Annotated in this window: 39 protein-coding genes (2 of these 39 running past the window's edge); 17 read left to right on the forward strand and 22 right to left on the reverse strand. The window is 68.6% G+C overall.

Going from position 1 to position 57,671, the window contains the following annotated elements:
* From BM066_RS08055 to BM066_RS08080, 6 genes are all read right to left on the reverse strand, one after another.
* Positions 1–333 carry the start of a peroxiredoxin-like family protein gene (locus tag BM066_RS08055; protein ID WP_089926098.1) on the reverse strand. The gene continues 345 nt to the left of window position 1, outside the view, so 333 of the gene's 678 nt are visible here — the first part of the coding sequence; the start codon lies at positions 331–333; its stop codon lies beyond the left edge, outside the window.
* Positions 330–713, reverse strand: coding sequence for a 4Fe-4S dicluster domain-containing protein (locus tag BM066_RS08060; RefSeq protein WP_089926101.1), 384 nt, complete (start codon positions 711–713; stop codon positions 330–332). The genes BM066_RS08055 and BM066_RS08060 overlap by 4 nt, the downstream gene beginning before the upstream one ends.
* Positions 713–2,281, reverse strand: coding sequence for an FAD-dependent oxidoreductase (locus BM066_RS08065; RefSeq protein ID WP_018113239.1), 1,569 nt, complete (start codon positions 2,279–2,281; stop codon positions 713–715). The genes BM066_RS08060 and BM066_RS08065 overlap by 1 nt, the downstream gene beginning before the upstream one ends.
* Complete coding sequence (locus tag BM066_RS08070; RefSeq protein WP_018113238.1) at positions 2,278–3,228, reverse strand: ABC transporter substrate-binding protein; 951 nt, start codon at positions 3,226–3,228, stop codon at positions 2,278–2,280. Before BM066_RS08070 ends, BM066_RS08065 begins: the two co-directional genes overlap by 4 nt.
* Positions 3,229–3,239: 11 nt before the next feature.
* Positions 3,240–5,918: a TonB-dependent receptor plug domain-containing protein gene (locus BM066_RS08075; RefSeq protein ID WP_018113237.1), complete on the reverse strand. Its 2,679-nt coding sequence runs from the start codon at positions 5,916–5,918 to the stop codon at positions 3,240–3,242.
* A 96-nt stretch (positions 5,919–6,014) separates the two neighbouring features.
* Positions 6,015–6,860: a TauD/TfdA dioxygenase family protein gene (locus BM066_RS08080; protein WP_018113236.1), complete on the reverse strand. Its 846-nt coding sequence runs from the start codon at positions 6,858–6,860 to the stop codon at positions 6,015–6,017.
* Positions 6,861–7,125: 265 nt separating this feature from the next.
* Here BM066_RS08080 and BM066_RS08085 point away from each other — a divergent pair, with 265 nt between their 5' ends.
* The 3 genes from BM066_RS08085 (at position 7,126) to BM066_RS08095 (ending at position 12,405) form a co-directional block, all read left to right on the forward strand.
* Positions 7,126–8,463, forward strand: coding sequence for an LLM class flavin-dependent oxidoreductase (locus BM066_RS08085; RefSeq protein ID WP_029589466.1), 1,338 nt, complete (start codon positions 7,126–7,128; stop codon positions 8,461–8,463).
* A 160-nt stretch (positions 8,464–8,623) separates the two neighbouring features.
* A complete protein-coding gene (katG, locus tag BM066_RS08090) occupies positions 8,624–10,804 on the forward strand; it encodes a catalase/peroxidase HPI (protein WP_029589465.1) in 2,181 nt (726 codons plus the stop codon).
* 257 nt (positions 10,805–11,061) lie between these two features.
* On the forward strand, positions 11,062–12,405 hold the full coding sequence (locus tag BM066_RS08095) for an LLM class flavin-dependent oxidoreductase (RefSeq protein WP_089926104.1): 1,344 nt from the start codon (positions 11,062–11,064) through the stop codon (positions 12,403–12,405).
* Positions 12,406–12,418: 13 nt separating this feature from the next.
* Here the strand turns inward: BM066_RS08095 and BM066_RS08100 are convergent, their stop codons facing one another.
* From BM066_RS08100 to BM066_RS08115, 4 genes are all read right to left on the reverse strand, one after another.
* Positions 12,419–14,476, reverse strand: coding sequence for a glycoside hydrolase family 43 protein (locus BM066_RS08100; protein WP_089926107.1), 2,058 nt, complete (start codon positions 14,474–14,476; stop codon positions 12,419–12,421).
* Positions 14,477–14,701: 225 nt separating this feature from the next.
* A complete protein-coding gene (locus BM066_RS08105) occupies positions 14,702–17,722 on the reverse strand; it encodes a TonB-dependent receptor plug domain-containing protein (RefSeq protein WP_029589464.1) in 3,021 nt (1,006 codons plus the stop codon).
* Between the two features lie 139 nt (positions 17,723–17,861).
* Positions 17,862–20,900: a glycosyl hydrolase family 28-related protein gene (locus BM066_RS08110; RefSeq protein ID WP_018113229.1), complete on the reverse strand. Its 3,039-nt coding sequence runs from the start codon at positions 20,898–20,900 to the stop codon at positions 17,862–17,864.
* A 29-nt stretch (positions 20,901–20,929) separates the two neighbouring features.
* Complete coding sequence (locus tag BM066_RS08115; RefSeq protein ID WP_089926110.1) at positions 20,930–23,947, reverse strand: glycosyl hydrolase family 28-related protein; 3,018 nt, start codon at positions 23,945–23,947, stop codon at positions 20,930–20,932.
* Positions 23,948–24,113: 166 nt separating this feature from the next.
* Between BM066_RS08115 and BM066_RS08120 the strand changes: the two genes are divergently transcribed.
* Positions 24,114–24,689 carry a gluconokinase gene (locus BM066_RS08120; RefSeq protein ID WP_255367519.1) on the forward strand — a complete coding sequence of 192 codons (576 nt, stop codon included), beginning with the start codon at positions 24,114–24,116 and terminating at the stop codon, positions 24,687–24,689.
* Between the two features lie 46 nt (positions 24,690–24,735).
* Here BM066_RS08120 and BM066_RS08125 read toward each other — a convergent pair whose 3' ends face one another.
* Complete coding sequence (locus tag BM066_RS08125) at positions 24,736–25,413, reverse strand: FadR/GntR family transcriptional regulator (protein ID WP_029589463.1); 678 nt, start codon at positions 25,411–25,413, stop codon at positions 24,736–24,738.
* Positions 25,414–25,822: 409 nt separating this feature from the next.
* Here BM066_RS08125 and BM066_RS08130 point away from each other — a divergent pair, with 409 nt between their 5' ends.
* The 3 genes from BM066_RS08130 (at position 25,823) to BM066_RS08140 (ending at position 28,660) form a co-directional block, all read left to right on the forward strand.
* On the forward strand, positions 25,823–26,083 hold the full coding sequence (locus BM066_RS08130; RefSeq protein WP_029589462.1) for a helix-turn-helix domain-containing protein: 261 nt from the start codon (positions 25,823–25,825) through the stop codon (positions 26,081–26,083).
* A 209-nt stretch (positions 26,084–26,292) separates the two neighbouring features.
* Positions 26,293–27,375 (forward strand): LacI family DNA-binding transcriptional regulator, encoded by a 1,083-nt coding sequence (locus tag BM066_RS08135; protein ID WP_018113221.1) that lies wholly within the window; start codon positions 26,293–26,295, stop codon positions 27,373–27,375.
* Positions 27,368–28,660 (forward strand): MFS transporter, encoded by a 1,293-nt coding sequence (locus BM066_RS08140; protein ID WP_089926112.1) that lies wholly within the window; start codon positions 27,368–27,370, stop codon positions 28,658–28,660. The genes BM066_RS08135 and BM066_RS08140 overlap by 8 nt, the downstream gene beginning before the upstream one ends.
* A gap of 25 nt (positions 28,661–28,685) precedes the next feature.
* On the opposite strand, the gene BM066_RS08145 is transcribed toward BM066_RS08140, so the two are convergent.
* Positions 28,686–30,428 (reverse strand): PAS domain S-box protein, encoded by a 1,743-nt coding sequence (locus tag BM066_RS08145; RefSeq protein ID WP_177218403.1) that lies wholly within the window; start codon positions 30,426–30,428, stop codon positions 28,686–28,688.
* Positions 30,429–30,712: 284 nt separating this feature from the next.
* On the opposite strand from BM066_RS08145, the gene BM066_RS08150 reads away from it, so the two are divergent.
* The 4 genes from BM066_RS08150 (at position 30,713) to BM066_RS08165 (ending at position 34,578) form a co-directional block, all read left to right on the forward strand.
* Complete coding sequence (locus BM066_RS08150; RefSeq protein WP_255367521.1) at positions 30,713–31,369, forward strand: ParA family protein; 657 nt, start codon at positions 30,713–30,715, stop codon at positions 31,367–31,369.
* A gap of 102 nt (positions 31,370–31,471) precedes the next feature.
* Positions 31,472–31,825: a PilZ domain-containing protein gene (locus BM066_RS08155; RefSeq protein ID WP_089926122.1), complete on the forward strand. Its 354-nt coding sequence runs from the start codon at positions 31,472–31,474 to the stop codon at positions 31,823–31,825.
* A gap of 471 nt (positions 31,826–32,296) precedes the next feature.
* A complete protein-coding gene (locus tag BM066_RS08160) occupies positions 32,297–32,821 on the forward strand; it encodes a TOL_0243 family YfiR-like periplasmic protein (protein ID WP_177218404.1) in 525 nt (174 codons plus the stop codon).
* Positions 32,818–34,578 (forward strand): ATP-binding protein, encoded by a 1,761-nt coding sequence (locus BM066_RS08165; protein ID WP_089926129.1) that lies wholly within the window; start codon positions 32,818–32,820, stop codon positions 34,576–34,578. The genes BM066_RS08160 and BM066_RS08165 overlap by 4 nt, the downstream gene beginning before the upstream one ends.
* Here BM066_RS08165 and BM066_RS08170 read toward each other — a convergent pair.
* Positions 34,575–36,491: a TOL_0244 family TonB-dependent receptor gene (locus BM066_RS08170; protein WP_089926132.1), complete on the reverse strand. Its 1,917-nt coding sequence runs from the start codon at positions 36,489–36,491 to the stop codon at positions 34,575–34,577. The two genes, BM066_RS08165 and BM066_RS08170, sit on opposite strands and share 4 nt — an antisense overlap.
* 345 nt (positions 36,492–36,836) lie before the next feature.
* Here BM066_RS08170 and BM066_RS08175 point away from each other — a divergent pair, with 345 nt between their 5' ends.
* The 3 genes from BM066_RS08175 to BM066_RS08185 all read left to right on the forward strand — a co-directional run bounded on the left by BM066_RS08175 (position 36,837) and on the right by BM066_RS08185 (position 40,283).
* Complete coding sequence (locus tag BM066_RS08175) at positions 36,837–37,628, forward strand: tryptophan 2,3-dioxygenase (RefSeq protein WP_089926135.1); 792 nt, start codon at positions 36,837–36,839, stop codon at positions 37,626–37,628.
* A complete protein-coding gene (locus BM066_RS08180; RefSeq protein WP_089926138.1) occupies positions 37,604–38,803 on the forward strand; it encodes an aminotransferase class V-fold PLP-dependent enzyme in 1,200 nt (399 codons plus the stop codon). The genes BM066_RS08175 and BM066_RS08180 overlap by 25 nt, the downstream gene beginning before the upstream one ends.
* Before the next feature lie 118 nt (positions 38,804–38,921).
* The gene (locus tag BM066_RS08185) at positions 38,922–40,283 is read left to right on the forward strand and encodes an FAD/NAD(P)-binding protein (protein ID WP_089926141.1); all 1,362 of its coding nucleotides are present in this window, start codon (positions 38,922–38,924) and stop codon (positions 40,281–40,283) included.
* Here BM066_RS08185 and BM066_RS08190 read toward each other — a convergent pair.
* The 9 genes from BM066_RS08190 to BM066_RS08230 form a co-directional block, all read right to left on the reverse strand.
* Entirely contained in the window at positions 40,280–41,398 is a 1,119-nt protein-coding gene (locus BM066_RS08190) for an acyltransferase family protein (protein WP_089926144.1), read from the reverse strand. The two genes, BM066_RS08185 and BM066_RS08190, sit on opposite strands and share 4 nt — an antisense overlap.
* Positions 41,395–43,731: an alpha-N-acetylglucosaminidase gene (locus BM066_RS08195; protein WP_089926147.1), complete on the reverse strand. Its 2,337-nt coding sequence runs from the start codon at positions 43,729–43,731 to the stop codon at positions 41,395–41,397. The genes BM066_RS08190 and BM066_RS08195 overlap by 4 nt, the downstream gene beginning before the upstream one ends.
* A 109-nt stretch (positions 43,732–43,840) precedes the next feature.
* Entirely contained in the window at positions 43,841–46,519 is a 2,679-nt protein-coding gene (locus BM066_RS08200) for a TonB-dependent receptor (protein ID WP_089926151.1), read from the reverse strand.
* Positions 46,520–47,023: 504 nt separating this feature from the next.
* Positions 47,024–48,523, reverse strand: a complete 1,500-nt coding sequence (locus BM066_RS08205; protein WP_089926155.1) for a CoA-acylating methylmalonate-semialdehyde dehydrogenase — start codon at positions 48,521–48,523, stop codon at positions 47,024–47,026.
* 39 nt (positions 48,524–48,562) lie between these two features.
* Entirely contained in the window at positions 48,563–49,366 is an 804-nt protein-coding gene (gene iolB, locus BM066_RS08210) for a 5-deoxy-glucuronate isomerase (protein WP_177218405.1), read from the reverse strand.
* Entirely contained in the window at positions 49,363–50,262 is a 900-nt protein-coding gene (iolE, locus tag BM066_RS08215) for a myo-inosose-2 dehydratase (protein WP_029669142.1), read from the reverse strand. The genes iolB and iolE overlap by 4 nt, the downstream gene beginning before the upstream one ends.
* A 6-nt stretch (positions 50,263–50,268) precedes the next feature.
* A complete protein-coding gene (gene iolD / locus BM066_RS08220; RefSeq protein WP_089926161.1) occupies positions 50,269–52,113 on the reverse strand; it encodes a 3D-(3,5/4)-trihydroxycyclohexane-1,2-dione acylhydrolase (decyclizing) in 1,845 nt (614 codons plus the stop codon).
* 1 nt (position 52,114) lies between these two features.
* A complete protein-coding gene (iolC, locus tag BM066_RS08225) occupies positions 52,115–54,043 on the reverse strand; it encodes a bifunctional 5-dehydro-2-deoxygluconokinase/5-dehydro-2-deoxyphosphogluconate aldolase (protein ID WP_089926164.1) in 1,929 nt (642 codons plus the stop codon).
* 114 nt (positions 54,044–54,157) lie between these two features.
* Positions 54,158–55,030: a MurR/RpiR family transcriptional regulator gene (locus BM066_RS08230; protein WP_029669129.1), complete on the reverse strand. Its 873-nt coding sequence runs from the start codon at positions 55,028–55,030 to the stop codon at positions 54,158–54,160.
* Between the two features lie 290 nt (positions 55,031–55,320).
* Between BM066_RS08230 and iolG the strand changes: the two genes are divergently transcribed.
* The 3 genes from iolG to BM066_RS08245 form a co-directional block, all read left to right on the forward strand.
* The gene (gene iolG / locus BM066_RS08235) at positions 55,321–56,307 is read left to right on the forward strand and encodes an inositol 2-dehydrogenase (RefSeq protein WP_029669130.1); all 987 of its coding nucleotides are present in this window, start codon (positions 55,321–55,323) and stop codon (positions 56,305–56,307) included.
* Between the two features lie 178 nt (positions 56,308–56,485).
* A complete protein-coding gene (locus BM066_RS08240) occupies positions 56,486–57,469 on the forward strand; it encodes a sugar ABC transporter substrate-binding protein (protein ID WP_089926167.1) in 984 nt (327 codons plus the stop codon).
* A 19-nt stretch (positions 57,470–57,488) separates the two neighbouring features.
* Positions 57,489–57,671, forward strand: the beginning of a protein-coding gene (locus BM066_RS08245) for a sugar ABC transporter ATP-binding protein (protein WP_089926170.1). It continues 1,365 nt past the right edge of the window; only the first 183 of its 1,548 coding nucleotides appear in the window; its start codon is at positions 57,489–57,491; its stop codon lies beyond the right edge, outside the window.

The raw sequence follows: 57,671 nt of genomic DNA on the forward strand, positions 1-57,671 counted from the left end.
CAGCGGCACGCCCAGGGCCTTCAGCGTCGGCTGCAGGGCGCGCTCGTAATAGGGCAGCGCGATGTTGCAGGCCGGACAGCCGGCGAAGCGGAAGAACACTAGCACCGTCGGCCCCTTGGCGGTCAGGCCCTTCAGGGTCAGTTCGCCGCCCTCGACGTCCAGCAGGGTGAAGGGCTCGACGCGGTCGCCGACCTTGATCCAGGAGGACGGATCGGCCTGCGCGACCAGGGTCGCGCGCTGGTCGATGTTGATCTTCAGGGCGGCCGGATCCCAGGTCCGGACGCGCTCGGCGTGCAGGTCGGCCAGTTGCTTGGCCAGGCTGTCTTGGCTCATGGTTTCGTCTCCTCGGTTTTGGTAATGGCGGCGTGTTTGATGGCGGCCAGCCGGGCCCGCTCGAAGATCGAGCCCATGCGCCAGTGCTGGTTGGTGAAGGTCCCGACGTGCTCGCCCCAGCCGGAGTCGCGGCGAAAGGCGCCCAGCTGGCCCGAGGCCAGGGCCTGGTCGGCGGTGATCCCGGCCGGCGCCTCGCAGTCGGGCCAGACGAACAGGGCGTCGGCCGGGCAGTAGAGCTCGCACAGCAGGCAGGTCTGGCAGTCGTCCTGGCGGGCGATGATCGCCTTGCCTTCGGGACCGAGCGCCAGCACGTCGCTGGGACAGGCCTCGACGCAGTCGCCGCAGCCCGTGCAGCGGTCCTCGATCACGACCTCGATCATCAGGCCACCTCCGCCTGGGCGGCGACCGGCTCGAAGGCGGTCCAGACGCGGTCCAGGCCGGCGGCGCGCTGGCGCGACGCGAAGCGGGGATCCAGGCCCGGCGCGTCCTCGCGACGATGCATGCCGCGGCTCTCGCGCCGCGCCAGGGCCGAGGCCTTGCTCCAGCGCCCGGCCGCGACCAGGGCGGCGGCTTCGCGCGCCCGCAGGGACGCCCGCCCCTCGCCGCGCGCATGGGCGGCCAGGTCGGTCCAGACGTCGTCCAGCCGTTCGGCCGACCGGACCAGGGCCGGGCCTCGCCGGAAGATGTTGAGGTCGTAGGCGTTGAGTTCGTCGCGCACCGTCTGGACGGCGGCTCGCACGTCGACCGGCCGCGCGGCGCGATGGGGCCGCAGGCCGGCGCGGCCCGTCGCCACCGCCAGGTCTTCGGCCCGCGCCCCCTGCCCCCGCGCCAGCCGCGCCGCGCCCGCCCCGGCCCACTGGCCCGACGACAGCGCCCACGACGAATTGACCGCTCCGCCGCCCGAGATCGCGCCGGTCACCAATTCGCGGCTGGCCGCGTCGCCGACCGCGAACAGGCCGGGGACCTGGGTCTGGCAGGCCTCGTCCACCACGCGCAGCCCGCCGATCCCGCGCACCGTGCCCTCGGGGTGCAGGGTCACCTCGAAGCGGTCGCGATAGGCGTCAACGCCCCAGCGGGCGAAGGGCAGGACGAAGTTGGGCTGCACCTGCGGCATCACCCGCCGGATGTCCTCGGGCACGCGGTCGAGGCGGCAATAGAGCGGGCCCAACAACAAGGCCCGCGCCAGATTCGGCGTCACATCAGGCCCCGGCGGAATGTCCAGCTCGCGGTCGTCGGCGTCGAACCAGCGCGCGAAGCTGTAGGCCATCGAGCGGGCCATGTTCGTGCCGGCCATGGCCGGAGTGTAGTAGTTGCTGAACTCCATGCCCGACAGGTCGGCGCCGGCCTCGACGCCCATCAGCAGGCCGTCGCCGGTGTTGGTGGCCGAACCCAGCAGGCGCGAGGCGAAGGCGCAGCCGCCGGTGGCCAGCACCACCGCGCCGGCCCGGATCGTCCACGGTCGCTCGCCGCGCAAAGCCAGGCCCGCCGCGCCGGCGATCGACCCGTCGCCGTGGCGCAGCAGCTCCAGGGCCGGATGATGGTCCAGGATGCGTACGCCCTGGTCCAGCGCCAGCTTGCGCATCGCCCGCATGTATTCCGGTCCGCGCAGGCCGCGATAGAACGGCTGGCCCTGGTCGTCGGTCGAGAAGTCGTAATAGCCGCGCAGGGTCGGCAGGCTGATCCAGGTCAGGTCGAGGATCCGCCGCATCCAGTCTGGGTCGCCCAGGCCCAGCGAGCGCGTCAGCCGGTCGGCCACCGCGGCCTCCCGCGCTTCGGGCGGAACCCACCAGTGGCCGGGACCGGCCGTCGCGGTCACGCCGCTGGTCCCGCAATAGCCCTTGTCGGCCAGGACGACCTCGGCGCCCTCGCGGGCGGCGGCGATGGCGGCCCAGGTCCCGGCCAGGCCGCCGCCGATCACCAGCACGTCGGTCGCCAGGGTCAGGCTCATGGCGCGACCGCAGCGTTGAACGACCGGTCGAAGGCCCCGGCCGGGTCGCGGGTCGAGGTCACCGCCCCGGCGGCCCGGAACCGGTCGAGCACGGCCCGGCCCTCGGCCACCGCCGCGTCGTCAATCGCCGAGGGCGCGATGCGATAGTGCTGGACGGTGTACAGCGCCACGTCCGGCTGCAGGCCGGTCTCCTTGGACAGGGCGGCGGCGAACTCCTGCGGGTGCTCCCCCGCCCAGCGCCGGGCCTTGGCCAGGCGGCGCAGGAAGTCCTCGACCTGCGGTCGCTTGCCGGCGATCGCCGCCTCGCTGGCCGCCTCGTAGCCGTAGCCGCCGAGCCGCCCGTCGCCGTCGGCCAGGATCGTGGCGTCGTCGTGCAGCTTGGCCAGGGCGACGTACGAGCCCCAGGTCACCCAGGCGTCGATCGCGCCGCTGGTGAAGGCCGCCTTGGCGTCGCCGGGACCGAGGAACACGATCTGGACGTCGGTCGGCTTGAGGCCGGCCTCCTCCAGCAGCCGCAGCAGCAGGTAGTGGCCGATCGAGCCGCGCCCCGTGGCGATCTTCCTGCCGCGCAGGCCGGCCAGGTCGTGGATGGTCGAACCCTTGCGGACCAGCAGCGCGGTCGACGAGCCGCCGCTCCTGCCGGCCTGAACGGCCTTGATCCTGGACCCGCCGGCATAGGCGAACAGGAACGGCGCGTCGCCCGCCTCCCCCAGATCGACCGCCCCGGCCCCAACCGCCTCGAGCAGTGGCTGGGCGGCGGCGAACTCGCTCCATTCGATCTTGTAGGGAGCGCCCTCCAGGGCGCCGGAGGCGACCAGGATCGCCTTGGTCCCGCCCCTCTGGCTGCCGACCTTGAGCGGAGCCGGGCCGTCCCCCGCCCCGCCGCCCCCGCATCCGGCCAGCAGGGCGGCGGCGGTCAGGGTCGCGATCAGGCTGCGTCTTTGCATGGCGCCCTCCCTCAGAAGCGTTGGGTCAGGCGGGCGTAGTAGTAGCCGCCGGTGATGCCGAAGGGCGAGAAGAGGCCGAACTGGTTCATGCCCGTGTCGGCGTTGACGATGCCGATCTTGTCGGGGTGCTCGTCGAACAGGTTGTTGGCCCCGATCGCGATGTTGGTGGTCGGACGGACGTCCCAGGCGATGTCGAGGTCGGTCACCCACTTGGCGCTGTAGGTCCGGTCGAGATCGGCGGAGGTCCCGGCCTCGGTGTACTCGCCATATCGCGTGGTCCGCAGGCTGGCGGTGACTGTGTCGCGGCTCCACAAGGCGCCGAGGATCAGCTTCTTGCGCGGCGTGCCGACGGTCAGGTCGGCGGTTTTCTGGCGGTCGAACAGCACCAGGTTGGGATTGACCGCCTTCAGCACCGCGGGCGTGGCGATCCGCCGGGCGATCTTGGTCTTGTTGAAGGCGTAGGCGGCGTTGAGGTTCAGACGGCCCCAGGCGCCGAGGTCGAAGGCGTATTCGCCGACCAGGTCGACGCCAGTCGTGCGGGTCGAGACGGCGTTGGTGTAGTAGGTCGCCGCCAGCCCCTGCGGGAAGCGCGCCAGCAGCGGCGTCAGGGCCGGCTGCGAGGCCAGCTGGGCGGCGCCGAGGTCCAGGTTGCTGGTGTCGACGATGCGATCGTCGATGTCGATCTGGTAGGCGTCCAGCGTGACCCGCAGGCGGCTGGTCGGCTCGGCGGTGATCCCGAAGCTGTAGTTGGTCGAGGTCTCGGGCTTCAGCGGCGTCGCGCCCAGGGCCTTGGCCTCGGCGGAGTCGGCGCGCAGCACCTTGGTCGGGAAGGTCAGATATTCGCCTGGCGTGCAGGGCGCGCCCCGGAAGACGTTGTTGGGCGCGGCGGCGCAGAGGGCGCCGTTGATCGTCGAGCTGGCGAACACCGACTGGGCCAGGGACGGGGCGCGGAAGCCGTTGCTGATCGTGGCCCGCACCGCGTAGCCGGGCAGGAATTCCCAGCGCGTGGTCAGCTTGCCGCTGGTGGTGTCGCCGACGTCGCCCGTATAGCGTTCGTGCCGGCCGGCCACGCCGACGTACCAGGTTTCGGTCAAGTTGGTCCCGACCTCGACATAGGCGGCGTAGACGTTGCGGCTGACCGATCCGGCGTCCTCCGGGGCGGTGCCGGCGTAGGACGCCAGGCCGGGATTGGGCCGCAGGCCGGCGAACGGCTGGCCGGCGGGGATCACGTAGTCCCCGACGATGTAGGACGCCTTGTCGCCCGGCTCGATCCGGAAGTGCTCGTAGCGCTGCTCCAGGCCCCACGACACCTGGACCGGGCGCGACAGCACGCCCTCGAACTGGCGTGTGACGTCGAAATTGGTCGTCCACTGCTGGAACTGGTGGGTCGACAGGTGGAAATAGGTCGGGCTGGCGGGACCCAGGGTGGCGTTGAGGGTGTTCTGGCCGTCCAGCTGGGCATGGTCCTGGGCGAAGGTCGTCGACAGGTCCCAGTCCCAGCCCCTGGCCTGGCCGCGCGCGCCCAGGGTGGTCTGGAAGTCGAGCTCGAAGATCCGCCGCAGGGCGTTGAAGCCGTCGGGATAGACTTCGGGCAGCGAATTTCGGTTCTGCGGCCGGCCGGCGGTCACGCCCGCCACCGGCGCCAGGTTGGGCAGGAAGCTGCCGGTGTTCTTCTTCGACGCGCGGTGGCTGAGCGTGCCGGTCGAATAGAGCGTCAGGTTCTTCCAGGGTAGTTCGGCGTTGTAGGACGCCGCCAGGATGTCTTCCTCGCCCGGGCCGTAGCCGTGGCCCCAAGAGTAGCGGTCGGCGGCGGCGTCGCGCGAATCCGGTGTGACGATGGTCGCGCCGCCCACCGTGGCGACGGTCGGCTGATAGATGTACTGGGCTCGCGACGGGACCGAGCGCGAGGCGGCCTCGTTGTTCTTCCAGTTCAGGGCCAGTTGCAGGAAACCGCCCTGGTCGCCCAGCGGCAGTCCGTAGTTCAGGGTGGCGCTGCGGGTGTCGCCGTCGCCCAGATAGTTCTGGCCGCCGGTGTAGCTGAACGACCCACCTTGCGCGTCCTTCTTGAGGATGATGTTGACCACCCCGGCGATGGCGTCCGAGCCGTACTGGGCCGAGGCGCCGTCGCGCAGCACCTCGATGCGCTCGATGGCCGAGGCGGGGATCAGGTCCAGGTCGACCGGCGCGCCGCCGCGCCCCACCCGGGCCAGGTTGTTGATCAGGGCCGTGCCGTGCCGCCGCTTGCCGTTGACCAGGAACAGGGCCTGGTCGCCGTTCAGGCCGCGCATGGTGACGGCCCGCACCGTCCACGAGGTGCCGCCGCCGTTGATGCCCGGCAGGTTGAACGACGGGATCAGGGTGTTGAGCACCTCCTTCAGGCCCACCTTGCCGGTCGCCGTCAGTTGCTCGCTGGAGATCACGTCCACGGGAGCGGGGCTGTCGGCCACCGTGCGGCGCACGCCGCGCACGCCGGTGACGATCACGCCGTCCAGGGCGACGGCGCCCTCGATGGCCGCCGGCGGGGCATCGACGACTGGCGGCGCGGCGGCGACGTCGGCCGCCCGAGCCGGTGCGGCCAGGGCCGCGACGGTCAGGATCGAGGCGCAGGCCAGCAGGCCGGTCCGGAAGGTCTGTTCAAGCGAAGGTCGGGTAGGCAAGGTCAGGGCCTGGGCCCGGGTCGAGTAAGGCAAAAGTCTATCCCCCGCGCGGGGCTCGCGGCCGCCGCGTCGTGTTGTTGGTCTCAAGGTGGAAGCGGCGCACCGTCGGCCCCTCGGCGCGCCGTCAGGTCAGGTCGCGCGGCGCTCGCGGTACGGAATGTCGTCGGAGCCGATCAGCACCCGCTCCATCACCCGCGGAAAGTCGCCATAGTCGCGCACCGCGTAGTGCAGGCCCGCGCGGTTGTCCCACAGGGCCACCGAGTTGGGCCGCCAGCGGAAGCGGGCGTGGTGTTCAGGCTTCTTGACCTCGTCGTACAGCCGAGCCAGCAGCGCCCGGCTCTCCTCCGGCGCCAGGTCGACGAAGCGCGGCTTGAGGCTGAAATTGATCCAGAAGACGTCCTCGCCGGTCTCCGGATGGGTGCGGATGGCGGGATGGGCGACCAGCGGGTAGCGCTCGCCCGAGCGGTTCAGGGCGTCCTGGTAGTCGTGAATCACATAGAGCTCATCGACCGCCGCCTTCAGGTCGTCGGACAGGCCGCGATAGATCGCGCCGCCGTCGGCCCAGATCGTGTCGCCGCCCACCTCGGGGATGTGCACGGCCTTCAGCACCGCGCCGAACGACGGATTGACCCGCCAGCTGGTGTCCGTGTGCCAGTGGTTCTCGCGGACGTCGTAGTCCTTCAGCGCCTGGGCCGAGATCGGCTGGACGGCCCGGTGGGTTTCGACCCCGCCGGTCGGGTGGGCGTAGACCTCGCCGAAATTGGCCGCGAAGGCCAGCTGCTGGTCGCGGGTGATGTCCTGGTCGCGGAAGAACAGCACCTTGCGCTCCAGCAGCAGGGCCTTCAGCGCATCGCGCTGCGTGCGGTCCAGCGGCTGGCGCAGATCGATCCCGCCGACTTCCGAGCCGATGGTCGGATTGAGGGGGATGGTGCTCAGTCCCGCCTTCTCGCGAAGACCGGTGATGGTGGCGCTCATGGGCCTCTCCTCGCCTGATGCGGTCGATGCGCGGCGAGCAACGCCGCGACGACCGGCAACATGGGCAATCCAGACCAGCGGCGCGACGCAGTATTCCTTCAATCCATCTCAGAGAATTATATATCTATACGCTTAATATGCGTCTTCATGACGAGTGATCATAAGCACCAATGATAAGAACTCATAAGCCCTATTGATCAAACTCCATTGTCGCGCCCAGCGCCGAATGACAGTCATGCCGCCGAAACGTCTATTGGAGGCCGTCATGGCGAAGCGCAGGCAGTTGAAGCTCGGCCACATGATCGAGGGCGCGGGGCGCACCTGGACCGACTGGCGCCATCCCGACGCCCAGCCCGGCGCGAGCACCGACTTCAAGTACTACAGCCGCGCCGCTCGCCTGGCCGAACAGGGCAGGTTCGACTTCCTGTTCATCGCCGACAGCCTGTCGATCAACGCCAAGTCCAGTCCGCACTACCTGAACCGCTTCGAGCCGATCACCATCCTGTCGGCTCTGGCGGCGGTGACCCAGCACATCGGCCTGGTGGCCACGCTCAGCGTCACCTATTCGGAACCCTTCAACGTGGCCCGCCAGTTCGCCTCGCTGGACCACATCAGCGGCGGCCGCGGCGGCTGGAACGTGGTCACCTCGTGGCTGGAGGGCTCGGCCGAGAACTTCGGCAAGGCCGAGCACCTGGCGCACGACGTCCGCTACCGCCTGGCGGCCGAATATCTCGACGTCGTCCAGGGCCTCTGGGACAGCTGGGAGGACGACGCCCTGGTCCACGACAAGGCCAGCGGGGTGTTCTTCGATCCCGACAAGCTCAACACCCTGGACCACAAGGGCGAGTTCCTGTCGGTGAAGGGGCCGCTGAACATCGCCCGCTCGCCCCAGGGCCAGCCGGTGATCTTCCAGGCCGGCGCTTCGGAGGACGGCCGCAACCTGGCGGCCAAGCGCGCCGACGCCATCTTCGTGGGCCATGGCGGCGTCGAGGAGGCGCGCGCCTACTACGCCGACGTCAAGGCGCGGGCCGCCGGCTTCGGCCGCGACCCCGACAGCCTGTTCATCCTGCCCGCCGCCGCGCCGATCATCGGCTCCACCGAGGCCGAGGCCGAGGCCCGCTGGCGGGAGCGCGCCGAGCTGGTGTCGATCGAGTCGGCCCTGGCCATGCTGGGGCGCGGCTTCAACGACCACGACTTCACCGCCTACGACCTCGACGCCCCCTTCCCCGACGTGTTCAGCCGCGGCGTCAACAGCTCGCAGTCGGCGACGCTGAAGATCGCCAAGGCGGTCGAGGAAGAGAACCTGACCCTGCGCCAGGTGGCCCTGCGCTTCGCCACCCCGCGCGGCGACCTGGTGGGCACGCCCGAACAGATCGCCGACAAGTTCGAACTGTGGCTGGACAGCCGCGCCTCGGACGGCTTCGTGATCGGCGAGTCCCTGCCTGGCCAGTTCCAGCTGCTGATCGAGGAAGTCGTCCCCCTGCTGCAGAAGCGCGGGATCTTCCGCGAGGAGTATGAAGGCGCGACCTTCCGCGAAAGCCTCGGGATCGAAGTTCCGGCCAATCGCTTCACCGCCCGCAAGACCCGTCGCGCCGTCGCCTGAGACCGCCGGCGCGGTCGGACATCTCGTCCGCCCCGGATCGGCAAAGGTTTCGACTATCGCTTTGATAGGAACAATCAATTTTACCAATGGCGTGAAGAGCGTTGTCTAGGCAGGCGCCGAACTCGGCGATCAGAACCAGCCAGCGCGGAGAAAGACGACGATGGACGCCAAGGTCGAAGACAGCGCTCAAGCCCAATGCCCGATGGGGCGAAGGGGCGCCAAGGGCAACCGCGATTGGTGGCCGCAGAACCTGCGCCTCGAGAGCCTCAATCAACATTCGCCGCGCTCAGACCCCATGGGCGAGGCCTTCAACTACGCCGAGGAATTCAAGAGTCTCGACCTGAACGCGGTGATCGCCGACCTGCGCGCGCTGATGACCGACTCGCAGGATTGGTGGCCGGCCGACTTCGGCCACTATGGCGGTCTGTTCATCCGGCTGGCCTGGCACAGCGCGGGCACCTACCGCATCGCCGACGGCCGCGGCGGCGCGGGCGGCGGGCAACAGCGCTTCGCGCCGCTCAATAGCTGGCCGGACAACGCCAACCTGGACAAGGCTCGCCGGCTGCTGTGGCCGATCAAGCAGAAGTACGGCCGCAAGATCTCGTGGGCCGATCTCTACGTCCTGGTCGGCAACGTCGCCCTGGAGTCCATGGGTTTCAAGACCTTCGGCTTCGGCGGCGGCCGAGCCGACACCTGGGAACCCGAGGAGCTGTTCTGGGGCCCCGAGGGGTCCTGGCTGGGCGACGAGCGCTACAGCGGCGAGCGTCAGCTGCACCCGACGCTGGGCGCCGTGCAGATGGGCCTGATCTACGTCAATCCCGAAGGGCCGAACGGCAATCCCGATCCCGTGGCCGCGGCGCGGGACATCCGCGAAACCTTCGCCCGGATGGCGATGAACGACGAGGAGACCGTCGCCCTGATCGCCGGCGGCCACTCCTTCGGCAAGACCCACGGCGCCGGAGATCCCTCGTTCGTCGGCCCCGAACCGGAGGGCGAGGCCATCGAAGCCCAAGGCTTGGGTTGGAGGAGCAAGCACGGAACCGGGGTCGGCGCCGACGCCATCACCGGCGGCCCGGAGGTGACCTGGAGCCAGACGCCGACCAAGTGGAGCAACCACTTCTTCGACAACCTCTTCAAGTTCGAATGGGAGCTCACCAGGAGTCCGGCCGGCGCGCAGCAGTGGCAGGCCAAGAACGCCCCGGCCGACATCCCCGACGCTCACGACGGCGCCAAGCGGCATCCGCCCAAGATGCTGACCACGGATCTCGCCCTGCGCTTCGATCCCGAATACGAGAAGATCTCGCGGCGGTTCCACGAGAATCCCGACCAGTTCGCCGACGCCTTCGCCCGCGCCTGGTTCAAGCTCACGCACCGCGACATGGGACCGATCGGACGCTATCTCGGCCCGCTGGTGCCCCAGGAGACGCTGATCTGGCAGGACCCGATCCCGGCCGTGGACCACCCGCTGGTCGACGCCCAGGACATCGCCGCTCTGAAGGCCAGGATCCTGTCGTCGGAGCTTTCCATCCCGCAGCTCGTCTCGGCCGCCTGGGCGTCGGCCTCGACCTACCGTGGCTCCGACAAGCGGGGCGGCGCCAACGGCGCGCGCATCCGCCTCGCGCCGCAGAAGGACTGGGAGGTGAACGACCCGCCGGCCCTGGCCAAGGTGCTGGCGACGCTGGAGGCGATCCAGGCCGAGTTCAACGGCTCGGCCAGCGGCGGGAAGAAGATCTCGCTGGCCGACCTGATCGTCCTGGGCGGCGCCGCGGCGGTCGAGAAGGCGGCCAAGGACGCGGGGACGCCGACGGAGGTTCCCTTCACGCCCGGACGCATGGACGCCTCGGCCGAGCAGACCGACGCGGACTCCTTCGCGCCGCTGGAACCGATCTCGGACGGCTTCCGCAACTATCGCGAAAACGGCCCGCAGTTCATGGCGCCCGAGGAGGCGCTCGTCGACCGCGCCCAGCTGCTGCGCCTGAGCGGGCCGGAACTGACGGTCCTGGTCGGCGGGCTTCGGGTCCTGGGCGCCAACACCGGCGGCTCCAAGGCCGGCGTCTTCACCAACCGCCCGGGCGTTCTCACGAACGACTTCTTCGTGAACCTGCTCAGCATGGACACGACGTGGAGTCCGACCGCCGCCAACGCCTTCGTGGGCCATGACCGCAAGAGCGGCGAGCCGCGGTGGACCGCCACCCGCGTCGACCTGATCTTCGGATCGCACGCCGAGTTGCGCGCCTTCGCCGAGGTCTATGCCTGCTCGGACTCGCAAGACAAGTTCGTGAAGGACTTCGTGAAGGCCTGGAACAAGGTGATGAACGCCGACCGGCTGGACCTGAACTGACGCGTTCCGACGCGAACGAGACCTCCTGGGGCGCCCGCCGCCATGACGGGCGCCCCAACCTTGTCGGCCGACCTCGGCGCCGCCCGTTCGAGGCGTGCAATTTTCCTAGGACCGATGAAAGAAAACCAGAAACACTCTGTAATTATTGACTATTTTGACGTCCAATTGATCAACGCAAATCGCCCTGTTCAGCAGTGCTCGTTATCGGAGAACGGCGTGAAACCGTAGCCTCAGGCTCCAATTTCGAGGGCTTGACCATGACTCAGCATCCTACCCGCCAGCTCAAACTGGGCGCGATCCTGGCCGGTGTCGGCACCGATCACACACGCTGGCGCGATCCGGCCCTGCCCGGCGACGCCAGCATCGACATCAACTGGTACATCGACAACGCCCGCCTGGCCGAGGCCGCCAAGTTCGACCTGGTGTTCATCGTCGACAGCCCGTTCATCACCCCCGACACCGCCCCGCACTTCCTCAACCGGCTGGAGCCCCTGACCCTGCTGTCGGCCGTGGCGGTCTCGACCTCGAAGATCGGCCTGGTCGGCACCCTGACCACCTCCTACTGGGAGCCCTACAACGTCGCCCGCCAGTTCGGCTCGCTGGACCACATCAGCAAGGGCCGGGCCGGCTGGAACGTGGTGACCACCGGCCTGGAAGGCGCGGCGAGGAACTATGGCCGCGACGAGCATTTCGACCATGCCGAGCGCTATGAGCGGGCCGGCGAGTTCGTCGAGGTGGTCCAGGGCCTGTGGGACAGCTACGAGGACGACGCCTTCCCGCGCGACAAGGCCGCCGGCGTCTTCCTGGACAAGACCAAGCAGCATGCGCTGAACCACAAGGGCAAGCACTTCTCGGTGGCCGGTCCCCTGGCCATATCACACTCGCCGCAAGGCCAGCCGGTGATCTTCCAGGCCGGCGTCAGCGGCGCGGGCCGTGACCTGGGCGCCAGGATCGCCGAGGGCGTGTTCGCCGGCGTCGACACCTTCGAGGACGCCCAGGAATACTATGCCGACCTGAAGGCCCGCGCCGCCGCCCTGGGCCGCGATCCCGACCACATCAGCGTGCTGCCGGGCATCGCCCCGATCATCGCCGACACCGACGAGGAGGCCCAGGCGATCGCCGAGGCCCAGGCCGGCGGCCGCGAGATCGAAAAGCTGCTGGTCGAGCTGGGCCGCGCCTTCGGCTACCACGACTTCAAGCAGTATCCGCTGGACGGCCCGTTCCCTGATGTCAGCAAGCTCAGCCTCAACAGCTATAAGGGCCATGCCGAGCGCATCGTCCGCATCGCCCGGGCCGAGAACCTGACGGTGCGCCAGGCGGCGGAGCGCTTCGGCCGCTGGAAGGCCAATTTCGTCGGCTCGCCCCAGACCGTCGCCGATGAGATCGAGCGCTGGTTCGTCGGCCGCGCCGTCGACGGATTCATCCTCCACGTCACCGGACCGCACGCGTTCGCCCAGTTCCGCGAGAAGGTCGTGCCGATCCTCCAGGCCAAGGGCCTGTTCCGCACCGAATACGAGCACGACACCCTGCGCGGCCACCTGGGCCTGCCGGTTCCGGAGCACCGCTGGGCTAGGTCGCCCGATCAGATCGCGGCCGAATAGGCCGCGATCGCCTTCACTTCGCCGGCCGGCTCTTCGACGCGCCGGTCGACCAGAGGAAGCGGACGCCGTCGCGCCCGTCCGGCGCCGGCCCGGGGCTGTCGGCGAACACCTTGCCGGTGGCCGGATCGATCCTCAGGAAGCGATGGGTGGCCAGGGACATCAGCACCAGTTCGCCGGTCGGCGTCTCGATCCACTGGAAGCTCTGACCGGCGCCCGGGCGGCCGTCCGACAGGCTGACGCCGCCGCTCGGGTCCACGGCGAGGTAGGCCCCGCCGGACTTGAGCGCCACGCGCCCCAGCTTCATGTCCACGACGGTGAAAGGCGTCGGCGGCCCCGCTTGCAGGCGCCCGGCCTCGACGCCAAGGCCAGTCGCGGCGCCGAACCCGGTCAGGCGCACGGCCTGGCCGTAGGGGATCGGTCGCATCAGTCCGTGAGGATCGGGCTCGCGCACCCTGATGCTGTCGAAGTCGGCGTGGCCGCCGGCCTGCCCAGCCTGGTTGTAGGCGAACAGCGAATAGCGGACGCCCTGGAAGGTCTTCAGCTGGAAGACCATGTCGAACGGGCCGCCCAGGGGCGTGAAGTGCTCGCCGTCGGCCGAATAGCTGAACTGGCTCTTCTCGGCGAGGAAGTCGGCGTGCCAGATCGGACCGACAGGGATCGGAACCCGCGCGCGATCGCCCGTATAGGCGTTGAACTGCACCAGGCTCAGCCCGTCGCCGTCGCGCTCGACCCCGATCCAGGCATAGGGCTTGTTCAGCAGCGCCAGGCCGGCCACGTCCCCGGGCCGCAGACCCGACGGATCGAGCTTGACGACCGGCGACGACCGCGGACCGATCGCCCGCTGAGTCAGGGTGTTTCGCGCCTCCCAGAAGCTCTTGGCCGGCTGGGTCTTCAGGCGCAGGAAACCGGGCCGCTCGGCGAGGGACCATTTGTCGTCGACCGGGACATGGTTCCACTGCCAGATCGGCTTGAGCGTCGGGGCGGAGAAGTCGTCGTCCCGTTCGTACGGGGCCGAGATCGGCTCCACCTTAGCCGTCTTCGGTTTCACCCAGGCGCGCGGCGTGCGGCCCAGATTGCCGGGAAGCCCGAAATAGGGCCAGCCGTCCTTCCAGGTCACCGGAGACAGCGCCGTGAGCCGGCCCACGGCGTTGTAGTCCATCATCGAATAGCCCCACCACTCGCCGGCCGGCGTCCGGATCACCCCGCCCTGGTGCAGCGAATGCCGTCCGCGCGATTCGGGGTCGCCCGGCCGGATCCTGTCGCCCTCCAGCCGGTTGCCCTGGGCGAGGCCGAAGTCCTCGTCGATGCTGACGGCGCGATTGACCTCGTAGGGTCCCTCCGGCCGATCGGCCCGAGCCGCCGCCAGCCGCATCGGCCCGTCCCAGACGGCGCTGGTGATGTAGTAGCGGCCGTCGATCTTGTAGAAATGCGAGCCCTCGCCCATGCCCGAACCCTTCGGAATGATGATCCTCTGAGTGCCCGGCACGATGTCCGTGAGCTGATCGTTCAGTTGGGCGAACAGGACCTCGTCGTAGCCCCAGACGACATAGACCTTGCCGTCGTCGTCGAAGAGCACCGAAAGGTCGTGCAGCGAGACCTTCATCGGCGTTCGCGTCCACGGCCCGGCCGGGCTGGTCGCGCGGAAGACCTGGGTGGTCTGGCCGTTCACATTGCTGAAGATGTAGAAGACGCCGTCGTGGTGGCGAAAGCTCGGCGCCCAGATGCCCTGGCCGTAGATCTCTCGGCCATCTTCCAGCCGAAACTGCGGACCCAGGTCCAGCTTGTCCGAGGCGTAGGCCACGAAACGCCAGTTCACCAGATCCCGCGAGCGCAGAATCGGCAGGCCGGGCATGGCGTGCATCGTCGTGCCCGTCAGATAGAAGTCGTCGCCGACCCTGATCATGTCGGGGTCGGAGAACTCGTCGTAGAACAGCGGGTTGGTGAACGTGCCGTCGCCGTTGTCGGCGGTCCAAGTGCGCGAGGCCGGGCCCCGCTCCGCCGGTTCGGCGCTTGCGGGCGAGGTCGACAAGACCAGAGCCAGGCCGATCACCCCAACGACTTTCAGCAGCACGAGCACCTCTCCAAGCTTGTTCCACACGGCGACGGCGTGCGAGCGGGAGCCCGCGCCTCGCGCCTTCGCCACCCGGCCCGAACGGCGCAAGCCCTGCCCTCGGTCCGCGCCAAGACCTCATAGGCCCTCGCCCACCACGAGAAAACGCCCGGGCCGGTACGGCGGTGAAGCCGTGCCGATCCGGGCGGCCGCCCAGGGGGGAGGGGGGGGATTGGGCGGCTTGAGTTAGAAGCTGTAGCGCAGGCCGACGTGGTAGAACCGGCCCAGCAGGTCGTAGAGCGCCGGATTGGCGTCCAGGCCGGTGTTGGTCTGGGGCGATGGCGTCGGATCCCGGTTGAACAGGTTGGCGACCTTGAAATAGGCCGTCAGTCCCTTCTTCACCTCATAGGATCCGCTCAGGTCCACGTAGGTGGCGCCCTTCATCTGGTTGTAGTCGATGGTCGGGTAGTTGTTGTTGTCGGCTGCGGTTCTACCCACCGGACAGCTGCCGGCGGCGCACTCGATGTACTGGCCGCCGATGACGCCGTCGCTGAACCAGCGCTCCTGCAGGCTGAGCATGAACCGGTCCGAACTCCAGCTCTGGACGGCGAGCACCTTCCAGTCCGGCGTGGCCCCGGAGTTCTGGCCCGCGGTGTCGATGACGGAGCCGCCGGGGAAGCCTTGATTGGTGACGAACTTGTGGGTGTTGGTCGCCAGGGCGCGCAGGTCGAAGTGGCCCGGCACGCTCGGGATATCGAACCGGTAGCTGGCTTCGATGTCGAAACCGCTGGTCTTGATCGAGGCCAGGTTGAACACCTGGGCGTTGACGTAGGGCGTCGTGCCGGCCGGCGGGGCGAAATTGAAGCTGCCGCAATACTGCGTCAGACCCGCATAGCAGAAGTTGACGACCTGCTGAGCGCTCAGGCTGGAGATGCCGCCGTTCAGGACGATGTTGTACCAATCGACCGACACGCTGAAACCCGGCAGCCATTTGGGGTTGGACAGCACCACGCCGAGGCTGGCGTTCTTGGCGATTTCCGGCTTCAGGTTCGGGTTGCCGACCACGTTCTGGAGAACCAGCAGCGCGCCGGGGCCCGCGGGCTGGCCGGGCGGAGGCGTGCCGTTCGAGGGAATGGTGAAGTTGGGCAGCGTGGTCGTGACCGGCGCGGCGTAAAGCTCCGACAGGTTGGGCGCGCGGACGTCGCGCGAGGTCACCGCCCGCAGGCGGACGCCGTCGACCGGCGTGTCCCAGGTGGCGCCGACCTTCCAGGTATAGACCGTGCCCGAGGTGCTGTAGTCGGTCCAGCGGCCGGCGGCGTTGAGGTTGGCCTTGCCCGCGGCTTCGGAGTTCACCAGCGGCACGTTCACTTCGGCGTACGCTTCCTTGACGTTGTATTTGCCGGCGCCGGAGTGATAGTTGCCCGCGTACCAGTTGTTTCCCGCCGTCGCGAGCAATGGATCCGCCGGATAGTCGGCGGTGTAGGGCGAAGCCGCCGAACCGTCGCCATAGGGGTCGCCCTGGACGTGGTAGGCCTCGCGGCGATACTCGGCGCCGAACGCCAAGGCCACGGGTCCCGCCCATCCGTTGATGGGCTCGCCGCTGAAGTTGATGCTGGCGACATCCTGCTTCTGGACCGAATGCTGGTACGGGCCGTTCTCGGGCGTGATGTAGGCCAGCGCCGCGTCGCTGGGCCGCTGTCCGCCGAAGACGTTGATCGGCTGGCAGCCGTTGGCCCGCGCCACGGGGTCGGCGCAGACGATCTGGCCATTGACGAGGACGGCCTGGACAGCCGCGTTGTAGCGGTTTTTCAGCAGGATGTCGCGAACATGGATGTTCGTGGTGTTCTCGCCGTGCTGGTAGTAGGCGTCGTAGCGCCAATCCGTGCCGAGGGCGGTGAACTTGCCGTCGGCGCCGATCACCCCGCGATACTGCGTCCGCGTCGGATGCACCGAGATGTTCCTAGGCAGCAGGGCGTTGCTGGTGCCGAAGGTGAAGCTGGTGATGTTGTTGGCGGCGCAGGCGGCCACGACCGACGCCGGCAGATAGGGATTGGAGCACGACATCGTCAGGCCGGTCGTCGCCGCGCCCGGATTGGGCTGGTTGCTGGATTCGACACGGGCGACGTTCAGGGTCGCGTAGATCTCGTTGTTATCGTCGATGTCGTAGGCGATCCGGCCGTAGCTGTTCATCCGCTTGATTTCGGACTGCAGCGACGTGCCGACGCCGACATTGCCCGACAGGTCGCCGCCGACGCAGAAGCCGCCATTCGAGTAGCAACCGATCACCGCGCCGTTGGCGGCCTTGGACGGCACGCCGTTCGAGCCGTACTGGAACTGGAACGGGTTTCCGTTCTGGTCGAAGGCGGTGCCTTGCAGAGGCCCTGCGCTAATCAGGCCGTACTTGGTGTACTGATAGGCCTGGGCGTGCTCGCGGTAGAGGTATTGCGGCGAGCCGTCGTTGGTGACGCCGCGATTGATCAGGGTGGCCGTGGTGTACCAGTCGCGACTGCCCGGCGCGTCCTCGCCGAAGCCGCCGGCGGGCACGCCTTCTTCGTCGTCATATTCGGCGCTGACCTGGACGTGCAGGCGATCGTTCAGGAAGGCCTTGCCGCCGGCGACCTGCAGCAGGAACTGCTCGTTGTCGCCATAGGTCGTGACGCCGCCGGCGACATTGGCCTTGAAACCTTCGAACTTCTTGTCGGTGATGAAGTTGACGACGCCGCCGACCGCGTCAGAGCCGTAGGAGGCGGACGCGCCGCCGGTCACGACGTCGACCCGCTGGACCAGCAGTTGCGGGAACAGGCTGATATCGGGAACACCCGTGATGTTGGCGGGAACCACGCGTTGGCCGTCCAGCAGGGTGAGCGTCCTGATCGGGGTCAGGCCGCGCAGCGAGAATGAGCTCAAACCCTGCGAACCGCTCGAGGTGCTGAACGTACCGGTGGTCGCGCCCGTCGACCCCTGCAAGGAGGGCAATTGGGCGATGGTGGTGAAGACGTTCGGCTCGGCGTTGCGCTCCAGGTCGGCCTGGCCCAGGGCCTGGGTCGGCGTGGGCGCGGTGAAGCCGGTGGACCGGATCCGGGAGCCGGTGACCACGATTTCGGAGAGCGCGGTGGCGGAGGCGGGCTCAGGCGCCGCGGGGGGCGCTGGAACCTGCGCCGTCTGCGCGTTGGCGGATCCCGCTGATACGATCACCGCGACCGCGCTGGTCGCGAACAAAGCGCTCAAAAAGGATGATCCCCCGCGTGCGCGACTGACAACACTCATCCTGCAGCCTCCCGTTTTTCGTTGAGTCCATCGACGATGGCCTCGCAGGAATCTGTCAGACAAAAGGGGGGCGAACCATACGACCATGGTCGTACATCGGCCGGGCGGCGACCGCCAAAGCGCCCGCCGGTCCTTGGATCTATTGGCCGCGCACCGCGTAGAGCGCGTGATGGGTCAGGACGAACAGGGTCCGCTTGTCGGGGCCGCCGAAGACCAGCTGAAGCGGTCGTTCGGGCACGTCTAGACGCCCCAGCTCCCGACCGTCCGGGGCGTAGACGAACACCTGGCCGTTGGCGACATAGACGCGCCCCTCCCCGTCCGTCGCGACGCTCTCGCCGCCGCGATCGGCGAAGGGCTTCAGGTCGGTGATCGCGCCCTGTTGACCGACCAGGCCGCTATAGGTCTTGTTTTCCGAGCTGTTGGCGATGAACACCCGCTGCCCCGGCCGGGCCGTGGTGAAGCCGTAGGTGTCGAGCGCGTCCGAGAAACGCAGACCCCGGAAATCGGGCGGTCCTTGTTGGAAGACGCGGTAGGCCGGCAGGATCAGGCTGCCGTCGGGCGAGACGTACTCCCTGGGCTTGGGCAGGGCCATGTCGCGGGCGAACATCTGCGCCAGGGTGGTGAACTGATAGGTCTCCGGGTCGAGCTGGTCCTTGAACTCGCCGTTGTTCCACCAGTTGACCGGCAGCACCGTCGCCGCGGCTGGATGATCGGCCGCCGGGGTCGCGGCGATCACCGTGACCTCGGTGTCGGGACGGCCCGGCCTGAAGCTGTAGACCGCGCCGTCACGGCCGTCCGACGACAGCACCAGCAGGTTCCCCGAGCCGTCGACGGCCAGGTTGACGGGGTCCAGCGTGTTGTCGCGCACGATCGACAGCTTGCGCTCGGCCGACCAGCTGTAGATGCGCTGATGGCGACGGTCGGTGAAATAGAGCGTCCCGGCCGCGTCCACCGCGCCGCCGCCCAGGGAATAGAAGCCGTCGGCGAGCTTTTCCACCCGGGCGCCGGCCGGGAAGACCGAGGGCGCGACCGGCGGCGGATCGCCGGTCAGGTCCAGCGCCGCGAACTGGCGCTCGCGGACCTCCAGCCCGCTGGTGAGGTCCTGGATCGCGTTCTCGTAAGGATACTTGGTCAGGCGCAGGAAGGTCGCGCAGCCGTTCTCGTCGCAGGTCGGAAAGCCGCTTTCGCCGTTCACCGCCACGTTGCGGAATCGGATGTCCCGCGAGTTGTAGACCTTGACCGCCGCGGCGGCCGGCCGCCGCGTCCGGGTCACGCGATAGGCGTGATAGTTGGCCAGCAGGATGTCGTGGGAGTCGCGGATCTCCAGCGAGACGGTGTCCTCGCCCTCGCCGGCCTCCTCCTCGGTCTGCGGCGCCAGGAACTCCCAGTTGGCGACCCGGTTGAGGCTGATCTCGCTGCGCACATGGTGTTCGACCGAGGCCTGGTAGACATGGCCGGGCGTCTGGGTGTCCGACACGTAGATGCCCGAATAGGCGTAGGTGCTGGGACTCCAGAGGTTGGCGAAGGTCCCGCCGCCGCCGTTGGTCACCCACAGGCTGGGATACTGGCCCGCCCAGCGCTTGGCCGGATCGGGGTCGGCCGTGGCGTTGGCGTTGTAGGGATTGAACCGCGTCCCGTCGGCGAGGTTGGTGCCGTGGCCGCCCTGGAACTTGACGTCGTCGACCAGCGACTGGGCGCCGGCCGTCCACAGCAGGGCCGTGGCGCGCGGGTTGATCCCGCCGGTGTTTAGGCCAAGACCCGAGACAATGGCGTCGCCTCCGGCGGCGGAGGCCACCAGCGCCTTGGGCGCGCCGACGCCCTGATAGGCCGGGGTTCCGTCCGGCAGCACGATCTGGGTGAGGCTGGGGTGCAGGCCGATCAACACCGTGTCCGGCCGCAGCTTCAGCGTGTCGGTGACGCGGTAAAAGCCGGCCGGGAAATACACCACGCGATGAGCGTCGATCGTCTTCTGGATGGCGGCGGTGTCGTCGGCGGCGTTGTCGCCCTTGGCGCCCAGGGCGCGCACGTTCGCCCAGTCGGACACGGCCGGCAGCGCCCGGATCGCCGGCGGGCGCGGCGCCGGCAGGCTCGGGATGGCGTCGGCCTTCATGTCGGTCTTGTAGACGCCCATCTGGCCTAGGCCCGGCAGGGTCAGGCCGTAGGTGAACGACGAGACCCGATAGGCGCGTCCCCTGCCTGGCTCGGTCGCCCCGCTGTCGCGGAAGCGGGCGAACACCGGAGTGTTGGCGGCCACGGCGTTCTCGAAGCCGACCTGGGTGTACACGTTGTTCTCGTTGGAGATGACGACCGCCGCCTTCGAGACGTTCTCGAAACGGACGTCCTTGCCCCACAGCCAGTCGCCGTAGCCGCGGTCGATCTCGATCCCCACGGGGGTGTCGCGCATGGCCACATTGACCAGGGTCAGGCCGGCCTCGTGCTCGCGGATCGCCGCGTCCCTCTGGCCTTCGAACGTCGAGTCCAGCAGCACGAAGCCCCAGGCCGGCGACGTCTTCTCGGTCAGGATGCCGTAGCGTCCGCCCTTGAAGCGCAGGTCCTCGGCCGCGTTGCCGACCTGGTAGAGGCCCGCCAGGCCCGAGCCGATGTCGAACTCCATGTGGCTCAAGAAGGCGTGCTGGGCGGCGTGGAAGCGGATCGCCGTCGCCGCCGGATTGCCCCGGCCGATCTCGAAGTCGATGTTGCTCATCGCCGAATAGAAGGTGGCGGAATTGGCGTCGGCGATCTCCTTGTTGAGCGGCACGCTGCCCGGCGGCGGGAACGGCACGCGGCGGGCCGGGTCGGGCTTGGCGCCGGCGAAGATCACCATGTTGGCCACGCCCTTCTGGAACCCCGGCGTCGCGTCGCCCAGCAGGATCCGCGGGCGCGTGGTGCCGACCCCGAACACCCGCACGCCCGGCCACAGGAAGAGCGTCTTGCTGATGCGATAGCGGCCGGACGGCAGGAACACCAGGCCGCCGCCGGGCTTGGCCGCGGCGGCGTCGATCGCGGCCTGGATCGCGGCCCCATCGTCGGCGCGGCCGTCGCCCTTGCCCCGCACCATGACGGCGGCCGGATCGTCGGGCGCGGTCGCGAAGGCCGAGACCGAAGCCGTCGCCGGTCCGCTCGCCGCCACGAGCAGCGCGACCAGGGCCGCGCACGGCGCGACGAACCAGCTCTTCATGGCGAACCTTTTCGTGGTCGGGGTCTTGGTCAGGGCGTCACCGCGTAGAGCGAATGGTGGGCGAGGACAAACAGGGTCTTGTCGCCCTCGCCGCCGAAGATCAGTTGCAGCGGCCGCTCGGGCACGTCGATGCGGCCGGCCAGCCGACCGTCAGGCTCATACTGGAAGATCTGGCCGTTGGCGACGAACACCCGTCCCTGCCCATCGACCGCCACGCTCTCGCCGCCACGATTGGCGAACACCTTCAGGTCGGTCAGCGTCCCGCCGGGTCCAACCTGGCCGCTATAGGTTTTGTTTTCCGAGCCGTTGGTGACGAACACCCGCTCGCCGATCGCGCCGCCGATCAGGCCGTTGGCCTGCAGGCTGTCGGACCAGCGCCAGCCGACATGGTCGGGCGGCCCCTGCCGCCACACCCGAAAGGCCGGCAGCGACAGGCTGCCGTCGGGCGAGACGTATTCCTGCGCCTTGGGCGCGGCGACGTCGCGGGCGAACATCTCGGCCAGGGTGGTGAACTGGCCGGTGGCCGGATCGTACTGGTCCCTGAATTCGCCGTTGTTCCACCAGTTGACCGGCAGCAGCGTCCTGGCGCCGGCGCGCGGCGCCGAGACCGTCGGCGCGATCAGGGTCATCGCGTCCTTGGGCCCGTCGGGATCGATCGAATAGACCGAGGCCTGCGGACCGTAGGAAGACACCACCAGCAGCCTGCCCGAGCGGTCGATCGCCAGGTTCGTGGGATCCAGCGAATGGTCGCGGACCACCTCCAGGCCCTTGGTCCTGGTCCAGCGATAGATCCGCTGGAAGCGCTTCTCCACGAAGTAGAGCGCGCCGTCCGCGCCCACCGTCGCGCCGGAGATCGACCAGAAGCCGGTTTCCAGCTTTTCGACCTTCCGGCCGCTGGCGGCGTCCGCCGGCGGCGGCGTGTCGGTGACGTCCAGCACCGCGAACTCGCGCTCGCGCACCTCCAGCTTGCGGGTCTTGTCTTGGATCGCGTTCTCGAACGGATACTTGCTGGCCCGCAGATAGGTGCCGCAGCTGATCGTGTCGCAAAGGGCGACACCGCTCTCGGCGTTGATGTGGACGTTGCGGAAGCGGATGTCCGACGAGTTGAACAGTTTCACCGCCGTTTCGGCCGGGTGATACGACCGCGTCACCCGGTAGCCGTGATAGTTGGCGAACAGGATGTTGCGCGAGTTGCGCACCTCCAGCGACACCGCGTCGGGGCCGTCGCCGACCTCCTGCTCGGTCTGGGGGGCCAGGAACTCCCAGTTCTGGACGTTGTCGAGCACGAACTCGTTGCGGACGTGATGCTCGACCGAGACCTCGTAGATGTGGCCGGGCGTGTTGGTGTCGGAGATGTAGAAGCCGGCCGAGGCGAAGGTGTTGGGGCTCCAGACGTTGGCGAACGTGCCGCCGCCGCCGTCCGTGACCCAGATGCTGGGATACTGCGCGTCCCAGCGTCCGTCGGCCACCGGATCGCCGCTTCGCGCCTGGGCCGCGCCCAGCGGCTTGCCGTCCATGGTGGGCGTGCCGCCGCCGCCCATGATCTTGACGTCGGTCACCTGCGACTCCGCGCCCGACCGCCACAGCAACGCCGAGGCGCGGGGGTTGACGCGTCCGGTGAAGACGCCCAGCCCGAACAGGATGTTGTCGCCGTCCTTGGGCGTCTCGAGCACGGGCGCCACCGGGCCGACGCCGGCGTGGCGCGGATTGTCGTCGGGGATCACCAGCTGGGTCATGGCGGGATGCAGGCCGATCAGCACTGTGTCCGGCCGCAGCTTCAGCGTGTCGGTGACCTTGTAGAAGCCGATCGGCAGGTAGAGCACGCGATGGGTGTCGATCGCCTTCTGGAGGGCGGCGGTGTCGTCGGCCTGGCCGTCGCCCTTCACGCCCAGCGTCTTGACGTTGGTCCATTGTGCGACCGGCGGCAGCGCGCGAAGGGCCGGGGCCGAAGCCGCCGGCGGGGCCGGCAGCGAAGCCATGTCCACATCGGTCTTGTACTCGCCCATCCGGCCCAGGCCCGGCAGCGTCAGGCCGTAGGTGAACGAGGCCACCTTGTAGGCCCGCCCCCTCCCCCCCACGGGGCCGGCCACGGTCTTGCCGCTGTCGCGGAAGCGGGCGAACACGGGGGTGTTGGACGCCACGGCGTTCTCGAAGCCCACCTGGGTGAAGACGTTGTCTTCGGCGGAGATGACCACCCCGGCCTTGGAGACGTTCTCGAAACGGACGTTCTTGCCCCACAGGCTGTCGCTGTAGCCCCGGTCGATCTCGATGCCGACCGGCGTGTTCCGGATGGCCACGTTGACCAGGGTCAGGTCGACCTCGTGCTCGCGGATCGCCGCGTCGCGCTGACCGTCGAACGTCGAGTCGATCAGGGTGAACTGCCAGGCCGGCGAGGTCTTTTCAGTGACGATTCCGTAGCGGCCGCCGTGGAAGTGGACGTCCTCCATGATGTTGCCGGCCTGGTAGACCCCGGCGAAGGCCGAGCCCAGGCGAAAGTCCATGTGGCTGAGGAAGGCGTGCTGAGCCATGCGGAAACGGACCGCCGCGGCGGCCGGATTGCCCTCGCCGATCTCGACGTCGACATTGCTCAAGGCCGAATAGAAGGTGCCGGAATTGGCGTCGCGCACCTTGTTGGTCGGCGGGACCACGGTCGGCACCGGCACGGGAATGTCGCCCACCTGGTACTGGTCGCCGCCCGTGAACACGATCATCGTGCCCACGCCTGTCTGGAAGCCCGGGGTGTTGGGGCCCAGCACGAAGACCGGCCGGGTCGCGCCGACCCCGAAGAGGCGCACGCCCGGCGGCACCAGGATGCTGCGGCTCAGGCGATAGCGGCCCGACGGCAGGAAGACCAGGCCGTGGCCGGTCTTGTCGCGCGCGGCGTCGAGGGCCTGCTGGACGGCCTGGGTGTCGTCCGCGCGACCGTCACCGACACCCTTGACGGTGATCGCCCGCGGATCGTCGGGCGCGGTGAGCAGAACGGAGCCGGTCGAGGCCAGGGCCGGGGTCGAGGCCGCCAGAAACGCCGCCAAAAGGACCGCTCTCATGCCGCTCTCCTCGTCACAATCCCTTATCGATAAGGAAACCACCGCATGCCCGCCATCCTCGACCATGGTCGTAGTTACGTCCCATCGGCGGCCCGGTAGAACTCGACTTCAACGTACGGCCGCCTGTCGGTCGTTCGACGGACGAGCCAGCCTTCAAGGAAGCCGCTTGCAGTCACCCTCCCCCCCTGCCTCGCCCGCTGGGCTCGCCATCATCGCCATGGGCGTCAGCGGGAGCGGAAAGTCGACGCTCGGCGCCCTGCTGGCGCGCCGGCTCGATTGCCCGTTCCTGGAAGGCGACGACTTCCATGACGCGCGCGCGGTCGCCAAGATGAGCGCCGGTCAGCCTCTCGACGACGACGACCGCTGGCCCTGGCTGGATCGGCTGGGCCTGGCCATCGGCGAGGCCGTCGCGTCGGGAGGACGGGCCGTGGCGGCCTGTTCGGCCCTGAAGCGCGGCTATCGCGAACGCCTGCGCCGCGCCATAGCGGCCCCCACCCGCTTCGTTCTGCTGAACGCGGGCCATGACGAGCTCCTGCGGCGGCTCACCCAACGTTCGGGCCACTATATGCCCGCCAGCCTGCTGGACAGCCAGCTGGCCACCCTCGAGCGCCCCGGCGCCGACGAAGCGGTGTTCACGCTCGGGTCCGTCGCGCCGCCCGAGCGCCTGTGCGACCTCGCCCAGGCCTGGCTGGAAGGCGCCGCGCATCGGGCCGACGGCGCGGCGCGCGCTTCAGGGCATTAGCCGCTTTCGCCCGCGCGAGAGACGCCAGCGCATGGCCTCGACCACGCTAGGGCATCAACCGCTTTCGCCCGCGCGAGAGATGCCAGCGCATGGCCAGGGCGGCGCCGTCGCCGTCCTGGGCGCGGATCGCTTCGACGATCAGCTCGTGCTCGCGCATCATCTCGGCGATCGCTTCCGGCGGTCGCGACCGCGAGATGTCGACCCCCGCGCGCATGATCCGGTCGACGTCGGGCTGCAGCGCCTCGAACGTGACTAGGAAGGCGGGATTGGCGGTGGCCTGCACGATGCGACGGTGCAGCTCCATGTCCTCGGCGTGGGCCGGCGCGTTCGACAGCAGAGCCTCGCGCAGGTTCGAGAGCGCGTCCTCGATGCCGGCCATCTCCTCGGCCGAGCGCCGCGCCGCCGCCAGCCGCGCCGCCTCGGCCTCGAGCACGAAGCGCACCTCGTAGCTGCCCAGGGTCGAGGGCAATTCGGACAGCGGCATGTAGGCGCCCAGTTTGTCCGACGGGCGGTTCTTGACGAAGGACCCGGCCCCCCGCCGGGCCTCGGTGATGCTGTCGGCGGCCAGCCGCACCAGGGCTTCGCGCACGATGGTGCGCGACATGCCCAGCGTCTCGGCCAGACGCGACTCGGACGGCAGGCGATCGCCAACCGCCAAGCCATCGGTGTTGATCATCTCGACGATGGCGGTATAGGCCCGGTCGGCTAGGCGGCCTTGGCTCATCCAACGGATCTCCAATGCGACCGCCACGGCGCGGTCACGCTTTCAGGTTTCACAAAAAGCGCTCGCCGACCAGCACCCCCGCCATGGGCGAACCCTACCGCCGCCGAGACGTCACGACATCTGGTCGGCCGCGCCCCCCTGCACGCAAGAAGCCCCACCTCACCCCTTTTCGTCGGCGCGCCTATCCACAGCGCAAGCCGTCAAGCTGTATGACAGATTTTCATCATGGGCCGATGAATCTCATTTGTGCACGTTACCATTGACCAACACACTTGAATCTGTCCAACTAATATCTCCAAATTCGCTGAACATGAACCGCCCGCCGGCGAATGACCGGCACACCGACCAAGGCGGGAGGCCCGGCCGTTGCAAGACGTCCGGTGATGGAGAGGAAAAGACAGGGGTGAACATGACCGGGATGAAACAACGCGACGCCGACGGAAACCCGAACCTCGGCTTTTGCGAACTCACGCCGACCCAGATGAAGGTCCTCGAGGGGGTCAACTCCGGACGGCTCAACAAACAGATCGCCTTCGACCTCGGGATCGCCGAGGCGACGGTCAAGGCGCACATGACGGCGGTGATGCGGAAACTCAACGTGCATAACCGCACGCAGGCCGCGATCGCGGCCCGGATGATGAGTTTCGGGTCGCAGGCGGAAGCCCAATAGGCCCGTCGGGCGCATTCGCGTTCGCCGAGAAGCGATCAGGCGACCGTGACGACCTCGTTTTTCAGCGCGAACCGGACCTTCGCCCTGGATCGCCTGGAGCTTGTGTTGATGGCCGCGCCACGCCCCTATGGCCCCCTACCGGAGACTCGCGCGCCGCGATCGGACCAGATCGCCGCCCCGTCGCCGGCGGACGTCGGGAAGGTTATTCGTTGAACAGGCCAGACCGCCCCCGGGGCGCCACCATCGTCGATGTCGCGCTGCGGGCGGGCGTGTCCCGCATGACGGTGTCGCGCGTCATCAACGACGGGGCCAGCGTCCGGGAGACGACGCGCGAGGCCGTGCAAGCCGCGATCCGCGAGCTGAACTACGCGCCCAACCTAGCGGCCCGCAGCCTGGTCACGGCCGGCGAGCTGCGGATCGGGGTGATCTATTCCAATCCCAGCGCCGCCTTCATGAGCGACTTCCTGATCGGCGTGTTCGAGGAAGCCACCAGCGCCGGAGCGCGGCTGATCCTGGCGCGCGGCGAAAGCGGTCATCCCCCGGCGCCGCGGGACCTGGAGAAGCTGCTGGCCGCCGGCGTCCAGGGCGTGGTCCTGGCGCCGCCCTTGGGTGAATCCGCCGTCGTCCGCGACATGCTCCGCGCCGCCAACCTGCCCGTCGCGGTGGTCGCTTCCGGACGTCCGCCGGTCGATGCGATCAGCGTCCGCATCGACGACCGCCGGGCCAGCCAGACCATGGCCCAACACCTGCTGGACCTTGGACATCGACGGATCGGCTTCATCGTCGGAAACCCCGATCAGACCGCCAGCGCGGAGCGCCTGGAAGGCGCTCGCGCGGCGGTCGCCGCGGTCGAGGGCGCCGAACTGGTCCTGGCCCAGGGCGCCTTCACCTACGGCTCGGGCCTGCTCGCCGCCGAGCGGCTGCTGGACGTCGAACCGGCGCTCACCGCGATCTTCGCCAGCAACGACGACATGGCCGCCGCGGCCGTGTCGGTGGCCCATCGCCGGCATCTCGACGTGCCGCGCGACCTGACCGTGGTCGGCTTCGACGACGCGACGGTGGCCACCACGCTCTGGCCGCCGCTGACCACCGTGCGCCAGCCGGTGCGGCAGATGGCGGCGGTGGCGCTGGACCGGCTGATGCGCGCCCTGCGTTCACCCGAACCCGACAACGGGGCGACGGCTGACTACGTGCTGGACCATGCTCTGATCGAGCGTGACTCCACCGCGCCGCCACGCCGCGTCGACACGGCGCCGAGCGCCATGACCAGTGGAGCGCGCTCTGATGTCTGAACCCACCGAAGCGGGAATGGAGAAGGCCACCGTCGGCCGGATCACCGCGCGGCTGATGCCGCTGTTCTGCCTGATGTATCTGATCGCCTATATCGACCGGCAGAACGTCTCCTACGCCAAGCTGGAGATGGTGAAGGCCCTAGGCCTCAGCGAGGCCGCCTACGGCCTGGGCGCGTCGTTGTTCTTCATCGGCTACTTCCTGTTCGAAGCGCCGTCGAACCTGATCCTGGCCCGGGTAGGCGCGCGGGTCTGGTTCGCGCGGATCATGTTCACCTGGGGCCTGGTGACCCTGGCCCTGGGCTTCACGCAGAACGCGGCGATGTTCTATGGGCTGCGATTCCTGCTGGGCGTCACCGAGGCGGGGTTCTTCCCCGGCGTGCTCTACGTGCTGACCCTCTGGTACCCCCAGGCCCATCGCGCGCGGATGGTCGGCCTGTTCATGGTCGCCAGCGCCGTAGCCAACGCGGTGGGCTCGGCCGTGGGCGGACTGCTGCTGGACCTGGACCAGGTGCTGGGCCTGGCCGGCTGGCAATGGGTGTTCCTGGCCACCGGCGCCCCCGCCGTCCTGCTGGCGCCCTACGTCCTGTGGAAGCTGCCCGACGGCCCGGCCCAGGCCAGATGGCTGCCCGAGGCGGGCAAGGCGTGGCTGGCCGGGGTGCTGGACCACGAGCGCGGCGGCGCGTCCGAGGACCATCGCGGCGCCTGGAAGGCGATGTTCGATCCCCGCGTCCTGCTCCTGGCGGGTCTCTATATCGGCATGCCGCTGGGGGCCTACGGCCTCAGCTACTGGTTGCCGACCATCGTCAAATCATTCGGCGTGTCCAACACCGTCAACGGCCTGGTCAATGTGATCCCGTGGCTGCTGGTCGCCGTCGCCCTATGGCTGGTGCCGCGCCATGCCGCCCGCCACGGCGCCAGCGCCTGGCACATCGCCGGTCCCACCCTGGTGGCCGCGGCCGCCTTGACCCTGAGCGTGATCGTGCCCGGCTCGGCGCTGAAGTTCGCCATGCTGTGCGTCGCGGCTCCGGCCATCTTCTCGGCCCAGCCGGTGTTCTGGAGCCTGCCGCCAAGCTTCCTCAGCGGGCCGCGGGCGGCGGCCGGCATCGCGGCGATCAACGCGATCGGCAATCTGGGCGGCTTCATCGCCCAGAACCTGGTGCCGCTGGTGCGCGATGCGACGGGCAGCAATCTGGCGCCCATGCTGGCCCTGGCCGCGGTGCTGGTGGTGACCAGCGTCATGATCTTCCACGCCATGGCCCGACTGGACCGGACGCGGCAATCCTAGAACAAGTCCTTGGACCGTGGGCCCGTCAACCGATCTGCGGCAAGGCCGAGGCTGGTCCAAGACGCCCCTGGTCTAGCGGGGCGTCAATCGTGCAGACGACGCCGGCCTCATCGAAGTCCAGCGTGACGACGCCGCGCAGCTCGGCCGCGAGGCTGCGGGTGAGCAGGCGCGATCCGAACCCGGTTGCGGTCGGCGGCGAAACCTTCGGTCCACCGCTCTCGGTCCAGGTCAGATGCAGCCTCTCCGGGGACGCCATGGTCCACCTCAGCGCCACGCGCCCCTCGGGCGTCGAGAGCGCGCCGTACTTCAGGGCGTTCGTGCAAAGCTCATGGAAGGCCATCGACAGCGTCAGGGCCGCATTGGGCCCCAGCGAAACCGGCGGCCCCTCAAGGGTCACCGCCTCGGCGCTCGGCAGGTTCGGAGCCAGCACGTCCGTGGCGATCTTGGCCAGTTGCGCGCCTTCCCATTGCTGGCGCGTGAGGATGTCGTGCGCCCGGCTCAAGGCCATCAGGCGGGCGGTGAACGCTTCCCGGGCCTCCGGCAGCGACGGGCTTCCGCGGAAGGTCTGGGCGGCCAGAGCCTGGACGGCGGCGAGGTTGTTCTTCACGCGATGGTTCAGCTCGTTGACCATCAGCTCCAGGCGTTCCTGCGCCCGGCGCCGGTCGTCGATGTCGATGCTGGCGCCGATCCACCCGGCCACGCCGCCCTCGCGATCCAGCACGGGCTCGGTGCGCGACAGGAACCAGCGGAACTGGCCGTCGCCGCGGCGTATGCGCAGCTCGGCCTCGAAGCGCTCGCCCTTCTCCAGGGCGGCGTTCCAGATCGGGGCGGCGCGGGCCGCGTCCTCAGGGTGCAGCAGGGACGCCGGATCGGCGACGGCCAGCGGTGAAGTCCCCGTGAACGCGAACCACCGGTCATTGAGAAACTCGATCTCGCCGCTGTCGGAGGACATCCACACCATCGCGGGAACGACATTGGCCAGGGTCCGCAGCCGCGCCTCGCTGTCCCGCAGCACAGCCTCGGCGATCTTGCGCTTGGTGACGTCGCGATAGAACACCGCGACGCCTTCGGGCGTCGGCTGCGCCCGGATCTCCAGCCACATGGTTCCGCGCGCATCGCTCCATTGTTCCTCGAAAGCCAGGGCGGTCTGGGAGCGCAAGACCTCGCGGTATCGTCGCCGCAGCCCCTCGGCTTCCGGTCCCGGCCAGATCTCCTGGTGGCTCTTGCCCAGCATGGACTGGACCGATCGCCCCTCCATGCGCAGCGCCGCCTGGTTGATCTGCAGCACCCGCAGGTCGCGGTCCATCAGCACCATGGCGTCGAGCATGTTGTCGAGCACGCTCTGGCTGCGGTCGCGTTCGATCTTCAGCGCGTGCTGGGCGCTCAGGCGATCGCTGATATCGCGGATGAAGCCGATGAAACCGATCTCGCCGTCGTCGTCGTCGATCCGGGAGATCGAAAGTTCGACGGGAAAAACACGCCCATCGCGATCGGTCGCCATCACCTCGATGCGTCGGTCCAGGACGCTCTGGACGCCCGTCTCGAGGCGTCGGCGCAAGCCCTCGGCGTGGCCCCGCCGATCCGGCTCCGGGATGATCAGGTCGGCCATCAGGCGGCCCAACGCCTCCTGGCGCGACCAGCCGAAGGTCGCCTCGGCCTGACGATTCCAGTCCCGCACCCGACCGTCGGCGCCCATGACGACCGTGGCGTCGAGGGCGGTCTCGAGAACCAGACGGATCGGCGAGACTTTTCTGGCGTCAGCGGTCAACGGCAACCTCGCCCTTGTTCCCTTGCGTGAAGCTTTAACGCGCACCCCGGCGCGCGGTGACGGCGGCGCCCCGATCACCATAGCAGATGTGCGCCGGCTTCGCGGTCAAGCCTCGGCCGCGTCGATCCGGACCCGGAACGTCCATCGCGCCGCGTCACAGTCTTTTACAGTCGGCCCGCCAGGTCCCGTACTAAGACCGCTCGACGTCGGAATTCGAGCGCCGGTTCTTCGCCTGGCCCGAGCGAACGTCCTTTCGCGGCGGGCTGGGGGACAGATTGCGGACAGTGGCGGTGGTCAATCTGAAGGGCGGCTCGGGCAAGTCGACCCTGGCCGTGCAACTGGCGCTGAGCTGGGCCAAGGCGCGGACACTGGTTCTGGCCGACATCGATCCCCAGGCTTCGTCGGCCCTTGTCCTGGATCGGCGCGATCCGACCGTCGAGGTCGTGCGCTCCACCGGCTCGAAGCTTCCGATGCTCAAGACCGGCCTGGCGCGGCGCGGACTGCAATGCCTGGTCGTCGATACGCCCGGCTCGATGAAGGAGGATGTCGCCGCGGCGATCTCGGCCGCCGACCTGGCGCTGCTGGTCGTCCGTCCGACCTATCTCGATATCGCCGCCGCAGCCGTCACGGCCCAGATGGTCCGTCAGCTGCGCAGGCCCGCGCTCGTGGTCCTCAACCAGGCGCCGCCGGCCCGAAGCGGCGTCGAAAGCGGCGTCGTCCTGAAGGCCCTGGAGGCGCTGGCCCTGCTGCGCCTGCCGATCGCCGAGGCCATCGTCCGGTCCCGCGCGGTGTTCGGCCGCGCGACCGAGCTCGGCCGTGCTGTGTCGGACGTAGAGCCCGCCTCCCCCGCCGCCGCGGAAATCGACGCGCTGGCCCGCGAGATCGGCCAGGCGCTGCAATTCGCTCAGACACCGGAAGCGGGCTATCTGATCCACACCTGAACCGCGGACCTCCGACGACCGTCGCTCAAATGAGCGAGTGAGACAACACGCCGCAACCTGAGCGCTAAACCCGATTAACGATCCGCGCCTAGCGTTTGGGTCATGAGATCGCTCATCGATTCCAGCCCAGACGGCGCCGACCGTCGCGGGCATCCCCGCTACAGCGACCAGAGCCCGGTCTATGTCGGCGACGGCGCTGTCGCGCGAAGGTGCCGCCTCGTCGACGTCTCCGACGGCGGGGCGCGGATCTTCATTGGCAGGGGCGCTGAACTTCCGGCCCATGTCGTCCTGGTCGATCCGGGGACAGGCCTCAGCCACCGCGCGGCCCTGGTCTGGAGAAGCGAAAGCGAGGCTGGGTTTCGCTTCGTGGAAGAAGGCGTCCGCTATCGTGTCATGAGGTCCGCCGAGGACCTGGGCTGGAACACCGGCCTGCGCTCATATCGCCGAGCCTCCTAGGGCCGCCGCCAGGCGTATCGGACAGCAATCCGCGCCCTGAAGCGCCCAGGAGATCCTGCGTCAGATCGCCACAGGCGTGCAGACGCGTTCCGTGCCGGACGGGCGCTCCACGGCCTATGAGCCCGAAAATCGCGCTCCTTGGCATCCATCGCCACAGGCTCCCGCCTGGAGCCCCTCAAGAAACTTTACTATAGCGTGTATCCATGGAGCGGCCCGCCGCATTAGACTTCCACGCGAGCCAAACGCGGCCATGCCAGACGGGGCAAATCTCGATGTTCAAGGAGGTCGCCATGAGGTTGTGTTCGATGTCCGCGACGACCTTCACCGGCAAGCCAGGGCGTCCTTGCGGATGACTTTCCCCGCTGACCTTGATTGCGATGCGCCGCTGCGTACGGCTGGCGTCGGCAAGGCGGCCTGATGCGGGCCGCGGCGCCGCGTCCTGGACATCGTCGCGTCCCATGGCGGCGGGAGTTGGTCGCTCTCACCGTGCTCGGCCTGACGCTGTCGTGGTCCGCGGCCAACGCGGCGCCCCTCGAATATCAGGTGAAGGCGGCCTACCTCTACAAGCTTGTCTCGTTCGTGGACTGGCCCGCGGGGTCGCTGCCGGCTCCGGGCGCGCCGGTCAATCTCTGCGTGGTCGGCGACGACCCCTTCGGCGCGGCCTTGGATCAGGCAGCGCAGAACCAGCAGGTCGATGGGCGTCCGCTGGCCGTGCGCCGCATCGCGACGGTGTCGAAGTCGTCGGGCTGCCAGGTTCTCTACATCGCCGGCTCGAAACGCCAGTCGGTCGCCAGCGCCCTGCAGTTGGTGAAGGGCTCGCCGAGCCTGACGATCACCGAGGCCTCGGAGGCGCGCGGGAGCATCGTCCAGTTCGTCGTCAAGGAGGGTCGCGTCCGTTTCACCATCGACCTCGCGGCCGCCGCCCAGAACGGTTTGACCATCAGCGCCAAGCTCCTGAGCTTGGCGCTGTCAGTAAGAGATGGACCCAACCCATGACCCGGCCCGATGGGTTCCAGCCGCGCCATGGGCGCTCCGGCTTCGCGTTCGGCGGCCTGGCCATCGCCGCCGCCCTGGCGCTGGTGGCCATGGGCCTGGTGATGGGGTTCTACAACGAGCGAACCTTCCGGGCGCAGAAGACCCAGGAAGTCGCCGTCCAGGCCCAGATCCTCGCGGCCAGCGTGACCGCGGCTCTGGCTTTCGATGATCGCAAGGTCGCCCAGGAATATGTCGAGGCGCTGAGCGCCAATCCCGAGGTGGAGGCCGCGGGCGTCTATGACATCCAGGGCCGCCTGCTGGCCGGTCACGCGCGACCGAACGCGCCCCCGCCCCCGGCCGTCGCGGCAAGCTCTCCCGCCTCCGACAGCCGATACATCGTCGTGACCGCGCCGGTTCGGCAGGGCCAGAGCGTCATGGGCTCGGTCTATATGCGCACCGTAGTGGAGCCCCTGCCCCGGCGCCTGGCGCGATACGCCGGCGTCGGCCTGCTGCTGGTCATGGCCGCCCTGCTGGTCGGCGTGCTCGGCGCGGGACAGACTCTGCTTCGGCGGGCGAACGCTCGGCTGGAAGAGCGGGCCCAGGCCCTGGGCGAGGCCAACAACGCCCTGCAGATCCATATTCAGGAACGCGAGCGGGCCGAGGAAGCGCTGCGCCAGGGACAGAAGATGGAGGCGATCGGCAAGCTGACCGGCGGCCTGGCCCACGATTTCAACAACCTGCTGATGGTCGCCTCGGGCGGTCTGGACATCCTGGAAAAGTCCGATGACCCGGTGAAGCGCCAGCGGTTCGCCGGCGCGGTCCGCCAGGCCCTGGATCGGGGCGCCGAATTGACCGGCAAGCTGCTGGCCTTCTCCCGCCGCTCGCCGTTGAAGCCCGAGATCGTCGACCTGTCCAAGCGCATCCCCGATCTGTCGATCCTGCTCGAACGGTCGCTGCGCGAGGACATCGCCGTGGAACTGCGACTGGCCAAGGACCTGTGGCCCATCGAAGTGGATTCGACGCAGTTGGAGGTCTCGCTGCTGAACATCGCGGTCAACGCGCGCGACGCCATGGCCAAGGGCGGTACGCTGACGATCGTCGCCGAGAACCAGCCCGATCTGGCGCAGGGCGAACTGGTTGGCGACTTCGTTCGCCTGTCGATCATCGACGACGGCGTGGGCATGCCCGCCGAACACATCGCCCGGGCCTTCGAACCGTTCTTCACCACCAAGGAGGTGGGCCGCGGGACAGGCCTGGGGCTCAGCCAGGTCTACGGCTTCACGCGGGCGTCCGGCGGCGACGTCCGGATCGAAAGCGCGCCAGGACTGGGAACGGTCATCTCCCTGTTCCTGCCCCGCTCGGACAAGGCCGCGCCGGTCGCGACGCCCTCGAGCGCGCGACCGACCGCGTCCGAGAACCAGGGCCGGGTGCTGCTGGTCGAAGACGACGACAATGTCGCCATGGTCGTGCTGGAGATGCTCCAGTCCCTGGCCTATCAGCCCACCCGCGTCGACAGCGGCGCGGCGGCGCTACGGATGCTCAAGCAGCGCAGCGACTTCGACATCGTGTTCTCGGACATGGTCATGCCCGGCGGAATGGGGGGCATGGACCTGGCGCGGGCGGTCAGCCAGAAATATCCCAGCCTGCCCGTCGTCCTGACGACCGGCTTCAGCGAGGCCGCCACGGCCGCCGCCCAGGCCGGCTTCCGCGTCCTGCCCAAGCCCTATGCGATCGAAGCCCTGGCCAGCGAGTTGGGCGCGGCTCGGCAAGGTGTTTAGAACCGCCACCGCAGGTCCGCATAGACGCTCCTGGGGATCGCCGCGCCGTTTGGGAACTCCTGGACCCGCTCGTGCAGCAGGTTGGCCCCGGACAGGGACAACTGCACCCGGTCGGAGATGTTCCAGGCGACGCTGGCGCCGAGCTCCACATAGGACGGCAGGCGCGGATCCGGCAGGGCGCCGACATAGCGGACGGCCGCGTCCAACGTCACCGCCCGCCCCAGATCCATCGACGATTTCAGCGACGCTTGGTGCTCGGGATCGTCGCCGGCTTGCTTGACGCCCAGCAGCAGCGGACCGCTGGAGTCCGGCTTGAACTTCAGGCGCTTCTCGAGCCAGCTGTATCCGCCCACCAGTCGCCACCACGGGGCGACGCGATATTCGCCCCAGGCCTCCAGGCCATAGGTATGGCCCTCCATGCCGTTGCCCCAGTGGAGCGGCAGGAAGGTGACCGGGTCGGCCTCGATGCTGCGCAGGTCGTCATAGACGTTGTAGTAGGTCGAGACCGAGAACGAGGCCCTGTCGGAGGGCTGGATCCGCGCGCCGACCTCGTAGGCCGTCAGCTTTTCGGACTGGAAGGTTCCACCGCCGGTCAGGAACCGGATGTTGCCCAGATATTCGACGACGTCCCGATCGAACGGCGTGGCCGATCGCACCGCCTTCGACGCCGCCGCCCAGACCATCGCCTTGTCGGTGGGCGTCCAGGACAGCCGCAGGCTCGGCAACGGCTCGGCGTCGAGATAGGGGTCGTTCTCGATCTTCAGCCCCACGGTCAAGGTGGTGGACGTCGTCAGGGTGACGCTGTCCTGGACGAACAGGTTGGAAAGGTTGAGGGTCCCTTTGGTGGGGACGAAGAAAAAGGTCGGCGAACCGCCCAGCTTGTAGGGGCTGTGACGGAATCCTCCGCCCCAGACCACCGCCTGCCGGGCGCCGAGGCTGAAGCTGTGGCGCACGTCGATATCGTAGGTGTCGACCGTCAGGACGCCATGGCGTTCGGCGCGGTCGTAATAGGCCTGGACCTGCAGTTCCGCGCCGCCCTGCCCGACACGGATCCAGCGCGCGAGCAGGTTGCGGCCGGCCAGGTCGTCGTTGGATTTTCCGTCGTAGAGATCGCCCTGCAGCGTCAGGACGTCGCTGGAACCGGGGGTCCAGTCGAGGCGGAAACCGCCCTGCGCCCGCGACCAGCTGTCCCCCGCCGAAGCTCCGGCCAGGGTCTCGGTGCTCCCGATCTTCTGGGCGCGGGCATAGACGCGATAGGTCACGGCCTCGCCCAGCCGGCCGCCGTAGCGCAGGCTGGCCGAACGCTCGCGACTACCGCCGCCCACCACCAGCAAGCCGCCCTGGGTCTCGCTCGACTTGCGCGTGGCGATGTTGATCACCCCATTGACGGCGTTGGCGCCCCAAAGGGTCGCGCCCGGCCCGCTGACCACCTCGATGCGATCGACATCTTCCGGCAGGACGTCCTGCATGTCCCAATAGACGCCGGAAAACATCGGCGTGTAGACGCTGCGCCCGTCGATCAGCACCAGCAGCTTGTTGGAGAAGTTCTGCGCATCCTCGTTGCCGCTGAAGCCGCGGGCGGTGATCACATATCGGCTGGCGGTGTCCTGCTGCACCTGGAGGTTGGGCGCCAGGCGCAGCATTTCCGGGATGGTGCGCGCGCCCGACCGGGCGATGTCGTCGTGGGTGATGACATAGATCGCCGACGGGGCCTCCCGGACAGCTTCGGGGCGCTTGGAGACGGACGTCACCTGGATCTGGCCCAGTTCCTCGATCGAGAGAGAGGCCAGGTCGATGGGCGCCTGGGCCAAGTCGATCGGCGTCTGGGCCTGGACGGCGGTGGCGATCGTCGCCATCCCAGCCGCGCCCAGGATGCGGATCGTCGCCAATCGTCTCCAAGACGTCGTTCGCATCGCCGCCTCCCCTTTCAGCCCTGGCGACTCAGCGACGGCCGGAACGATGGCCCACCGGGCCTCGCCCCACCGCTTTCGCGCCGGCTTCGCCCCAAACACGTCCGGATTCTGGGACGACCGCCAGCCAAATCCGTGTTTCCCCAAGTCCGCGCTCCTCACGCCATCACAAAGCCTAACGCGCGACACACGGATAGGTTGGAAAGTTTCGAACGGCGGACCGAAGCGGTCAAGGACGGGCATTCGTTCCGCCCCGGGGGGACGCTGCGGAACATCATTCCGCGCCTGGGAACAATCCGCGGGCAAACGAGGACAAACGTGCCGCCGGGAACCGCCTAGGGTCGCTTCATGACGCAAGACATGACTTACGCGCGCTACCTCGCGCTGGATCAGTTGCTCGCGGCCCAGCAGCCGCTGAGCGACCGTCACGACGAACTGCTGTTCATCGTCATCCACCAGACCAAGGAGCTGTGGCTCAAGGAGATCATCCACGAGGTGCTCCTGGCCAAGCAGTTGATCGCGGAAGGCGACGTCGAGCCGGCCTACAAGGCCCTGGCGCGGGTGTCACGGATCCAGACGGTGATGACCTTGTCGTGGGACGTGCTGGCGACCATGACCCCGGCCGACTACCTCAGCTTCCGCGGCGAGCTGGGCTCCAGCTCGGGCTTCCAGTCGCACCAGTTCCGCACCCTGGAATACCTGCTGGGCATGAAGGACCAGAGCTTCCTGAAGTTCCACGCCGAGGGCTCGGACGCCCTGGCGCAGCTGCGGGCGGCCCTGGCGGCGCCCAGCCTCTACGACGTCGCCATCGCCCAGCTGCCCAAGGCGGGGCTGGCCGTGCCGAACACGGTGCTGAACCGCGACTTCGCCCAGACCTACGCCCCCTCGCCCGAGGTGGAGGCCGCCTGGCTGGAGGTCTATCGCGACACCCAGCGCTATTGGGAGCTGTACCAGCTGGCCGAGAAGCTGGTCGACCTGGACGACGCCCTGGTCACCTGGCGCCACAAGCACGTACTGACCGTCGAGCGGATCATCGGCGGCCGGCCGGGCACCGGCGGCACCGACGGCGTCGGCTACCTGGCCTCGACCCTGCGCCGGCGAGCCTTTCCCGAGCTGTGGTCGCTGAGAACCAAGCTGTGAGCGCCGCCCGCAAGGACCTGTTCTCGCGGGCCCTGGCGGCCGCGCCGGGGCGGCTGCACATGGCCGCCCACAGCCATCATCTCTGGCCCGACGCCACCCTGGCCGCCCAGGTCGAAGCCTGGAAGGACGCCGCTCTCCTGGCCGACCACAAGTGGGACAAGGCGCTGGGCCAGGTCTATCCGGCCGCCCAGGCCCTGGTCGCCGGCGAGCTCTCCCTGCCCTCGCCCGACAGCCTGGTCTTCGCGCCCAACACCCACACCCTGCTGGCGGCGCTGAAATCGGCGATCGACCGCCGGCCCGTCCGGGTGCTGTCGACCGACGGCGAGTTCCATTCGTTTCGCCGCCAGGCCCGGCGCTGGGTCGAGGCCGGCGAGATCGCGCTGACCCTGGTCGAGAGCGACGCGCCAAACAGCCAACATGGGGATTTCGCCGAGCGGTTCCTGACGACCGCGCGCGACGGCGATTTCGACCTAATCTTCGTCAGCCACGTCTTCTTCAAGAGCGGCCTGGTCTTCGACCGCGTCTGGGAGCTGGCCGACCTGGCCCGGCCCGAGGCCCCCTGGGTGGTGATCGACGGCTATCACGGCTTCCGGGCCGTCCCGACCAACCTCGCGGCCGTGGCCGACCGGGTCTTCTACCTGGCCGGCGGCTACAAGTACGCCATGGCGGGCGAAGGGGCCGCGTTCCTGCATGCGCCGCCGGGCTTCGGCCCGCGCCCGGTCCTGACCGGCTGGTACGCCGAGTTCGGCGACCTGGAAGGTCCGCCCGGCGGGGTGGGCTATGCGCGCGACGCCGGCCGCTTCCTTGGCGCCACCTTCGATCCGTCGGGCCTCTACCGCTTCGTGGCGGCGGGACGGATGCTGGAAGCCGAAGGCCTGACCACGGCGGCGATCGCCGGCCACGTGGCCGGCCTGCAGCGAAGCCTGCTCGCCCGGATCGCCGCCGGCGAGGCGGGGCCGCTGAAGGACACGGTGGTGCTGAACCCGCCGGGCGAAGGTCCGCAAGCCCGCTTTCTGGCCCTGCGCCATCCCTCCGCCCAGGCATGGAAACAGGCGCTGGGGGAAAAGGGCGTGGTCGTGGACGTGCGCGACGACGTGCTGCGGATTGGCCTCTCGATCTATCACGATGAGGCTGATTTGGAGGCGTTCTGCGCGGCATGCGGGGCGCTGGCCTAGAGCGAACCGCGCGGTACGGGAACCGCCCCAGATTCTGATTTTTCACGGAACGCCGAGGCGGCTTGCCAAGCGACAAGGGATCGCCGACAAATCCCTATCATTGTTATAGAGTTTACGCATGCCGCAAGCGCCAGCGCCTGTCATCGCCGTGGTCGGCGCGGGGTTCAGCGGCGTCATGACCGCCCTCAACATCCTGCGACGATCGGCCGAAGCCAGGATCGTCCTGTTCGAGCGCCACACGCCCATCGGCCTGGGCGCGGCCTATGCGAGCCACAATCCCGGCCATCGGCTGAACGTCCGGGCGGGCAACATGAGCGCCTGGCCGGACGATCCGAACCATTTCGTGGAATGGCTGCGCCGCGAAAGGCTCGGCCTCGGTCCCGCCGACTTCGCCACCCGCGCCGACTACGGTCGCTACCTGCAGAGCTTGGTGACCGACATCGCCGAAGGTCCCGCCGGCGCCGGCCGTCTCGTCGTGACGCCGGACGCCGTCACGGGGATCGAGCCGGACGGCGAGGGTTGGCGGCTGCAATGCGCCATGGGCCGCAGTGTCACGGCTCGCGCCGTCGTCCTGGCCCTCGGCAATCCGCCGCCCGCGCGGCCGCCGGGGATTGACGAGACCTTCGCGGCCTCGAACGCCTATGTCGCCGATCCCTGGCGCTGGGACGCGACCGAGCTGCCGTCCGGGCCGGTGTTGCTGATCGGCACGGGCCTGACCATGGTCGACATGGCCCTCTCCCTGAACGACGCCCAGCCCGGCCGCCCCATGCTGGCGCTGTCCCGCCGGGGCCTGACCCCGCTGGAGCACGACGGCGCCCCGCCGCTGATCCTGCCCGCCCCGCCGGCGAACGACCTCTCGCCGCTGGAGGTTTTCGGCTGGCTGCGAACCGCCGCGGCCGAGCACGGCTGGCGCACGGCCATCGACGCCACGCGGCCGGCGGCCCAGGCCCTCTGGCGCAGCTGGTCGCCACCCCAGAGGCAGGCCTTCCTGCGCCACGCCCGCCCGTTCTGGGACATCCACCGCCACCGCCTGGCCCCGCTCGTCGCGCGCCGGATCGCGGCCATGCGCGCGACGGGCCAACTGGCGCTGGCGGCCGGCAAGATCCGCAGCCTCAGGCTCGAGGCCGACGGCTTCGCCCTGTGCCGCTGGCGCGGGCGCGGCCGCGGCGAGAACGGCGGCTATGTCTTCCGCGCGGCCACGGTGATCAACTGCACCGGCCCGGCCGGCGACGTGCTGACCTCGACCGATCCTCTGATCCAGAACCTGGTCCGGCGTGGCCTGGCCCACCCCGATCCGCTGCGCCTGGGCTTCGACGTGGACCACGACGGCCGGCTGCGCGACGTCTCCGGCCGGGCCTCGCCGACCCTGCTGAGCGTCGGTCCCGCCACGCGCGGCGCCTCATGGGAAATCACCGCCGTTCCCGACATCCGCGGCCAGGCGGCGGCCGTGGCCGAGACGGTCCTGGCCGCGCTGGGCTAGAGCTTCACCACGATCCCGCGACGGTCCATGACATAGCCCAGCAGCCAGCAGACCAGCATGTAGGCGATCGCGCACAGCAGCGAGCCCAGCGCGCCCGGCGTCAGCGCCTGGAACACATGGATCCCGACCCACTCGTACAGCCCCACGCCCGGCGCGACCTCGACCATGCCCAGCACGGTCACGAACAGCTCCGAGAACAGGTAGATCACCAGCGGATTGAGGCCGAACACCTGGAAGAAACGCGTCGCCGCATTGGGCGCCCGTCCCTCCAGCACGGCGGTCAGGGCCGCCAGCAGCACCAGGTCGATGCCGACGGTCAGCAGGACGAAGCTGCTGGTCCACAGCTTCTTGGCGATCGGGAAGGCCAGTCCCCAGGCGAGGCCGCCAGCGATCAGGACCGCGCCGGCCACGGCCATGCGGAGCGTGGCCCGGCGCGCATCGGGCGTGTTCTTCAGGAACCGGGCGGCCAGATAGCCGGCCAGCACGTTGACCGTCGACGGCAGGGTTCCCAGCAGGCCTTCGGGATCGAAGCCGCCGTCCTTGCGATAGAGGTGGTTCTGGCCGATCAGCATCAGGTCCAGATGGGTGCCGGCGTTGCCCAGTTTCGACAGCGGCGCCGCCGGATCGCCGAAGGCCAGCAGGATCGCCCAGTAGCCCAGCAGCAGCGCGATCGACAGCACGACGATCAGGCGCGGCGACAGCCAGCGCACGGCGAAGGCCGCCAGCATGTAGCAGAGGGCGATGCGCTGCAGGACGCCCATCACCCGGGTGTTGGCAAACGGACTCAGCGCCCAGTGTCCGTCGACCTTATGGACGAACGGGAACCAATACATCAGGAAGCCCAGCAGGAAGATCAGGGCCGTGCGCCGCAGCACCTTGGCCATGAAGTCACCGACCGGGATCGGCCGCGAGAAGGCGAAGGCCATCGAGCAGCCGACCGCGAACAGGAACGAGGGAAACACCGCGTCGGCCGCCGTGAACCCGAACCACGGCGCGTGGACCAGCTGGGTGTAGGCCTTGGCCCCGGGGCCGGCCGTATTGACGACGATCATCAGACAGATCGTCAGGCCCCGGAAGACGTCGAGGGACAGAAAGCGCGCGGCGGGCTTGGTCATCCGTTCTTTCCTTGGGTTTGGTCCAGGCGAGCGAGCAGGGCCTTGACGCCCCCGATCGGATCGGCCGGCCGCTGGCGGCGATAGACGGTGTCGGCGGCGACCCAGGCGCGCTCCCAGGCGACGCCGTCGCGGGTGACGGCGGCCTCGTCGAAGGGGCCGGTCCCGGCCGCCTTCAGCGCGTCCAGGAACCGCGACCAGCGCGGCAGGTAGAAGTCGCGATAGAGCCCCTGCCAGGCCTTGGACGCATAGTCGTTGAGATTGCCCTCCCCGCCCCAGACGGTGACCTGGGCCTTGGCGTTGGCGACATAGGCCGCGGCGTCCGCCGGGGTGTCGCCATAGGCGCGGGCGTCGTCGATCCAGGTGGCCAGGGTCTCGGGCTGGACGCCCAGCAAAGCGTCGATCAAGAGGGCCAGGGCCTCGACCTCGCCGCGCGCCTTGTCGCCGGCGGCGACGTCGCCCGCGCGGTAGGCGGCCACGGCGGCCTGCAGCTGGCCGTCGATCCGCAGGCTGGCCAGGTGCCGGGCCGCGTCGACCAGGTCCAGCACGAACAGGGGCTGGTCGGCGAAGGCGCTCGCCTGGGCGACCAGGGCGCGGACCGCCGCGTCCAGCTGGGCGCGGTCGCCGGGATGGCCCGGGAACTCGCCGATCGTCGCCGTCGGCCGCTTGAAGAACAGATAGGCGCCGGCCTTGCTCTTCCACCAGCGCGGCGACCAGTAGCGGGTCGAATAGGCGGCCTGGACCAGCTGGCCCATGGCGGCGTCCAACTGCTGCGTGGTGGCGCCGTAGCGCGAGCGGGCGTAGGTCGACAGCCAGGCCGACAAGGACCCCTGCCCCGCGCCCCAGGCCAGGTCGTAGACGGCCTCGTAGACGATCGAATTGTTGTGCAGCCCCTCGGGGAACATCCCGAAGCCCGCCAGCTTGCCCGTCTCGGGATTGGCCGCGATGGCCGTCAAGTCGCGGCGGTAGTAGTCGAGGTCGCCGTAGACTGGGTTGCTGCCCCCGTAGTTGTGCACATAGCCGTAGATCCAGGGCTTGCCGCCAAAGGCCTTGGCGTTCTTCCAGACGTCCGGATAGCGGTCGTTGCCGATGTCCAGGACCATCAGCCTGTCGTCGGGGACCAGGCTCAGATAGGCCGAGATCGCCGGCGGGTCCCAGAAATGGGAGTCCGCGCCGAACAGCCAGCCCTGCATCACCCACACCGCGTCGGGACGCGCCTGACGGATCGAGTCGTAGATCGCCTTGCCGTAGGCGGCCAGGCGCTGGGCCTTCAGGGCCGGATCGATCTCGGCCTTGGCCTTGGTCGCGGCCGTGTTGGCTGTCCCGTCGCCATAGGCCGCGTCGCGGGCGTCGGCGCCGTCGGCGTTGATCGGCGGCAGCATCTCGTTGAACGAGTCGGCCAAATAGTAGGTCCCGGCCCCGTAGGTCTGGGTGTACAGCGCCAGGAAGCGGCTGGCGATCTTGGCGAACAGCGGGTCGGCCGGGTCCAGCCAGTAGGTCTCGTGGAAGCCCTCCCACGGCCGCATGCGGTAGATGCGGGCCTTCGGGTGCTTCTGGGCGAAGGCCTTGGGCACGTAGCCGCCGAAGGCCGGCAGGATCGGGGTCATGCCCAGCGACCGCATCCGCCCCAGGATCTTGACCTGCAGGTCCTTCTTCTTGTCGATCCAGGCCGTCGGCAACGGCGCGCGGTAGCCCTCGATGTTGCCCATGCGCTGCCAGGGCGTGAAGGCGGGGCCGGAGAAATAGTCGGCCAGCTCGGCCTCGGTCAGACCGAACTCGCGCCACAGCGCCCGCCAGACATATTCCTGGCCCTCCATGGCCACCGGCATGTCGACGCCGTGGACCGCCATCCAGTCGATCTCGCGGCTCCAGCGCGCCCAGCCCCACCAGGGCGTGGTGTAGCCGTAGGTGCAGGTGTTGAGGTAGGCGCGGTGCGCGAACGGGGTGGCGAGCCTTCCCGTGTCGGCGTCGGGAAAACGGTCCGGCAGCGCCACCCGGTCCCCCTCCCAGCTGACCGACGCCGCGCCGACGGACTTCAGGTAGCTGTAGGCGCCGCGCGTCAGGGCGATCGGCGTGTCGCCGCTGATGCGAACCCGCCCTCCCTGGCCCTTCACCGCGTACCAGGGCGGCGCGGTCTCCGTCGCGCGCGGCGCGAGCGCCAGGTCGATCCGTCCGGCGCGCGGACCGAAACGGCGAACGAGCACCGCCCGCGCCGCCTTGAGCGCGCCGGCGTCGTCGTCGGTCGCCGCGGCGATAGACGGCGTCGACAGTGCGGCGACGGCGGCCAGGGCTTGCTGCAGCGCCTGGCGGCGGGAGGGGCTGGACGCCATGGACATCAGGTCTCGGGACATCTGGAACACCGAAAAGTTTGGTCGCCGCCCAGGAATCCGGCGGCGACCAGTCGTTTCGCCGAGGATTCGGCGTCTAGGGGAGAGCTTCGAAACGCTACATCTTGTACTGGAAGGACAGGTAGTAGCTGGGACCGGTGGACGAGCTCATCTGCCAGCGGCTCTTGTCGATCAGGTAGGCCTTCTCCTCGGCGTTGTTGAGATTCATCGCCGCGAACGAGAAGCTCAGATGATCGTTGAGGTTATAGCCGAGGTTCAGGTCGAACTGGGTGCGCGAGGCGACCGTGTGACCCAGCGGGCCGGCGAAGAAGCTCTCCACCGATGTCTGGTCGTAGGCGCTGCGGTAGTTGGCCGACAGGCGGGCGCTGAAGATCTGGTTCTCCCAATAGACCGTGCCGTTGGCCGTATGCTCCGACAGGTTGGCCAGCTTGAAGCCGGTCGTCGAGGTCGCCGGGCTGACATGGGTGTAGTTGGCGATGAAGCCGAAGCCCTCGATCGGCAGCCAGGCGTCCAGCGATTGTTGCCAGTTCAGTTCGTAGCCCTTGATCGTGACTTCGCGGGCGTCGTTCAGGGGCTGGGTGATCGAGTAGGTGTCGCCGGCGCCGGAGACGCAGACGCCGCTGGAGTCCTTGGACAGGCTGACGCCTTCGTAGGCGGCCGGGCAGACCAGCGAGGTATAGGTGCCGTTCTTGACCTTCTTGCTGAAGAAGCCCGCGCTCAGTCCGTTGCCCTCGCCGTAGTACCACTCCAGCCCGACATCGATCTGGTTGGCGGTCAGCGGGTTGAGCGAGCCCTGGCCCAGGGCCACGGTGGTGACCTTGTGGCCGGTGCTGTCGGTCGTGGTGCTGACCGTCGTGGCCAGTTGGTTGCTGGAGTCGATGATCGGACGGACCAGCACCTTGGCGGCGGCGAAGCGCAGCAGCAGATTGTCGGTGAGGTCGACGCTGAAATTGGCCGAAGGCAGGATGTTGTCGTAGGACTTGGGCGTCGAATAGGTTCCGGCGACCAGCTTGACCTCGGTGTTCTTGGGGTTGGCGGCGCCGGCGACATAGCCATGGACCGTCTGGTCGGTGCTTTCTCGGCGGACGCCGACATTGCCGCGGAACGGCAGCGAGAAGAGCTCGCCCTTCAGGTTGGCCATCGCGTAGAATGAAGTCAGGTCGCGCTTGACGTTGTAGCTGCCCTGCGGGTCGAAGGCCTCGTAGACCGTGTAGCCCTCTTTGGCCAAGGCGTCGCGATAGGCCTGGATGTTCGGCGAGATCCAGGCGCCCGGAATGGTCATGTCGCCATCCAGGAAGTTCGACACGGCGACGCCGGTGGTCGCCAGGCTGGGCGCGAACGCCGTCGGCACGTTGGTGTCCTGACGGTCGAAGCGGTTGACGTGCCGTTTGAGCACTTCCTTGCGGTACTTGCCGCCGACGGCGATCGATTCCAGGACGCCGTAGTCGATATAGCGTTTCACATCCAGTTGGGCGGCGTCCTCGTAGGAGTCGATCGTGCGGTAGGCGCCTGTCGGATAGTTGTTCCGGAACAGATTGGCCGGCGCGTACTGCGTTGCATCGGTCAGGGCGTTCGACGTCGCGAAGACGATGTTCTTGGGATCGCTGATGTCCAGCGTCGCCGACGGAACGACCACGCCGAGGATCGCCGCCTCCTCGTTGAAGATCGCGTGGCCGCGCGAATAGTGCGCGACGCCCTTGAAGTCCCAGTTCTCCAGGCCGGTCCAATGGAAGTCGGTGGTGAAGGCGCCGGTCGACTGCGGCCGGGTCTCGAACTGGTGGTTGTTCTCCAAGCGGAAGTTGTTGATCTGCACCTTGGTGGAGGTGTTGTTCGCCGACGCCAGCGTCACCACGTTCGAGGCCGAAGGACTGGTGAACAGGAACACCTGCTGATGCAGGTCCTGGGTGGTCTTGTCCTTGGCGTAGGTGGCGATCATGTCGATCTGCAGGGTGTCGATCGGCTTGAACTGGATGGCGCCGTTGACCATGCTGCGCTTGGTGTCGCGGTCGATGCGACGGAAACGCAGGCGGCCGGGCGTATAGACGCCGCTGTTGACGATCCAGCGGTCCATCCACATGTAGTCGCCGCGGTCCTTCAGCGCCTGGTAGCCCGCGCCCAGGAACACCCCCAGCTTGCCGTCGAGGAAGTGGTCGACATAGGTCGCGCCGACCTTGCCGGTCGGGTCACCATCGGCCAGGTTCTGCTTCTGCAGCTTGCCGGCCAGGATCAGTTGACGGCCCTTGACGTCGAACGGATGCACGGTGTCGATGTTGACCGTGCCGGCTAGGCCGCCGGCGTCCATGTCGGCGGTCGGCGACTTGATCACCTGGATGGCCGAGGCCAGTTCGGTCTGGATCACGTCGTAGCGGAAGCCGTCGGTGAAGTTGGCGCTCTTGAACGACTGACCGTTGATCGTCGTCATCGCGTACTGCGGGCCCAGGCCGCGGATGCTGATCGTCGAGCCGCGGCCGTTGATGTTGGAGATCTGCACGCCTGGAATGCGCTGGATCGCTTCGGCGATGTTTTCCGACGGAAACTTGCCGATGTCCTCGGACGAGATGCCGTCCGAGACCCGGATGTCCTTGCGCTTGGTGTCCAGGGCGGTCGCCAGGCTCTTGCGGAAGGCGGTGACCACCACTTCGTCAATGGCGTCGGCGGGAGCCGCTGGAGCCGTCTGAGCCGAAGCGACGCCGGCCAGGCAAGCGCCTGCCAGCAAGGTGAGCACGAACGCTTTGCGCCTGTTGGCGGATGCGAAGGGCGCGAACTTGGAACGCATTATCAATTATCCCCCTCAAGTCGGTGGCGCGATGAATCGCGCCGCCTTGACGCCGCGTTTCGCGGCCATTTCGAGCAGACCATTTAGAGACCTATATGGACTGCTCCCAAGGCATCGTAGGGTGGGGTCCTGGGAGGATCAAAGCGCGCAACCCCTTATGCCGCTTGGAATTTGGCGGTGATGGAAACATGGGCGCTGGTTCGATTGGTCATATGTTTCGCCAGAAAGCACCTTAAAAGAAATTGCGAAACAATTCAGCCACATAAAATCAAATGACCATGCTTCATCCCAAAGATCAATAATACCAATTTAATGCCTCTTTTACGACCTTTCCGCGCCGCCCGGGGCAGCTCCACAAACAGGCGATAGCGCCGCCTCCGGCCAAGGCCTTCCGCTCGCTCCAAACCGGCGCGCCAGCCCCCGGATGGCCTCGACTCGATCCGCCCCTCGGCGTGACCAACGCCGGCTTGGGATCAAGGGACCGAAAATCCGACGGTCGGTCCGTCACCGCATGGTCGGGATCACGAAGCTCTGGTCCAACACCGCCCCGCCCTTGGGCCAGCGTTGGGTCACGGTCTTGGTCCGCGTGTAGAAGCGCACGCCATCCAGGCCGTACTGGTTCAGGTCGCCGAAGCCCGAGCGCTTCCAGCCGCCGAAGCTGTGATAGGCGACCGGCACCGGAATCGGGACGTTGATTCCGACCATGCCGACCTCGACCTGGTCGGCGAACTCGCGAGCGGCGTCGCCGTTGCGGGTGAAGATCGCCACGCCGTTGCCGTACTGGTGGCGCGAGGCCAGGCCGATCCCGTCCTCCAGGCTCTGGGCGCGGACCATCTGCAGCACTGGTCCGAAGATCTCGTCGTGGTAGGAGCGACTGGTCGGCTTGACGTGGTCGAACAGGGTCGGACCGACGAAGAAGCCGTCCTCGTGGCCTTGCAGGGAGAAGCCGCGGCCGTCGACGACCAGTTCGGCGCCTTCATCGACGCCCATCTGGATGTAGCTCTCGATCCGCGCCTTGTGGGCGGCGCTGACCACCGGGCCGTAGTGGGCGTCGTGGTCGGTGCTGACGCCGACGCGAAGCCCGCTGATCGCCGCGACCAGCTTCTCGCGCAAGGCGATGGCGGTCTTCTCGCCGACCGGCACCACCACCGGCAGGGCCATACAGCGCTCGCCGGCCGAGCCGTAGGCCGCGCCGATGATGTCGGCGGCCGTCTGGTCTAGATCGGCGTCGGGCAGGACGATCCCGTGGTTCTTGGCGCCGCCCATGGCCTGGACGCGCTTACCGGCCGCTCCCGCGCGCTGGAACACCGACTGGGCGATGTCCGAGCTGCCGACGAAGCTGACGGCCCTGATGTCCGGATGGTCGAGGATGGCCTCGACGCAGTCCTTGTCGCCGTGGACGACATTGAGGATCCCCGGCGGCAAGCCGGCCTCCATCATCAGCTCAGCCAAGCGCACCGGCACGGACGGATCGCGCTCGGATGGCTTGAGGATGAAGGCGTTGCCGCAGGCGATGGCCGGGCCGAACATCCACATCGGGATCATGGCCGGGAAGTTGAACGGGGTGATCCCCGCCACGACGCCCAGGGCCTGGCGCATCGAATAGACGTCAATGCCGGGGCCCGCGCCTTGCGTGTATTCGCCCTTCAACAGGTGCGGAATTCCGCAGGCGAACTCGATGACTTCCAGACCGCGCTGAATGTCGCCCTTGGAATCGGCGATGACCTTGCCGTGTTCGGACGACAGCAACTGCGCCAGTTCGTCCATGTGGATTTCCAGCAGGCGCTTGAACTCGAACATCACCCGCGCGCGGCGCTGGGGATTGGTCGCCGCCCAGGCCGGCTGAGCGGCCTTGGCGCTGGCGATGGCGGCATCCAGTTCCGAGGCCGAGGCCAGGGCCACCTTGGCCTGCACCTTGCCGGTGTTGGGATCGAAGACGTCCCCGAAACGGCCGGACGCCCCCTCGACGGCGCGGCCGCCAACGAAGTGGGGGATGCTGCGCATGACGCGCTCCTTCTGGCTAATCGATGGACCGGATCAGGCCTACCGCATGATCCAGTCGTGGGCCGGGTCGTTGCGGAAGATCCACTTCCGGTGCGGCCCGGCCATGACGTTGAGATAGTAGAGGTCGTAGCCGTGCGGCGCGCCGACCGGATGGTAGCCGCGCGGCACCATCACCACGTCGCCGTCCTGCACGCAGATCGTCTCGTCCAGGCTGCGGTCGTCGGTGTAGACGCGCTGGAAGGCGAAGCCCTGCGACGGGTTCAGGCGGTGATAGTAGGTCTCCTCCAGCGCCGTCTCCTCGCCCTCCGCCGCGGTGTCGTGCTTGTGCGGCGGATAGCTGGACCAATGGCCGCCCGGGGTGATCACCTCGACCACCAGCAGGCCGTCGGCCGGCGCCGTTTCGGGCAGGATGTTGCGGACGAGCCGCGTGTTCGTCCCCTTGCCCCGCGTCTCGCGCGGCATGTCGCCCTCCGCGATCAGACGGGCCTGGCCTCCCGGCTTGCCGGGGGCCGTGCAGAGCGCCAGCTCGACGTCGGTGACGGCGGTCACCACGAACGGTGTGGCGGCCGGGACATAGACCGCGCCCGGAGCCTTGTCCTCGAACACGCTGGCGCGGCCGCCGATCCGGCCGAACGAGACGCTCCCGGCGCCGACTTCGGCGGCCCCGCTCAGAATGACGACGCAGGTCTCGCGGGCCGGATCGACGCCATTGAAGGTTTCGCCGGCCGCCAGCTTGACGACCTTGAACCCGACATGGGTCCACCCAGCGCTCTCGGGCGTGACCTCCAGGATCGAACCGTCGGCGTCGGGGGCATGGGGGCGGACGAGCAGCTTGCTCATCACGCCGCCCTCAGGCCCGCGGCGGCGGCTTCCTTCTTCAGCGTCGCCAGGCCGACCTCGCCGTACTGGCGCGGGTTGGCGATGGCCGGGTCCTGCTCGGCCTCGACGATGATCCAGCCGGAATAGCCGATCTCGGCCAGGGCCCGCATGACGGCGGCGTAGTCCAAAGAGCCGTCGCCCGGCACGGTGAACATGCCGGCCAGCACGCCCTGCAGAAAGCTGCCGCCATCCTGCGTGATCACCTTCCGGAAGACCTCGCCGCGGATGTCCTTGCAATGCACGTGGGCGACGCGCTCGGGATGGCTGCGGATCACCGAGACCGGGTCCAGGCCGCCCAGGGCCGCGTGGCCGGTGTCGATGGTCAGGCCGACCGACGGGCCGGTATTGGCCAGGAAAGCCTCCAGGTCCTCGGGTCGCTCGACCACGGTGCCGAGGTGGTGGTGGTAGGCGAACTTCAGGCCCTGGGCGGCGGTGTAGTCGGCCACCTTCGTCAGGCGCGCACCGAATTCCTTCCAGCCCTCGGCGTCGAGACGAGGGGTGGCCGACAGCGCCTTGGACTTGTCGCCGTGGATGGCGTTGCTGGTCTCGGCGTGGACGAAGACGGAGCAGCCCATGGCCTTCAGCAGGTTGAGGTGGGGTTGTAGGGCCGCGATCTCGTCGTCGGCCGACTGGACCAGCAGGTTGCCGCTGTACCAGCCGCCCACCAGGTCGAGGCCGTAGCGGTCCAGCAGCGGCTTCAGCACCGCCGGGTCGCGCGGGAACACCCCGCCCAACTCGACGCCCTCGAAACCGATCGCCTGGCAGTCGGCCAGCACGCTCTCCAGCGGGGTGTCGCCGCCCAGTTCGGGCATGTCGTCATTGATCCAGGCGATGGGGCTCACGCCGAAACGGATGGTCATGGGCGTCTAGTCTCCCGTACGCTGCTGCTTGATCTTGTCTTCGTAGTCGGCGCGAGCGGCGTTCACCCCCGGACGCGTCGAGACCTCCGGCACCGCCACGTCCCACCAGGCGCCGCCCTCGGTGGTCGGCATCGGGTCGGTGTCGATGACCACGACATAGGTCCGGTCGCTAGCCTTGGCCCGCTGCAGGGCGGCCTCGAGCTCGACGATCCCGCCCACCTTCTCCGACCGCGCGCCCAGGCTTCTGGCGTGGGCGGCGAAGTCGATGTCCGGCAGGGTCTGATGGACCGTGTCGGCCAGAAGATTGTTGAACGCCGCCCCGCCGGTCGCCGCTTGCAGGCGGTTGATGCAGCCGAAGCCCCTGTTGTCGAGAACGGTGACGATCAGCTTGGTCCCCAGCATCACCGAGGTGGCCAGTTCGGAATTGAGCATCAAGTAGCTGCCGTCGCCGACCATCACGTGGACCTCGCGGTCCGGCGCGGCCATCTTCACGCCCACGGCGCCGGCGATCTCGTAGCCCATGCACGAGAAGCCGTATTCGACGTGGTAGCCGCCGGGTCGACGGGTGCGCCACAGCTTGTGCAGCTCGCCCGGCAGGCCGCCGGCGGCGCAGACCACCACGCTGTCGTCGGACGCGGCCCGCCACACCGCGCCCAGCACCTGGGCGTCGGTCGGCAGCGGGCGCGCATCGGCCTTAGTCGCATCGTCGAAGATGGCGTTCCAGCCGGCGACGCCGCCTGTGGCCCTGGCCGTCCAAGCGGCGGGCGCGCGCCAGCCGTCCAGCGCCCCGGCCAAGGCCTCGACCACAGCCAGGGCGTCGCCGATCACGCTGGTCGCGCCGTGCTTGTGGGCGTCGTACGGAGCGACATTGACCTGGACCAACTTGCGTTCCGGCGCGCCGAACAGGGCGCGCGAGCCGGTGGTGAAATCTTGCAGGCGCGTACCGACACCGATCACCAGATCGGCTTCCTCGGCCGCCGCCACGGCCGCCGTCGTGCCGGTGACGCCGATCGCGCCCAGGTTCATCGGGTGATCCCAGACGAGGCTCCCCTTCCCGCCCTGTGTCTCGACCACCGGCAGGCCGGCGTCGGCGGCCAGCGCGGCCAGCGCGGGCTCGGCGCCGGCATAGAGCACCCCGCCGCCGGCCACGACCAGCGGACGCCTGGCGGCCTTGATCAGCGAGACCAGGTCGGCCAGCTCGCGCGGATCGGGGCGTGGCGCGCGGATGCGCCAGACCTTCCGAGCGAAGAAGCCTTCCGGATAGTCGAACGCCTCGGCCTGGACGTCCTGGCAGAAGGCCAGGGTCGCGGGACCGCAGGTCGCGGGGTCCAGCATGGTCGCCAGGGCGCGCGGCAGGGCGTCGAGGATCTGTTCGGGCCGCGTGATGCGGTCGAAATAACGCGAGACGGGCTTGAAGCAGTCGTTGGCGCTGATCGTCCCGTCGCCGAAATCCTCGATCTGCTGCAGCACCGGATCGGGCCGGCGGCTGGCGTAGACGTCGCCCGGCAAGAACAGCACCGGCAGGCGGTTGACGTGGGCCAGGGCGGCGGCGGTGACCATGTTGGTCGCGCCGGGGCCGATCGAAGTGGTGCAGACCATGGCCCGCCGGCGCCGCGACTGCTTGGCGAAGGCGATGGCGGCGTGGGCCATGCCCTGTTCGTTGTGAGCCCGCCAGGTCGGCATCACGTCACGAACGCCGTGCAGCGCCTCGCCCAGGCCGGCGACATTGCCATGGCCGAAGATCGCCCAGACCCCGGCGAAATAGGGGACCTCCCCCTCCCCGGTCTCGACATATTGCGCCGAGAGCCAGCGGACGGTCGCCTGGGCGGCGGTGAGACGAACGACAGCCATGCTACGCGGCCTTCTCCGCGGCGCCGCGTAGGCGCCTCCAGGCGTCGACCAGCACCTTGAACTTGCCGACCAGGGCGGCGACCGCCGCCTCGTCGTCAATCCGGTTCGCCAGCCACTCGCGGGCGACATCGTAGAAGATGGTCCGTCCGACGGCGAAGCCCTTGACGATCGGGAACGGCGCGACGACCTCGAACGACTCCAGAAGCTCGGCCTCCGGCGCCGACAGGCCCAGCAGCACCACGCCGCGGCATAAAGGATCGTTCTCGGTTATGGCGATCTCGATCTCGCGCCAGGCGGCGGCGTCGGTCAGCGGCTCCAGCTTCCACCAGTCCGGGCGGACGCCCAGGGCGTAGAGCCGGCGAATGGCGCGGGCCACGGTTCCGCTGTCGCTCTCCAAGCCGGCAGGCAAGATCAGCTCCAGCAGCAGTTCGTGGCGCGTCTTCCGGCAGGCGTCGAACAGGCGCAGCAGCTGGCGCTCCTGGCGCTCGCGCAGCTCGATCTCGTCGTCGGGATGATAGAAGACCAGACACTTGACCACCTGGCCCGTCGGCCACTCGGTCAGCTCGGTGGCGACGTCGGCCGAACTCTCGAACTCCAGCGGACGCGACTTGGGCAGCTCGATCGGGCGGGCGATCCAGTAGTCGTGGTCGGCGGCCTGCGCCAGGGCGTCGAAGCCGAAGCGGCCGTCCAGCAGCAGGCCGAAGCGCGCCTCGTCGCGACCGGCCGCCTGCTGCACCGCGCGCAGGGCCAGGGTCTTGAAGTGCGGAATCCGCCCAGGATCGCCGCCGGTCTCGGCGATGAGGTCCAGGAATTGGCTGCGATGGTCGACGGCCAGGACGGTCAGGTCGTCGTAGACGCGCTCCCGGGTCGTGGCCCAGTGGATGTGCTCCAGCTCGGCGTCCTCGCGCAGTCGGAACGGACGTTCCCGTTCGCCGAGGAAGGCCTCCAGCTCCACCCACGTCGGCATGGCCGGCGTGCAGCCGTGGCGCGAGACGACGATCGCCCCGCAGGCGTTGCCCCATTCGCAGCAGGTCTCGACGCGCTCGTGACGCAGCCAGCCGCGCAGGAAGCCGGCCATGAAGGCGTCGCCCGCCCCCAGTACGTTGAAGACCTCGACCTTGAAGCCCCGGGCGCTGACGCCCTGGTCCAAGCTGTCGGGGATCGCGTCCGGGAAGGCCACGCAGCCGTCGGGACCGCGCTTGCAGACCAGCAGGGCGCCGCTGCGCTGACGGATCGCCCGCAAGGCCGCGAGGGTGTCGGTCGAGCCGCCCAGGATGTGGATCTCCTCCTCGGTGCCGACGATCAGGTCGCAGAGAGTCAGGACCTCCTGCAGCTTCGCGGTGACCTGTTGGTTGGCGACGAAACGGTTCTCGCCGGCGTCCTTGCCGGTCAGGCCCCACAGCACCGGACGATAGTCGATGTCGAAGGCCACGCGGCCGCCGGCCTTCTTCACCGCGCGGGCGGCCTTCAGGCTGGTCTCGTAGACGTTCGGCTGCGACAGGTGGGTGCCGTTGATCAGCACCGCCCCCGCCTGGGCGAACCAGGCCTCGTCGACGTCCGACGGCTGCAGCGCCATGTCGGCGCAGTTCTCGCGATAGAAGATCAGCGGGAAGTTCACCCGGTCGCGGATGCCCAGGATCACCAGGGCCGTCAGGCGGTCGGGGTCGGACAGCACGCCGGCCACGTCGACGCCCTCGCGGGCCAGCTGTTCGCGGATGAAGCGGCCCATGTGGTCGGCCCCGACGCGGGTCAGCAGGCCTGTCTTCAGGCCCAGGCGCGCGCCGCCAGCGGCGGTGTTGGTCGGACTGCCGCCCAGATATTTGGCGAAGGAGGCCATGTCCTCCAGGCGGCCGCCCACCTGCTGGCCATAGAGGTCGACGCTGGAGCGGCCCACGGCGATCAGATCAAGGGTCTTGGAGTCCTGCGCCATACGGGTTCCACGTCACTCTATGGCCGGCTGCCAACCGACGATGTGAAACGCATATTCCAACATCAGAGCGCTCGCAATATCCATTTCATTCCTGCCCGAAGCGGAACAGATGGTTCAGCCGTCGTGGTCCTTGGCCTTCTTTCGGCTGGCCGTGAAGGCGAAGCCGATCACCAGGGCCTGGGCCAGACAGATCGAGGCGGCCAGCGAGCGGAAGGTCCTCACCTCCGACTCGCGCACGTGCAAAACCAGGCTGGCCGACTTGGCGATCGGGCTGACCAGGCTGTCGCTGATCGACAGGATCTTGGCCCCGCGCTGCCCGGCCATCTCGACAGCCTGGACGGTCTCTTCCGCATAGGGATGATAGCTGACCGCGACCAGCAGGTCCCTGGGACCGATGGTCTGGACCTGCTGCTTGGTCAGGCCGGCCACGCCGTCGATGAACAGCGTGCGCTTGTTCAGTTGCTGCAGCGAGTAGGCCAGGTACGAGGCGACCGGGAACGAGCGGCGGAAACCGACCACATAGACCGTCTCGGCCTTGTCGATCAGCGCTACCGCCTTGGCCATGTCGGCCTCGCTGACCGTCTGGTTGAGGTTCTGCAGAGCCAGGGTGTTACCTTCGACGAACTCGGACAGCACGTCGGCCCCGCCCTCGGGCTTCCTGGCGACCGCCTCGTTGAAGTGGCGCACGCGCTCGCCGTAACCCAGGCCGGCGTGACCCGACAGCAGGCCGTCACGGAACAGCCGCTGCATCTGGCTGGCGCCCGGATAGCCGAAGGTCTTGGCGAACCGGACGATGGCCGAGGGCTGCACCCCGCAACGCTCGGAAATCACCGCCAGGGTCTCCAGCGCCATTTCGTTGGGCTCGTCCAGCACGTAGCGCGCGATCTGCTGCAGCCGCTTGCTGAGCGAGTCGTAGCGATCGAGGATCGCCGTCCTCAACTCATCGGCGCTGGCCGGCGCGTTCGCCGCCATGGTCTCTTCGGTCATCTGAGCCCCGGTACAGTTGGTCCAATTTTAGAATATCCGTTCCGCACGCAAACACCAAGCCTGGCTCGCGACCCAAAATTCTACTTTATTTGTAGAGGGAATTTCCGTTCCAAGATACAGGAGGTCGAAATCCCGGCCGCATCATGAGCCGGACGAGGGAGCGGAGATGATCGAGGCGGCGCGACGAACGGTGATCGAGCGGGATCGTCCCGCCCTTGCCGTCGTGGGCCGCGAAGGCCGCGCTTCGCCCCCCTCCCCGCGCCCGCTTCCATGAGACTATGAAGGTTCCCATGCACGACATCGCCATTCTGGGCGCGGGCCGCATCGGCCGCATCCACGCCAGGAACGTCGCCGGCCAGCCGGGCCTGCGGCTGAAATACGTGGTCGATCCGATCGCCGCGGCCGCCGACGGCCTGGCCGCCGAGACCGGCGCGACCGTCGCCGACCTCGAGACTGTCCTGAACGATCCGTCGGTGGCCGGCGTCATCGTCGCCAGCTCGACCGACACCCATCTCGACTACAGCCTGAAGGCCGTCGCGGCCGGCAAGGCGGTCTTCTGCGAAAAGCCGATCGACCAGGACCTGACCCGCGCCCGCTCGGCCGCCAGCGAACTGGGCGGCCACGGCGTGAAGCTGTTCCTGGGCTTCAACCGCCGCTTCGACCCCAACTTCCAGGGCCTGAAGGCGCGCCTGTCCGCCGGCGTGGTCGGCGCCCTGGAGACTGTGCACATCACCAGCCACGACCCGGCCCCGCCGCCGGTCGCTTACGTCAAGGTGTCGGGCGGCCTGTTCAAGGACATGGCCATCCACGACTTCGACATGGCCCGCTGGCTGCTGGACGAGCCGGTCACCGAGGTCTTTGCCGCCGCCAGCTGCCTGGTCGATCCGGCGATCGGCGAGGCCGGCGACGTCGACACGGCCAAGATCCTGCTGCGCACCGCCTCGGGCAAGCTCTGCGTCATCAGCAACAGCCGCCGCAGCGGCTATGGCTATGACCAGCGCATCGAGGCGTTCGGATCCAAGGGCCTGGTTCGCGCCGAGAACGTCATGGAAAGCACCGTCTCGGTCTGGGGCGAGGCCGGCGCGGCCAGCGACGCGTTTCAGAACTTCTTCCTCGACCGCTACGCCGAAGCCTATCGCCGCGAGATGGCCCATTTCGCGCAGATCATTCGCGGCGAGGCCCTTCCCTCGGTCGGCTATGTCGACGGAGTCGAGGCCCTGGCCCTGGCCGAGGCGGCCGGACACTCGGCCAGGATGGGCCAGGTCGTGAAGCTGTAGCGGCGCGAAGAGAACGGCGCCTCTGGGAGAAGAGACGCCGTGGCTCCGCCGCTACGGCAAAAATGAAACACGACTTCTCCGATGTTATTGACATGGAATTTACATTCCATTCTTGTGTCAAAGAAAAACCGGGCGATGCTTCTCGCCCCATAATCGTGTCATTAGAGCGAGAAACGCCATGAACCGCACCCCGACATCGCGCCGGCGCGTCCTGGGCCTGGCGGCCGGACTGGGGTTGGCGACGGCGGCGGGCGGCCTGCTCGGCGGCTGCGCGCGCGGCGGCCGGAACGCTTCCGAGGTCGTGGTCAGCTTCAACGACCTCTCCCAGCCCTTCTTCGTGGCCATGCGCCGCGAACTCGAGGACGAAGCCGCCAAGCTGGGCGTCAAGGTCCAGGTGATGGACGCCCAGAACAACTCCGCCAAGCAGATCGCCGACCTCGAGGCCGCCGCGGTGCAGGGCGCCAAGGTGGTGATCGTCGCCCCGACCGACTCCAAGGCCCTGGCCACCGCGGCCGACGAGTTGGCCGAACAGGGCGTGGCGGTGATTTCGGTCGACCGCAACATCGCCGGCGCCAAGACGCCCGTGCCGCATGTGGGCGCCGACAACGTCGCCGGCGGCCGCGCCATGGCCGACTGGGTGGTCAAGGCCTATCCGAACGGCGCGCGCGTCGTGGTGATCACCAACGACCCGGGCAGCTCCAGCTCGATCGAGCGGGTCAAGGGCGTGCACGAAGGCCTCGCGGCCGGCGGCCCGGCGTTCAGGATCGTCGCCGAGCAGACCGCCAACTCCAAGCGCGACCAGGCCCTGACCGTCACCCAGAACGTGTTGACCTCGATGCACGACACCCCGCCCGACGCAATCCTGTGCCTGAACGACGACATGGCCATGGGCGCCCTGGAGGCGGTGCGCGCCGCCGGCTTTACGCCCGACAAGATCAAGGTGCTGGGCTTCGACGCCATCCCCGAGGCCCTGGCCCGGATCAAGGCCGGCGAGATGGTCGCCTCGGTCGAACAGAACCCCGGCAAGCAGATCCGCACCGCGCTGCGCCAGGCCGTGGACAAGATCAAGACCGGCGCGGCGCCCAAGAGCGTCAGCCTGACTCCGGTGCTGATCACCCGCGCCAACCTGGCCGAGGCCTCGCGCATCTCGGAAATGAAGTAGCCCGGCGGCGGATGGTGTGATGACGCTTCTGGACGTCAGCCAGGTCAGCAAGAGCTTTCCCGGCGTACGCGCCCTCGACCGGGTCCGGCTCGAGGTCGGGCGCGGCGAGGTCCACGCCCTGCTGGGCGAGAACGGCGCGGGCAAGTCGACCCTGATCAAGATCCTGTCGGCGGCCCACGCGGCCGACGAAGGCGCCGTGACC

The sequence above is a fragment of the Caulobacter sp. UNC279MFTsu5.1 genome (assembly GCF_900114015.1).
In the GTDB taxonomy this organism is placed as follows: Bacteria; Pseudomonadota; Alphaproteobacteria; order Caulobacterales; family Caulobacteraceae; genus Caulobacter.

Coding starts and splice junctions, on each gene's coding strand:
- BM066_RS08060 (WP_089926101.1), bottom strand. CDS start 713: ATGATCGAGGTCGTGATCGAGGACCGCTGCACGGGCTGCGGCGACTGC.
- BM066_RS08065 (WP_018113239.1), bottom strand. CDS start 2,281: ATGAGCCTGACCCTGGCGACCGACGTGCTGGTGATCGGCGGCGGCCTG.
- BM066_RS08070 (WP_018113238.1), bottom strand. CDS start 3,228: ATGCAAAGACGCAGCCTGATCGCGACCCTGACCGCCGCCGCCCTGCTG.
- BM066_RS08080 (WP_018113236.1), bottom strand. CDS start 6,860: ATGAGCGCCACCATCACCGGTCTTCGCGAGAAGGCGGGACTGAGCACC.
- BM066_RS08085 (WP_029589466.1), top strand. CDS start 7,126: ATGGCGAAGCGCAGGCAGTTGAAGCTCGGCCACATGATCGAGGGCGCG.
- katG (WP_029589465.1), top strand. CDS start 8,624: ATGGACGCCAAGGTCGAAGACAGCGCTCAAGCCCAATGCCCGATGGGG.
- BM066_RS08095 (WP_089926104.1), top strand. CDS start 11,062: ATGACTCAGCATCCTACCCGCCAGCTCAAACTGGGCGCGATCCTGGCC.
- BM066_RS08105 (WP_029589464.1), bottom strand. CDS start 17,722: ATGAGTGTTGTCAGTCGCGCACGCGGGGGATCATCCTTTTTGAGCGCT.
- BM066_RS08110 (WP_018113229.1), bottom strand. CDS start 20,900: ATGAAGAGCTGGTTCGTCGCGCCGTGCGCGGCCCTGGTCGCGCTGCTC.
- BM066_RS08115 (WP_089926110.1), bottom strand. CDS start 23,947: ATGAGAGCGGTCCTTTTGGCGGCGTTTCTGGCGGCCTCGACCCCGGCC.
- BM066_RS08125 (WP_029589463.1), bottom strand. CDS start 25,413: ATGAGCCAAGGCCGCCTAGCCGACCGGGCCTATACCGCCATCGTCGAG.
- BM066_RS08130 (WP_029589462.1), top strand. CDS start 25,823: ATGACCGGGATGAAACAACGCGACGCCGACGGAAACCCGAACCTCGGC.
- BM066_RS08140 (WP_089926112.1), top strand. CDS start 27,368: ATGTCTGAACCCACCGAAGCGGGAATGGAGAAGGCCACCGTCGGCCGG.
- BM066_RS08155 (WP_089926122.1), top strand. CDS start 31,472: ATGAGATCGCTCATCGATTCCAGCCCAGACGGCGCCGACCGTCGCGGG.
- BM066_RS08165 (WP_089926129.1), top strand. CDS start 32,818: ATGACCCGGCCCGATGGGTTCCAGCCGCGCCATGGGCGCTCCGGCTTC.
- BM066_RS08170 (WP_089926132.1), bottom strand. CDS start 36,491: ATGCGAACGACGTCTTGGAGACGATTGGCGACGATCCGCATCCTGGGC.
- BM066_RS08175 (WP_089926135.1), top strand. CDS start 36,837: ATGACGCAAGACATGACTTACGCGCGCTACCTCGCGCTGGATCAGTTG.
- BM066_RS08185 (WP_089926141.1), top strand. CDS start 38,922: ATGCCGCAAGCGCCAGCGCCTGTCATCGCCGTGGTCGGCGCGGGGTTC.
- BM066_RS08190 (WP_089926144.1), bottom strand. CDS start 41,398: ATGACCAAGCCCGCCGCGCGCTTTCTGTCCCTCGACGTCTTCCGGGGC.
- BM066_RS08195 (WP_089926147.1), bottom strand. CDS start 43,731: ATGTCCATGGCGTCCAGCCCCTCCCGCCGCCAGGCGCTGCAGCAAGCC.
- BM066_RS08200 (WP_089926151.1), bottom strand. CDS start 46,519: ATGCGTTCCAAGTTCGCGCCCTTCGCATCCGCCAACAGGCGCAAAGCG.
- BM066_RS08205 (WP_089926155.1), bottom strand. CDS start 48,523: ATGCGCAGCATCCCCCACTTCGTTGGCGGCCGCGCCGTCGAGGGGGCG.
- iolE (WP_029669142.1), bottom strand. CDS start 50,262: ATGACCATCCGTTTCGGCGTGAGCCCCATCGCCTGGATCAATGACGAC.
- iolD (WP_089926161.1), bottom strand. CDS start 52,113: ATGGCTGTCGTTCGTCTCACCGCCGCCCAGGCGACCGTCCGCTGGCTC.
- iolC (WP_089926164.1), bottom strand. CDS start 54,043: ATGGCGCAGGACTCCAAGACCCTTGATCTGATCGCCGTGGGCCGCTCC.
- BM066_RS08230 (WP_029669129.1), bottom strand. CDS start 55,030: ATGACCGAAGAGACCATGGCGGCGAACGCGCCGGCCAGCGCCGATGAG.
- iolG (WP_029669130.1), top strand. CDS start 55,321: ATGCACGACATCGCCATTCTGGGCGCGGGCCGCATCGGCCGCATCCAC.
- BM066_RS08240 (WP_089926167.1), top strand. CDS start 56,486: ATGAACCGCACCCCGACATCGCGCCGGCGCGTCCTGGGCCTGGCGGCC.